The organism is Exiguobacterium sp. K1 (genome assembly GCF_033721435.1).
In the GTDB taxonomy this organism is placed as follows: domain Bacteria; phylum Bacillota; class Bacilli; order Exiguobacteriales; family Exiguobacteriaceae; genus Exiguobacterium_A; species Exiguobacterium_A artemiae.
Genome location: NZ_JAOTIT010000010.1, coordinates 1 through 41,676, shown reverse-complemented (window position 1 = coordinate 41,676; position 41,676 = coordinate 1). Strand labels below are relative to the sequence as shown.

Below are 41,676 nucleotides of genomic sequence, written 5' to 3'. Positions count from 1 at the left end.
AGTTTAGATTGGAAAGGACTGTAGGAGATGAAAGGTCGTATGCCGATTATTGAAGCACTTTGTGCTCATGTAGAAAGAAAAGCTACTTCCTGGCATGTTCCAGGACATAAAAATGGAACATTGTTCGAAGGATTACCGTCTTTTTTCGAATGGGATAAAACAGAATTGCGAGGGTTGGATGATTTTCATCATCCGGAAGAGGCCATTTATGAAGCAAAACTCTTATTACGTCAAGTCTATGAAGCACGTGACAGTCATTTCTTGATTAATGGATCGACAGTTGGTAATTGGGCAATGTTAGCTGCGGTCTCACAGCGGGGAGACCGGATATACGTTCAGCGTAATTCCCATAAATCAGTTTTTAATGCGTTGGAATGGCTTGGGTTATCTCCGATTTTATTGGAACCGGAAATAGATCCCTCCACAGGTATCAGCGGAAATGTTTCACGTGAAACATTGGAAGAAGCGTTAACGACTTTTCCGGGAGGCGTTGCGGTCTTTTTAACTTCGCCGACCTATTACGGTGCAACGGCTCGAATCGAGGAGTTGCTTCCATTCACGACAGCATCGGGTATACCATTGTTGATTGACGAAGCCCATGGTGCTCATTTCGGGGAAGCTTTTGGCGTTCGTTCAGCGTTTGAACTGGGAGCCACTGCTGTTGTTCAATCGGCGCACAAGACGTTACCTGCTCTGACAATGGGAGCCTGGATCCATGAACGCTTTACGGATGACGAACGGAGACGGTTAACAAGGGCTCTTCAGGCCTTTCAAACGTCCAGCCCGTCGTATCTGTTGATGGCTTCACTCGATTTTGCTCGTGAGTATCGTGAAAAATGGACGGTTTCCAATATGAAGTCTGTCCGGACCAGTCACGAACACCTTCATCAACAAATCAATCAATTAACAGATATAACGGCGTTTACGTTCGATGATTGGTCACGGATGATTTTGTCCTGTGAGGAATATTCCGGAAGTCAGTTAATCGAGGCGTTGGCGGATCAAGGACTGGATGCTGAGTTTGCTCTCGGACCCCATGTAGTTTGTATATTACCGCTACGAAGTATCGAGCCATTTGAACAGGATACCTGGATTAATCAGATCCAATTAGCAATCGAAACCTTAAAAGCGGAAGGAATTCCGGATAAAAGGTATATGGAACAACCGTTTATGGGTAAAATAAAGGTATCGTCCCTGGCTTGTCCACTCGATCAATTGGAAGACGCTGAGGCGGTCGAACAAACTTTTGAACAGTCAGTCGGATTGGTTTCACTTGAAACAATCATTCCCTATCCGCCCGGGATACCACTAATCCTACGGGGAGAACGGATAACAGCAGAACATATTACAATGATTGAACATTATATAAACACATCAATTCATCTGCAGGGCGGTGAGTTTCTCCATCAGGGGAAATTACGTGTGATACAGGAAGGAATTAGAGAATGACAGGAACATTTATTACAGTCGAAGGACCGGATGGTGCCGGAAAAACGACCCAGCTGCAATTACTTGCAGATCGATTGACGGCTGAAGGGTATGAGATCGTGATGACACGCGAGCCGGGTGGAACACGAATCGGAAATGAAATTCGGTCATTGATTTTAAATCCTGATTTTCAAGAGATGGATGAGATGACTGAAATCCTTTTGTATGCAGCTTCACGGGCACAACATGTCAATGAATTGATTCGTCCGGCTCTTGCTGCTGGAAAAATTGTTTTATGCGATCGGTTCATCGATGCATCGATTGCTTATCAAGGGTATGGACTAGGTTATGCAATTGAACAGGTCCGTTCCATTAATCAGCAGGCAACAAACCATTTAACACCGGATCGAACGTATCTGTTTGATTTGACGGTGTCGGAATCGAAGCAACGAATGATGGACCGAGGGGCACTGGACCGAATCGAGCAACGCGATGATGCGTTCCGTCAACGGGTATACGATGGTTTTATGACGTTAGCGGTACAAGAACCGGAGCGTATTCAGTTGGTCGATGCCAATCAATCGATTGAAAGTTTACAAACGGAATTATGTAAGGATGTTTTGACGTATTTAAAAAAAAGGGAGAGATTATCATGAAAATGGTCATTACGATTGTTCAAGATAAAGATAGCCTACGTTTAGCAGAAGCATTGGTCGAACACGATTTTCGGGCAACAAAACTCGCTACGACAGGCGGTTTTCTCAAAGAAGGAAATACCACGTTCATGATTGGTGTCCAAAGTGAACGCTTGGATGATTTGATGCGTTTGATCAAAAAGAACTGTTCAAGTCGGGAACAAATGGTTTCACCGATTTCACCAATGGGTGGTCATGCCGATTCATATATTCCGTATCCGGTTGAAGTACAGGTTGGCGGAGCAACGGTGTTCGTCTTGCCAATCGAAGGGTTTCATCAATTCTAATGCAGACATTTCATGAACTAGAACAAACTCAATCGGTCATTGCGACGATTTTGCGCAACTCGTTACAGACGAATCGTATCAACCACGCTTATATCTTTACGGGAGACTATGAGCCGCTTCTTTTAGAGGCGGCTCAATTGTTCGCCAAAAGCCTGTTTTGTGAACGTCGTGATCAAATCGAACCATGTCAAACGTGCCGGAGCTGCCGTCGGATGGACAGCGGAAACTTGGTCGACTATTATCAAATCGAACCGGACGGTGCGACGATAAAAAAAGAACAGATTCAGGAATTGATGCATGATTTATCCTTACGGGGTCTTGAAGGTGACCGCCAAATCTATGTGGTGACGCAGTCGCATAAAATGACACCCCAGGCGGCAAACAGCCTGCTGAAGTTCTTTGAAGAACCGGGAGCGGGAAAAGTAGCCATTTTGATTACGAATCAACCGCAATTGCTGTTGCCGACGATTCGTTCGCGAGGTCAATTATTAAGTTTTCGTCCGGCGGATCGCCTGTTGATTGGACAAGTCCTGTCCGAAAAAACGGGACGAGATAACGAATTGACTCAGCTGGCGGCCCGAGTCTATCCTAAAATAGAAGATGCAGAACAGGCATTAGTCGAAGACTGGTTTGTAAATGCGCGAGTGTCAGTGTTACAATTGATGGAGGAATTAGCGAATCGTCCGGCGGATTTACCGTTGTTTGTCCAGGAGAAATGGATGAGTCAATTTAAAAATCGGCAAGATGCACGAATTGGTCTGGAACTGGTGACATGTTTCTTTGAAGATGTACTGCATCTTAAATTGAATCCGTCATGGGAAACGATCACATATGCAAACAGCCGGCCATTACTGGAACAGATGGGTGGGAAAAGTCAGACGACGATCACACGGTGGCTGCAGGCAGTACTCGCAGCCGTTAAACGGATCGAAGCAAATGTTAATCCTCAATTAACAGTTGAGCGTCTCATGTTTGACTTACAGAAAGGGTAGAGCGATATGCTAGAAGTAGTAGGCGTTCGCTTTAAAGAAGCGGGCAAAATTTATTATTTTGCACCTGGACAAGAGTCATTATCACGAGGACAATCCGTCATCGTTGAGACAGTACGGGGCATTGAATATGGCGAAGTGGTGATTGCCGATAAACAAATGGACGAAGAAGATGTGGTCTTGCCATTGAAATCCATCCTTCGGGTCGCAGATGATAAAGATGCGATGATCGTTCGTGAAAATAAAATGGCAGCGTTTGATGCGCATGCTGTTTGTGTGGAAAAAATTCGTGAGCACAAACTCGATATGAAATTAGTCGATGTCGAATATACATTTGATCGCAATAAAGTCATTTTTTACTTCACGGCAGAAGGTCGTGTCGATTTCCGGGAACTCGTCAAAGATTTGGCGGCTGTTTTCCGGACACGCATTGAATTACGACAAATCGGTGTCCGTGATGAAGCGAAGTTACTGGGAGGAATCGGTCCATGTGGTCGTGTTCTCTGTTGCTCTTCGTTTTTAGGTGAATTTGAACCGGTCTCGATCAAGATGGCGAAAGATCAAAACCTATCCTTGAACCCGACGAAGATTTCTGGTGTCTGCGGTCGTTTGATGTGTTGCTTAAAATATGAAAATGACACGTATGAAGAAATGCGACGGGATTTGCCGGATTACGGAAAACGTTTGACTGTTCCGGAAGGCGAAGGACGGGTAGTCGGTCTGAATATTCTTGACCAAATCGTTCAAATTGAATTAAAAGACCGTTCGCGGGTCCTGACTTACTCGATGGAAGAACTACTTTCTGTCGGTGCCGTAAAACAAAAACGACCAAAAGAATGACGGGGTGCATGCGCGTGGAGAGAGTCGATAAAAAAGAAATCATTACGCGTGTTGATGCGATCGAGCAACAGATTCACTTGCTGACTGAGCATCTGAGCGTATTGAAAGATCAGCTTGCTTACATGATGGAGGAGAACCAACATCTGTATCTTGAGAATCATCACCTCCGTGAGAAGGTAGAGCGCGATGAACAACAACCGATTACAGAAGAAGCACAGGCGGAAGCCGGTACAGGTGCTGGCTATGATAATCTGGGACGGTTGTATCAAGAAGGATTCCATATTTGTAACCTGCATTATGGTCAAGTCCGTAAAGACGGAGATTGTCTGTTCTGCTTGTCCATGTTAACGAAACATTGAGAGGCTGACTTCCTAGGAGTCAGTCTTTTTTTCAGAAAGGAAGAACGTTATGCCTGAACTATTATCAGATGAGCGACTGGATCATCTGCTTGGAAAAGAAGGACGAATCATTCAAAGTCCAACCGTGTTTTCATACTCTCTGGATGCTGCCTTGCTGGCACAGTTCGCCTGGGTGCCGATCCAACAGGGGAAGTTGGTGGATCTATGCGCCGGTAATGGAGCGATTCCCCTGTTTTTGTCTTACCGGACGAAAGGGACGATCACAGGACTTGAAATTCAGCCCCGTCTCGTTGATATGGCCGAGCGCAGTATTCAGATGAATGAAAAACAAGACCAATTGCAGATGGTCGAAGGTGACGTCAAGGAAGCCGGGAAACAATTGGGATACGGTCTTTATGACGCTGTCACATGTAATCCACCATACTTCCTGGCAAACGAATCGTCGAACCGAAATGCAAGTGAACATTATACGATTGCCCGTCATGAAGTATTATGTACACTCGAGGATTGTATCCGGTCGGCTGCAGATCTGCTGAAGCAAGGCGGAAAAACGGCATTCGTCCATCGTCCGGAGCGCCTGCTCGACATCGTGACATTGATGCGGCAGTACCGGCTTGAACCGAAGCGGATGCAACTCGTCTACCCGAAAGAAGGGAAAGAGGCTAACATGTTGTTGATTGAAGGGATCAAAGATGCCAAGCCGGGTCTTAAGGTATTAGCCCCCTTCATCGTCTACGAACAAGACGACACATATACGTTACAGATGCGGAATCAGTTTAATGTCTGAGCATGCCGTCTACATTGTCCGTTGCCGGGACGGCAGTCTCTATACAGGATATGCGATTGATGTCGAAAAACGGTTGGCGACACACAATGCCGGACAAGGTGCCAAGTATACCCGGGCCAGACTGCCGGTCGTGCTCGAGTATACTGAAACATTTCCAACGAAATCGGAAGCCTTAAAGCGTGAGTATGCCATCAAACAATTGACACGTCTAAAAAAAGAACGACTTATTCAAGGAGGGAGGTCATCTCATGAAAGCAACAAGCAGTTTTAAAGGACAAACGACCGGATTATACATCGTTCCGACACCAATCGGAAATCTTGAAGACATGACATACCGGGCTGTTCGTATCTTACAGGAGTCCGATCTCGTCGCGGCGGAAGATACGCGACAAACAATGAAGTTATTTAATCATTTTAAAATCGAGACGAAACTTGTCAGCTATCACGAACATAATAAGCAGGTCAGCGGAGCACGTCTGCTAGCTGATCTGCATTCGGGAAAACAGATTGCCTTGGTCTCGGACGCCGGTATGCCGGGAATCTCTGATCCAGGCAGTGATTTAATTCGGGAAGCGATTGCCGAAGACATTCCGGTCATCGTCTTACCGGGGGCAAATGCCGCGCTGACGGCACTTGTTGCCTCGGGTCTTGCGACAGAACGCTTTTTGTACTACGGTTTTTTGCCGCGTAAGAAAAAAGAACGTCGTGAGGCGCTTGAAACCGTCCGGTACGAAAAAGGAAGCCTGATCTTCTACGAGGCACCGCATCGTCTAAAAGAGATGTTAGGTGCGTTACGGGATGTGCTCGGTGACCGTCAATTGACGTTAGCCCGTGAACTGACTAAACGGTATGAAGAGTATATCCGGGGTTCTGTGACAGAAGCGCTCGAGTGGGCGGAAGAAGAGGTCCGGGGCGAGTTTGTCGTCATCGTCGAAGGATCGACCGAAGAACGGCCGGTGGAAGAAGAACAGGAAGCGGATCCGTTGCAACAAATTGAAAGGTATATCGAACAAGGCGAAAAACCGAATGCTGCCTTAAAACGGGTGGCGAAGGAACGGGGACTCGATCGTCAGGAACTGTATTTGCGTTATCATGAATCCTAAAAAAAGAAGCGACTCCGTTTGGAATCGCTTCTTTTGCTTATTCGTTTCCTGCGTAATGACGGTCGAGGAAATCTTTTAACTCAACGAGGACACGTTGTGCGCCGTCTGGAGAGAGAATCAATTTACCATCAGCTAGTTTGAAGTTATCTTCTGATACTTCACCTGTTACTTGGCAAGTCATGTTTGGTTTGTATTTTTTAAGGATGATTTGCTCGTTGTCGACATAAATCTCAAGAGCATCCTTCTCTGCGATTTGAAGCGTACGACGAAGTTCGATTGGAATAACGACCCGGCCGAGCTCATCTACTTTACGTACAATACCTGTTGATTTCATTTTGTTGTTCCTCCTCTGATGTCTAGGTTCTCTTTATTTTTGGAAAATCGTCAAAATTCGACATCACTTCTATAGAATGTAGAATACTAAACTTTCCAAAAGTAGTCAACCAATCTGAATAGCTTGAAATCAAAATGTCATTTATTTCTCAAAAAAGCCACATTTGAAACGATTTACTAATAGATTTTCCCTTTTTAAAGGAAATCAAACTATTTAGTGTGTTTTTTTGGTATTCGATGTCTGATGTCAAAAAATGTTTGCATTCGACAAAAAACGAGTTTCGACACAGACGACAGAACAGCGTATAATAATGAAATGAAATACAGAACGGAGGAATATCATGGCAAAAACATTTTATATCACTACACCGATTTATTATCCTAGTGCCAAGCTACATATCGGTCACGCCTATACGACAGTCGCAGGGGACGCGATGGCGCGTTACAAACGACTTCAGGGATTTGATGTCCGTTACTTAACAGGAACAGATGAGCACGGACAAAAAATTCAGGAAAAAGCGAAGGAAGCCGGTGTGTCCGAGCAGGAATTCGTCGATGGTGTCGTCGAACAAATCAAAGTATTGTGGGACCGTCTTGATATTTCCTACGATGATTATATCCGGACGACAGAACCGCGTCATAAAGAAGTCGTCGAACGTGTATTTGAAACGTTGCTTGAAAAAGGCGACATCTACCTCGGAGAGTACGAAGGTTGGTATTCCGTTCCGGATGAAACGTATTATACCGAATCACAGCTGGTTGACGGTAAGAGTCCGGACAGCGGTCATCCGGTCGAACTCGTTCGGGAAGAGTGTTATTTCTTCCGGATCAGTCAATACGCAGATCGCTTAGTCGAATATTATGAAGCGAATCCATCGTTCATTTTACCGGAGTCACGGAAACACGAGATGATCAACAACTTCATCAAACCGGGTTTACAGGACCTTGCTGTTTCACGGACGACATTTGATTGGGGCGTCAAAGTTCCATCGAATCCGAAACACGTCGTTTATGTATGGGTCGATGCGTTAACGAACTACATCTCGTCACTCGGATACGGAACGGATGACCAAGGAAACTTTGACAAGTACTGGCCGGCTGATGTCCATCTCGTCGGAAAAGAAATCGTTCGTTTCCATACCATCGTTTGGCCGGCTCTTTTGATGGCGCTTGACTTACCGCTTCCGAAACAAGTCTTTGCACACGGCTGGTTGTTGATGAAAGACGGTAAAATGTCGAAATCCAAAGGAAACGTCGTCGATCCGGTTCCGATGATTGATCGGTACGGACTCGATGCATTACGTTATTACCTCCTTCGGGAAGTACCGTTTGGATCAGATGGCATGTTCACACCGGAAGCATTCGTCGAACGGATGAACTTTGATCTCGCGAACGACCTTGGAAACTTACTCAACCGGACGATTGCGATGATCACGAAGTATTTCGACGGCGTCATTCCGACATATGCCGGAAATGTGACACCGTTTGACGAGACATTGTCGACACTGGCAAAAGAAACAGTCGAGAAGGTCGAAGCTGCGATGGAACACATGGAGTTTTCGGTTGCCTTGTCACACATTTGGCAACTGATCAGCCGTGCCAATAAATATATCGACGAAACACAACCGTGGGTGCTCGCAAAAGACGAGTCGAAAACGGATGAACTGGCATCATCGATGGTTCACCTGGTCGGTGCGTTACGTCACGTCGCCATCATGTTGCAACCGTTCATGACACGTTCGCCAAAAGAGATGTTCCGTCAACTCGGACTGGAAGGACAACCGATGGACTGGACGGCTCTTGAACAGTTCGCGGCTATTGAAGAAGGAACAAAGGTCGGTGCTGCCGAACCGATTTTCCCGCGTCGTGACATGAAAGAAGAAGTCGAAGCGATCGTTGAGATGATGAAACAAGCCTCTGCCGCACGTGTCGAAGAAGAGACGGAAGTTGAGGAAGAAGACACTGATGCTCGGCCGGAAACGACGATTGATGTCTTTGACCAAATCGAGTTACGTGTCGGAGAAGTCGTCACAGCTGAAAAAATCAAGAAAGCAAAAAAACTGCTGAAGCTGACCGTCGACATGGGGAAAGAGACACGACAAATCGTTTCGGGAATCGCGGAATGGTATGAGCCGGAAGATTTAGTCGGCCGTAAAGTCATCGTCGTCGCCAATTTAAAACCGGTCACATTACGGGGAGAATTGTCGCAAGGAATGGTGCTCGCTGCTGAGAAATCAGGTAAACTTGAATTAGCTACCGTACCATCAACGATGGCGAACGGAGCAAGCGTAAAATAATCCGGATGCCTGTGGACTTGATGTCACAGGCATTTTTTTGAAAGAAGGAGTCGAATAGTATGTTGATTGATACACACACACATTTAAACTCGGATCAGTTTGACGGAGATGTCGAGGAGACGATTGAGCGGGCACGGGCAAACGGGGTTTCTCCGATGATCGTCGTTGGCTTTGATCACAAGACGATTGACCGGGCAATGGAACTCGTCGAACAGTATGACGACCTGTATGCTGTCATCGGATGGCATCCGGTCGATTCAATCGATTTCGACGATGCCGCCTATGAAAAAGTGGAACGATTGATGGATCATCCGAAAGTCGTTGCCCTCGGAGAAATCGGACTGGATTACCACTGGGATACGTCGCCGAAAGACGTTCAGGACGCAGCGTTTCGAAAACAGATTCGCTTGGCGAAGCAAAAAAATAAACCAATCGTTATTCATAATCGGGAAGCGACGGAAGATACGCTCCGGATTTTGGAAGAAGAAGATGCAAAAGAAGTCGGTGGGATTTTGCACAGCTACAGCATGAGTGCAGAACTGCTACCGCGTTGCTTAGCCATGAATTTCTACATTTCCCTCGGAGGACCGGTGACATTTAAAAATGCGAAGATGCCTAAACGCGTCGCACAGGAAGTACCGCTTGACCGTTTATTGGTCGAGACGGACTGTCCGTACCTGACACCGACTCCTTATCGCGGAAAACGGAATGAGCCGGCATATGTCCGATTCGTTGCGGAAGAAATCGCCCAATTGCGGGGAATGATGTACGCGGATATCGAACAAGCGACGACTGAGAACGCCAAGCGCGTCTTCCGCCTTCCATGATTCGATCGATCACCTATATGACCATCGGCTGCACCTTATTGTTGGTTGCCAGTCTGCTTTATATGATGATGGACCATCCGCGTGACGTTACGATTCTTGTGGATGGCCGGCAAACGAAAATCGAGACGGTGGAGACATCCGTTTTCGGTGTCTTGAAAGAAGCCGGCATCTCGGTTCGCTCACAAGATGTCATCGAGCCGGCTTTAAGTGCCGATCTTCCGAAAAATGATTTAATCGTCATTCAACCGGCTAAAGAAATTACATTAATCATGGGGTACGGTGAAGCACGGACAATCCGGACGCAAGCACGTCGTGTCGAGGATCTGTTAAAAGAACAGGGAATCAGCCAGATGCTTGAGACGGATGATGTGTATCCTTCGAAAGAAGCTGTTTTGACGAGCGGCATGACAGTCCGGTACCGGGAGGCGTTTCCGATCGAGCTAATTGTCGAAGGAAAAGCGCGTGAAGTCTATACGTATCAAACGACGGTGCGGGAACTATTGTCGATGCAGGGCGTTAAGCTTCAGACAGAAGACAAGGTCATGCCCGGTCTGGATACGGTCGTCGCAAAGGATATGCTCGTTACGGTCAATACGACACGGCGTGCCGTGCTGACGGAACAACAGCTGTTACCGTTTGAAGTCAAGACTGTCGAAGACGACACCTTACCGGCGGGCGAACAATTGGTGACGAAATCCGGTCGCCCGGGCATCCGGACCCAAAAATATCAATTGACCCTTGCGGACGGATTGAGTAAAGAAAAGAAACTGATTGTTAATGAAGTGACGAGTGAACCGGTTAAACAAGTCGTCAAGATCGGAACGAAACCCGTTGAATCGGTTGAGGCCGCGACGACACCGGCACCGACGTTTGATCAGGAAAAAGCGACGGTACCGTTAGCAGAAGAACCTAAGGCGGCAACTGATTTAGATTTTAGCAAAGCAAAAACCCTGATGGTTGAAGCAACGGCTTATACAAATGATCCGGCTTCCAATGGAAGTCAATTGTATGATGGACGGGCACTGACGGCGACCGGTTATGACGTGACGGATACGATCACGTATCAAGGACTGCCGATCATCGCTGTTGATCCGAAAGTCATTCCCCTCGGAACAAAGGTATATGTCGAAGGGGTCGGACTGGCGATTGCCCTTGATACCGGCGGTGCGATTAAAGGAAATAAAATTGATGTGCTTGTTGAAGGAGAGTCGACCGCCAAAACATTTGGCCGGAAGACGATCCAGATCTGGGTCATCCCGAACGAGACGACGGAAGCGGGCACTTGACGCTTCCTTGTTTTTTTTGTGGAAACAGGTACAATTACGGAAGTGTTTGAAAAAGGTGGAGAAGATATGATGCGGAAACGCTTAAAAGAAGTCATCGTCGTCGAAGGACGCGATGATACGACACGCTTACAGGAAGTATTTGATGTCGATACAATTGAAACGAACGGTTCTGCGGTCAATGAGCAGACCCTGCAGCGAATTGCCAAAGCGCTTGAACGGCGCGGTGTCATCGTGTTTACCGATCCGGACTTCCCGGGCGACCGGATTCGGGCCCGGATTAACGAGCGGGTACCGGGATGTAAACAGGCTTACCTGCCACGGGCAGATGCCAAGGATAAACGCGGGAAAATCGGTGTCGAACATGCGTCACCGGAAGCGATTGAACGGGCGCTTGGTGCCGTATATGAGACGGAAGAGCAGCATGATGCGGAAGTGACGCGGGAGATGATTCTCGCAGCGGACTTGATCGGGGGACCAGCGGCCTCAAAACGCCGGAAACGGCTCGGACAGCTGCTCGCCATCGGTGAACCAAATGCCAAACAACTCGTCAAACGTGTCGCGTCGATCCGGATCACGAAACAAGAATGGGAAGACGCTTTGAAACAGATAGAGGAGGAACAGGATTGAAAGACATCGCAACACTACACCGGACAAAGGAAATCTTGGCGAAGCACGGATTTTCATTCAAAAAGTCCTTGGGACAAAACTTTTTAATCGATTTAAACGTACTCGGAAACATCGTCGGTGCCGCTAATTTGACACCGGACAGCGGTGTGCTTGAGATTGGTCCCGGTATCGGATCGTTGACGGAACAATCAGCAAAACAGGCGAAAAAAGTCGTGGCGCTCGAAATCGACCAGCGGCTCCTGCCGATTTTGGAAGATTCGCTTGCTCCGTATCCGCACGTGAAAGTCATTCACGGGGATGCGCTCGAACTGGATCTTGAAACGATCGTCGATGAAGAGTTTACGCAACAAGGGATTACGGACCTCGCTGTCGTCGCAAACCTGCCTTATTACGTGACGACGCCGATTATCATGCGGATTCTCGAAGCGCGGACACCGTTCCGGACCCTGATCATGATGATTCAAAAAGAAGTGGCGGAACGAATCGGGGCACAGCCGGGAACGAAAGCATACGGTTCCTTGTCGATCGCCATTCAATACTACGCAGAAGCAGAAGTTTGTTTTACGGTTCCGAAACAGGTCTTCATTCCTGCGCCGAACGTCGATTCGGCTGTCATCCGTTTAAACATTCGTAAAGAACCGGCCGTCAAGACACTTGATGAGAAACTCTTCTTCGAAGTAACACGCGCCAGTTTCGCACAACGCCGGAAAACGATTCTGAATAACTTATCCAGCCATTTTGGAAAAGCAGAAAAGGAAGCGGTCGAAGCGGCTTTACATGAAGCCGGCATTGATCCACGCCGCCGTGGCGAGACGCTCAGCCTGCAGGAATTTGCACAACTTGCCGACGCACTTTTGCCGATTAAAAAACGTTGACGGTAGACAAAAGAACAGATATAATATTTCCCCTTCCTAATATTTACTTCATATGCTATAATAAATATTAGTGAGGTGAAGCGTATGCCAAAGACGTTGAACGAAATCAGACATGTATTTGAAACACATGTAGGTGAAAGACTGACGCTAAAAGCAAGCGGCGGTCGTAAAAAGGTCGTAACCCGAATCGGAACGCTCGTTGAGACGTATCCATCGGTGTTTGTAGTCAAGCTAGACGCAGAGCGTCACAATGTCGAGCGAGTTTCTTACAGCTATGCCGACGTTTTAACCGACTCCGTACAAATCGAATTCGCGAATTCGTAAACTTACCTTCCGAAGTGGACAGAAATGTTCGCTTCTTTTTTTGTGCAAAGGTTGATACAATTCGTACAGGAAACGTACTAGAGGAGGAACGGCACGATGACGATTATTGTAAAAGCTCCAGCGAAAATCAATTTAGTATTGGATGCGACGGCGAAACGTCCGGATGGTTATCATGATGTACATATGGTGATGACGACGGTGGATTTGGCAGATCGTCTCGAATTGACGGAATTAGCGTCCGGCGAGATTCGGATGAATGCCCAACATGCTTACGTACCAAATGATGAACGCAACTTAGCGTATAAAGCAGCAGCAGTCCTGAAAGAACGATTCAACGTCAAGAGCGGGGTTGAAATCTATTTGGAGAAACAAATTCCGGTCGCAGCAGGTCTTGCGGGCGGTTCGAGTGACGCAGCCGCAACACTGCGTGGACTGAATGAATTATGGAAGCTCGACCTGACGCTTGAACAGTTGGCGGAAATCGGATCAGAAGTCGGATCGGATGTCCCGTTTTGTGTCATGGGTGGCACCGCGATTGCCACGGGGCGCGGGGAAAAGCTCGAGAAATTAGTCTCTCCTCCGCCTTGTTGGGTTGTACTGGCGAAACCGACCATCGGTGTCTCGACAGCAGATGTGTACGGAGCGCTTGATTTGGAAACAGCGGAACGTCCGGATGTCGGAGCAATGATCGATGCGGTCAAGAACCAAGATTTCACGGCCATTTGTGAATCGCTCGGCAATGTCCTTGAATCCGTGACATTACCGATGCATCCGGAAGTCGAACAAATCAAAGCGTTCATGACGAGTTGTGGAGCAGAAGGTGTCTTGATGAGCGGCAGCGGTCCGACCGTTTTTGCTTTGACGGAACACGAAAACCGGGCGCAGCGTCTCTATAACGGATTACGAGGATTTTGTAATGAAGTCTACGTCGTTCGTCTTTTAGGGGAAAACCATTGATAGTTTCCGTATGAAAATGATATATTCACTATTGAATATTCGGAATTACGGAGAGGTGGAACGATTTAGATGAAAATTCGGAGAAGTGGTCGGCTGGTAGATATGACACGTTACCTGCTGGATCATCCGCATCATCTGGTCTCATTGACGATTTTCGCAGAACGGTACAGCTCTGCGAAATCTTCGATCAGTGAAGATTTAGATATTGTCAGTGAAATGTTGGAGCATGAAGGAACCGGACGACTCGTCACGGTTCCGGGAGCCGCGGGAGGCGTCATGTTCATTCCGACCTGGAGCAGTGAAAAGGCGTTGCCGTTCATTGATGAATTATGTGAACGTGTCGCACGCCCCGATCGTCTGTTGCCGGGAGGCTACTTGTATCTGACGGACTTGCTCGGAGATCCGCGGATGGTGAAACAGATGGGACAAGTGTTTGCTTCTGTCTTCAGCCAGAAAAAAGTCGACGTCGTCATGACGATTGCGACCAAAGGAATCCCGCTTGCTTATGCCGTTGCCGAACAATTGGGTGTACCGTTCGTCATCGTACGCTCAGACAGCCGGGTGACGGAAGGTTCGACCGTCAGCATCAACTATGTTTCCGGCTCATCGAAAGCAATCCGGACGATGGCTCTTGCGAGACGCAGTTTACCGCGAGGTGCGAACGTCCTGCTGATTGACGATTTCATGAAAGCTGGCGGAACGATCCGGGGGATGATGAGTCTGCTCAGTGAGTTCGAAGCGAACGTGGCAGGTGTCGGTGTGTTGATCGAAGCAGAAGGTGCCGAGAAGAAGATGGTCAATGAGTACGTCAGTCTGATGAAGCTTTCGGATGTTGATGTCGATCTTGGACAGATTCAAGTGAAACGGGGAAATGTCGACCAGTATTTCACAGATGGAGAAAATACCTGAATTTGACACAGATTTTTTTTGTAACTATACTGTAATTATCAAACTTTTGGAAATTATGCGTGAAATGATTGGCAAAAGCTAAACCTTTGAATGTTTTAAGCCGTAAGTAGAAGTAGACAACGAAGAGTTGTGACAACGGTTATAAAAAGGGGTGCGGACAAAATGAATGTCACCGACGTTAAGATTCGTCGCGTCGTAGCAGAGGGTCGAATGAAAGCACTGGCCTCGATTACGCTCGACCACGAATTCGTGGTACATGATTTACGCGTGATCGAAGGAAACAGCGGTCTTTTCGTCGCGATGCCAAGCAAGCGGACACAGGAAGGCATCTTTCGTGATGTCGCCCATCCAATCAATGCATTAATGCGAAAAAAAGTCGAAGATTCAGTATTAGAAGCATATGCGATTCGTGAAGAAAACGGTGAGGCGTCAGAACTTGAACTGGCGGCGCTTGAAGCAACCGATCCTTCCTAACGCGATTGACAGGTCTCCGCCAATGGGAGAACCTGTCTTTTTTTGTGTGTTTTGTCGATTTCCGGTCTGTCCTGTCATTGATTCGTTGCGCCATTTTCGTTATAGTGGGAACGAGTGGACTATTTCAGAACGAAATCAACACTAATTTACATGGAGGAGCGACAAGGATGAATCATTTCGCGGTAATTCTAGCAGCGGGTAAAGGCACTCGGATGAAATCGAAGCTATACAAAGTACTTCACCCAGTAGCTGGGAAACCTATGGTACAACATGTCGTTGATCAATTGACGACACTCGGTGTCACACGTCAAGTCGTCATCGTCGGTCACGGTGCAGAGTCTGTGAAAGAAGTGCTCGGCACATCGGTGGAATATGCACTTCAAAGTGAGCAGCTTGGCACGGGTCACGCTGTTCAAATGGCAGAACCTGTTCTTGGACAGGAAAAAGGTTCGACACTGGTCGTTTGTGGAGATACACCCCTTTTGACAAGTGAAACGTTACAGTCGCTCTTGCAACACCATGCAGAAACAGGTGCGAAAGTGACTGTTTTGACGGCACATGCGGATGATGCAACAGGATACGGACGAATTGTCCGCGGCGAAGACGGAAACGTCTCGAAAATCGTCGAGCATAAGGATGCGAACGCAGAAGAGCTTCTCATTAAAGAAATCAATACCGGAACGTACGTATTTGATAACGAAATGCTGTTCGAAGCACTTAAGCAGGTCAAAAACGATAATGTCCAAGGTGAATATTATTTGCCGGATGTCATCGAAATCGCTAAAGCAGACGGAGAAACGATTGCAGCCTATGCGGCATCGACGTTTGAAGAAACGATTGGTGTCAACGATCGGGTGGCTCTTGCGCAAGCGGAAACGTCAATGCGTAAACGGACAAACGAACATTGGATGCGTCAAGGCGTCACGTTCATCGATCCGGCGTCGACGTACATCGGACCGGATGTCGTCATCGGTTCTGACACAGTCTTGTACCCGGGCACACAGTTGCTCGGTAACACAACAATTGGCTCGGAATGCATCATCGGACCGAATTCGGATATCCGTAACAGTGAAGTCGCTGATCAAGCGGTCGTGCGTCAATCGGTCGTGACGGACAGCAAAATCGGACCAGCAGCACAGGTCGGTCCATTTGCCCATTTACGTCAACAAGCAGTTCTCGGTGCCAACACACGAATCGGTAACTTCGTCGAAGTGAAGAAATCGACTTTTGGTGAAGGCAGTAAATCTGCTCACTTGAGTTACGTCGGTGACGCGACGATCGGCACAAACGTCAACTTAGGTTGCGGATCGATCACCGTGAACTATGATGGAACAAATAAATTCCAAACGGTCATTGAAGACGATGCGTTCATCGGATGTAACGTCAATTTGATCGCGCCGGTCACGGTTGGTAAAAATGCGCTAGTCGCAGCAGGATCAACTGTTACGGACGATGTTCCGGAAAACGGTCTCGCTATCGCACGGGAACGCCAAACAACTAAACCAGATTACCGTTAATTTTTATTCGTTCATTATCCGTCGCTCTACTCGTCTAAACCCAAACAAATGGAGGCCACCTAACCATGTCTACTGTCTTAGAACATGAAATTCGTATTTTCGCACTTAACTCGAACAAACCACTGGCAGAGGAAATCGCTAAAGTCATCGGAATTCCTGTCAGCGAAAGTTCAGTCAAACACTTCAGTGACGGCGAAATTTCAATGAACATCGAAGAAAGCGTCCGTGGGGATGATATTTACATCATTCAATCGACAAGCCAACCGGTCAACGAAAACCTGATGGAACTTCTCATCATGATCGACGCTTTGAAACGTGCTTCGGCCCGGACGATCAACGTCGTTATCCCGTACTACGGATATGCACGTCAAGATCGCAAAGCCCGTTCACGTGAGCCGATCACAGCGAAGCTTGTCGCGAACCTGCTTGAAGTAGCCGGTGCGACACGCGTCGTGACGATGGATCTTCATGCTGCTCAAATCCAAGGATTCTTCGATATTCCAGTAGATCAATTAATGGGTGTTCCCTTGCTTGCTTCTTACTTCGAGAAGAAGAACATCGACCCGAACGAACTCGTCATCGTTTCTCCAGACCATGGCGGCGTAACACGGGCACGTAAATTAGCTGAACAATTAAAAGCACCAATCGCGATCATCGATAAGCGTCGTCCGAAACCGAACGTCGCCGAAGTCATGAACATCGTCGGCCAAGTCGATGGTAAAATTGCGATCATCATCGATGACATCATCGATACAGCGGGTACAATCACGCTTGCTGCCAATGCCTTGATCGAAAACGGAGCGAAGCAAGTGTACGCTTGCTGTACGCACCCGGTTCTCTCCGGTCCAGCCATGGAACGTATCGAAAACTCGGCAATCGAAGAGCTCGTCGTTCTCAACACAATCGATTTGACGCAACGTGAATGTGCAAGCAAAATCAAACAAATCTCGGTTGCACGCTTGTTGGCAGAAGCCATCATCCGTGTCCATGAACAAAAATCAATCAGCCCGCTCTTCAGCTGATTACAAACAGATATGAACGCCAAGGTCCGGTTTTTAAAAATCGGACCCTTGTGCGTTGCTTTTTTCGTCAGCGGGATCCAGATTGGAAAAGTAGAGGAGGTGCCGATATGAAATGTATCGTCGGTTTAGGAAATCCAGGTGCAAAATATACGAATACACGGCATAACATCGGTTTTTTGGCTATTGATGCCCTCGCCAAGGAACATGGCATAAAATTAACAGAGTCTAAGTTTAAAGCCGTCTTCGGAACGGGAATGATTAAAGGGGAACGGGTCGTTCTCGTTAAACCATTGACGTATATGAATTTATCGGGAGAAGCCGTCCGTCCGTTGCTCGATTTCTACAAAATCGCAGTCGAAGATGTCCTTGTCATTTATGATGATCTTGATTTGCCGCTTGAGAAGATGCGCCTGCGTTCAAAAGGGAGTGCCGGTGGTCACAACGGAGTCAAATCGTTGATTCAACATTTAGGAACACAAGACATCAAACGATTGAAACTCGGAGTCGGCCGTCCGCCGGCCCCGATTCAAGTCATCGACTGGGTCTTGATGCCATTCGCCAAATCAGAACAGACGACGTTGCAACATGTGTTGTCTGATTCCGTTAATATCGCAACTGATTTCATCGATACACCGTTTTTAGCTTTGATGAATCGCTATAACTGAACAAAACGCTTTGGGTGACCAAAGCGTTTTTGCTGTCGTCCTAGGAGGGAAAGTATGAAACAACTACAAAATCTGTTACTCGGTATTCCGGAGATCAAAACCGTCCGGGAACGGTTCCGCGACGGGGTCAATGCCCAACTGATCACGGGCCTGATGAATAGCGGGAAAGCGTTATTCATCGCTGGCATTTACCAAGAGACGAAAAAACGATTCGTCATCGTGACTCATAACATGTTCCAGGCTCAAAAATTATATGATGATTTAATTGAACTTGTTCCCGAGCAGGACGTAATGTTGTATCCGGTCGACGAAACGCTTGCCGCTGAATTATCGTACGGCGCAAGTCCGGAACTCCGGGCAACCCGGATTGAGACCCGTCATCGTCTGTTGACGACGGACGACGGTATTTTAATCATTCCGCTTGTCGGTCTGAGACGATATGTTCCGACGGCATCTGACTTTTTAGATCATACGAAACGGATCAAACCGGGGGATGTCTTATCGATTCCGGACTTCATTCAGGAATTGGTCGATGCCGGATACGAACGGACAGCGACTGTGACGACGCCCGGAGAATTCGCGGTCCGCGGAAGCATCATCGATCTATATCCGTTGACTGTCGAACGTCCTTATCGGCTCGACTTGTTTGATGAAGAAGTCGATTCGATTTATACATTCGATGCTGAGACCCAACGTTCACTTGGTGTCATCGCAGAAGCGTTAGTGCCTCCGGCGACGGAACACTTTGCGGCACGCGACGGATTGAAGACGGCGGGTGACAAGTTACGCCGTCTGTATGATGCGACGAAGGAACGGATCCAAAGTACGGAAGTATTGGCTGCCCTTGAAGAAGGAATTGCCTATGACGTCGAAGTGCTTGAAGGCGGGGACCGTCCGAAACAACTCGCGAAGTATGCGCCGCTTTTATATGAAACGACGTTGCTTGACGATATTAAGGATGCTGTTTTGATTGTGGATGAAGTGGCCCGGATTGAAGAAGCGGCCGAAGTGCAGGATACGGAAGAAGCGGAATGGATGGCTTCGTTGATCGAACGGGGACAAAGTGTCAGTGACTATACGTTATCGGTTCCGATGCTGAATGTGTTCAAGCAACGGCAATTGCTTTATTTATCGTTGCTTCCGACACGGCGTAGCGGTGTGCCGGAAAGTGCGGCGATTCATTTCAGTATTAAGCCGATCGCTCCGTTCCATGGACAGATGGAACGATTGAAACAGGAAGTCGACCGGTATGGTCGGGCGGATATGTGGATGGTCTTTCTGGCAAGCAACCGGGAACGGGCGGAACGCATGCGGCAGACGTTATCCGATTACGGGGTCGAAGCGTCTCTGCATACGACGGAAGATGAAATCCGTCGCGGACATCCGTCCATCTTAATCGGCGGTATTCATGGCGGATTTGAGATGACAAACGCCCGTCTTGTCGTCATCACGGAAGAAGAAGTCTTTAAACAGCCGGCACGACGACGGAAACAAACGACGAAACTGACGAATGCCGAACGAATCAAAAGTTATCAGGAACTGAAGACCGGTGATTACGTCGTCCATATCCATCACGGAATCGGTCGTTATCACGGCATCAAGACGATTGATGTCGCCGGCAATCACCAAGACTACCTGCATTTGATTTATGCCGGTGAGGATTCCCTGTATGTCCCGGTCGATCAGATCGACTTAATCCAGAAGTATGTCGGGGCGGAAGGGAAAGAGCCGAAGATTTACAAACTGGGTGGGATGGAATGGAAGAAGGTCAAGGCGAAGGTTCAAAAATCCGTCGAGGATATCGCGGATGAACTGATTAAGCTGTACGCGGCACGTGAAGCGGCCGTCGGCTTTGCCTTCCCCGAGGATGATGACAGTACACAGGCTTTTGAAGCATCCTTCCCTTACGAGGAAACCGTCGACCAACTCCGGTCGATCGAAGAAATCAAAAAAGACATGGAGCGCCCGCGTCCGATGGATCGTCTGTTATGCGGGGATGTCGGTTACGGGAAAACGGAAGTTGCCATTCGGGCTGCCTTTAAAGCAGTCATGGCAGGCAAACAGGTCGCACTGCTCGTTCCGACGACGGTTCTCGCCCAACAGCATTATGAAACGATGCTCGAACGCTTCAGTGACTGGCCGATTAACGTCTCCGTCATGAGTCGTTTCCGCTCGGCAGCGGAACTGAAAGCCACGAAAAAGGGCTTGAAGGAAGGAACAATCGATGTCGTCGTCGGCACCCATCGTGTCCTGTCCAAAGATGTCCAGTTTGCCGACGTCGGGTTGCTGATTATTGATGAAGAACAACGTTTTGGTGTTAAGCATAAAGAACGGTTGAAGCAGTTGAAGACGAATGTCGATGTGCTGACACTGACGGCGACCCCGATTCCACGGACGCTGCATATGTCGATGATCGGGATCCGTGATTTATCAGTCCTCGAGACACCGCCGGAAAATCGTTATCCGGTCCAGACGTATGTCATGGAGTATGACGGAATCGTCATGCGCGAAGCACTCGAACGTGAACTTGGACGGGGTGGACAAGCCTTCTTTCTCTATAACCGTGTCGAAGGAATCGAACGGAAAGCGGAAGAAATCCGGGCTCTCGTTCCGGAAGCGCGTGTTGTCACTGCCCACGGGCGGATGACGGAAACAGAACTTGAAAGTCAGTTGATTGCTTTCTTTGAAGGGGATGCGGACGTCCTGGTTAGTACGACAATCATTGAGACGGGAATTGACATTCCGAACGTCAATACGTTGATTGTCAACGATGCCGATCAGATGGGTCTGTCGCAGTTGTATCAATTACGCGGTCGGGTTGGCCGGTCGAGTCGTGTCGCCTATTCCTACTTCACGTACCGTCCGCAAAAACGATTGACGGAAGTCGCGGAGAGCCGTCTGCAAGCGATCAAGGAATTCACGGAACTCGGAAGCGGATTTAAGATTGCGATGCGCGATTTATCAATTCGCGGTGCCGGAAACTTACTCGGCTCACAACAATCCGGTTTCATCGATTCTGTCGGATTTGATTTGTACTCACAAATGCTGTCGGAAGCGGTCGAAGAACGGAAAGAACGGATGAAGGGCAGAAAAAAAGTTCAGAAATTCGTTCCGGACTTCACGTTCAGCCTCGATGCCTATATTCCAAGCCACTATATGGCGGACTCGGAACTCAAAATCGAGTTCTACAAACGTTTGAAGTATGTCGATACACCGGAAAGCCTGGAATCACTGGAAACGGAAATGTTGGAGCGTTTCGGAGAATTCCCGACTGAAGTCGCACGGTTGATTCAATTGACACGAATGCGAATCTTTGCCGAACGGGCACGGGTCGAACGGGTCAAACAAACAGATCCGAAAATCGAAATCGTCTTGTCTGAACAGACGACACAAACGTTGGATGTAGCGGATTTCGTGAAATGGACCGTTCCGATCGGACGTGGTCTTGGTATGGGGCAGGAAGAAGGAAAGCTGGTATTGACACTAAACCGCGGCAAACAAACCGTACAACAGATGACAGAGCAAGCCGAACGGTTACTGGCTGAGATTGACCGCCGGATCGTACAATGAGTCAACGAAGGACGATTGCGCAGGGGGCAGCCCTGCTCGCCATTTCGAGCTATGTCTCGAAATTGTTGAGTTTCTTTTACCGGATTCCGTATCAAAATATGGCGGGGGACTTCGGTTTATACGTCTATCAAACCGTTTATCCGGTCTTTGCCATCGCGGCGGCACTCGGTATTTACGCTTTACCGGTCGTCGTAGCCAAGTTGACGTTGCATCATCCGGAAGAAAAACGCGAAGTCTTATGGTCGATTTTCTTTGTCCTGCTCGCGATGTCGCTGACATTAGGGACGATTGGCTGGTGGGTTGCTCCTGAAGTCGCTGCCTTGTTCGGTGACGAACAACTTGTTCAACCGCTCCGTGCCGTCACGTTTACCTTCTATCTGTTACCAGTCATTGCTGTATTGCGCGGAATGTTTCAAGCAGATCTTGAAATGCGTCCGACGGCGTTCTCGCAAATCACGGAAAACGCCGTTCGGGTCTGTTTATTGCTGATCGTGACGTACTACGGTGTGCAAGCCGGAGCGAATCCTTATCAAGTCGGCGCAAACGCGCATATGACGGCACTCGGCGGAAGCATTGCGTCGCTCGCCCTGTTGTTACGCTTTGCGAAAGGAAAAATCGGTCGTCCCGTCATCTCAGGTCGTCATCTCCGGCGTGTCGGACGTGTTTTGTTGACGAGTGGTCTCGCAGTCAGTATCGCATCGCTCGCTTTGCTGCTGATGCAACTGATTGACGGACTGACCTTCGTCAACTTACTCGGAGACTCAATGGAGACGAAGATTGAAAAAGGGATTTTTGACCGAGGATACCCTCTGTTGCAGTTTGCGATTTTGTTCGCGACCTCGATCAGTTTGGCGAGCGTTCCGACGTTATTGATGGAATACCGGAAACGTAATGACACAGCGACAAAGTTGCATCTTGAGACCCTGTTGCGGTCCGGACTGTTGATAGCAGCTGCGGCAACCGTCGGACTCGTTGGGGTCATGCGTCCGTTAAACATCGCCTTGTATCAGGATGATAACGGGACAGCCGCACTCAGCTGGTTGGCGGCAACGGCTTTCACGGCCTCCCTGTCCATGATCATCGTATCGTGCCTGCAATCCGTCGATGCGGAAAAATATGCGTTCGTCGGCGTGGTCGCGGGTCTGTTAATCAAACTCGGCCTCAATATTTACTTGATTCCCCTGTATGGCATGGTCGGTGCCGGTATGGCGACGTTCGGTGGGTTTGCGGTTATGGCGGCAGCCCAGCTGTTGTTGCTCAATCGAAAGTTTGGCCGGGTGACGGCAGGACGTCCTTTTTACGTTCGTCTTTTGAAGGCCGTCATTCCGATGGCTCTGTTTTTATACATCATCGAACAACTGTTTCGCCTGTCCGGCTGGGAAAACCGGATCGGAGCAACACTCGAGGTGGGTTTACTCGTCTTGGGTGGAGCGGTTGTCTTCTGTCTGTTTGCCTTACGGATGGGTGTATTGACGGAACGGGAATGGGCATTGTTGCCGTTTGGGGAAAAATTATATCGAATGCATCAGCATAGGAGGATCATATGACACATCAGATTACAGTCGTCGGCCTCGGCGTCGGGGAACTCGAACAGTTACCGTACGGGATCTATAAACGACTGAAAGAAACAAAACAACCGATTTACCTGCGAACGGCAGATCATCCTGTCGTTTCAGAATTGATGGCAGAGGGAATGAAATTTACATCGTTTGATTCCGTGTACGAAAAACATGATCAGTTTGAAGGCGTCTACCGTGAAATTGTGGCGACGTTACTTGAACAAGCTGAAAAGGAACCGATCATCTATGCGGTTCCGGGTCATCCGCTCGTCGCGGAGAGTACGGTCCAACAGTTACTCGCGCAAACGGAACATCTGGATATCATCGGCGGTCAAAGTTTCCTTGACCCGATGTTTGCCGCAGTCGGCGTTGATCCGATTGAAGGATTTCAATTACTCGATGCGACAGCCTTTGATATCGATGAAGCGCAGATCCGCCAGCATCTGCTGATCGGACAAGTCTATGATCAATTGGTCGCAGGTGATTTAAAGGTAATGCTGATGGAGCGTTATCCCGACGAACATAATGTGACACTGGTAACGGCAGCAGGGACAAGTTGGCAACACGTAACGACGGTTCCGCTTCATGAACTGGATCACATCACGACACTCAGTAACCTGACAACGGTTTATGTACCGCCTGTCACCGATCAAACGGTCTTGAATCGTGACTTCACGACACTTAAGCACATCATCGCCCGGTTGCGGGGAGAAGGCGGCTGTCCTTGGGACCAGGAGCAGACGCACGAATCGCTCAAAAAACATTTAATCGAAGAATCTTACGAATTACTGGAAGCAATCGACCTTCAGGACGATAACTTAATGATAGAAGAATTAGGGGATGTCTTGCTCCAAGTCATGCTCCATGCTCAAATCGGTCTCGATGAAGGATATTTTGATGTCCGGGACGTTATCGGCAGTGTCAGCGATAAGATGATCCGCCGACACCCGCATGTCTTTGGAGATGTAGAAGTCGACTCGGCTGCGGACGTCGTCAACAACTGGCAGGAAATCAAGGCCCAGGAAAAATCGGACCGGACCTATCTGTTGGATGGTGTCACTAAGGGAGCACCCGCCTTGTTGCGCGCAGAACAGATTCAAAAAAAGGTCGCCCGGGTCGGATTCGAATGGGAGACAGTTGCCGGTGCACTGGATAAAGTCCAAGAAGAGATTCAAGAATTAAAAGAGGCTCCGGCAGAGGAGCAGTTGGGTGAATTCGGCGACATTCTGTTCTCACTCGCTCTCGTCGGCAAGTATATGGAGTTATCGGCAGAAGATGCGTTACAACAAACGAATGACAAATTCATCCGCCGTTTTACACGGATGGAACAATTGGCTGATCGTCCGTTGACAGAATTATCGCTTACGGAACAGGATGCCTTATGGAATCAATCAAAGCAGGAGGAACAGTCATGAGACTCGATAAATTTTTAAAAGTATCTCGTTTAATCAAACGCCGGACCCTGGCGAAAGAGGTTGCCGACCAAGGCCGTATCAAAATCAACGGACTTGTCGCAAAAGCAAGCAGTACGGTTGCAGTCGGGGATGAAATGACAATCCGCTTCGGAAATAAGATTGTCACGGTTCAAATCGACAGCATCAAAGAACATGCGAAAAAAGAAGAAGCGTCGGATATGTATCAAATCATTCGTGAAGAAAAAGTGAATTCCGAAGAATCGATGTAATTTGGTTGAAAAAGGAAGTATACTAGAGAGTGTCAGAGATGACCACTCGGATAAGGAGGGATGATATGCCAGCACCATTGGAATCAGGGCGTGATACTCCGCCCAAGATCAAACCGCTGAATGACCGGAAAAAACAGTTGAGTCAAAATGCAATCGAAAACCGTTTACGTCTGAAGAGGCGCTTCTTAGTCTGTATGTCGATCTTTCTTATTGTCCTGTCCCTGATGGGGTGGTCATATATCGAGAAAAAACAACTGATCGCTGAACAGAAGCAGTCGTTTCAGGTAGCGAACCAAGAACAGGCGAAGGCAGAAAAAGAAACGGTTCGTCTGAAAGAAGAGATTGAACGATTGAATGATAAGAAGTATGTTGCGAACTTAGCGAGAAGTGAACTACTGTACTCGAAAAAAGGCGAAACAATTTTCTATTTTTCACCGGAAGATTAAACGAAGGTTCTCGATTGATTGAAAAAATGTAGAATCACTCGTATAATAAGAAAGAATCAACTAAAAAGGAGCAATACAATTTATGTCGATTGAAGTAGGCAGCAAAGTACAAGGGAAAGTTACAGGCATCACCAATTTCGGCGCGTTCGTAGAATTACCGACGGGTAAGACAGGTCTTGTTCACATCAGTGAAGTAGCAGATTCTTACGTTAAAGATATCAATGATGTCTTGACAGTCGGACAAGAAATCACGGTTAAAGTGTTGAGTGTAGAGAACGACGGTAAAATCGGTCTTTCGATTAAGAAAGCAGTCGATCGTCCAGAAGGCGAACGTCCTCGTCCTCCAGCTCGTCAATTTGATCGCGGACCACGTCCGGCAGGTCAAGACCGTGGACCACGTTCGTTCGATAACAAAGGACCACGTGGCGGAAGTGGCGGCGGTGGAAACCGTGGTGGCTTTAACAAAGGTGGCCGTGGCGCACCAGCTCCACGCAAAGAGCAAACGTTCGATACGTTGATGACTAGTTTCCTCAAAGATAGTGAAGATCGTCTTGCGACATTGAAACGACAAACCGATTCAAAACGTGGCGGACGTGGTGCTAAACGTCAATAACTTGCTGACCTGTTCTTTATAAGAATAGAGATGGAATGACGCCGTTCATTCCATCTTTTATTTTTTTAAAATTATTTTTATAAAAAGCGTTGACAATTATTTGACTCCACCGTATTATAGAAAATGTGCTTAAGACGCACGCGTTCAAAATATGGCGGTGTAGCTCAGCTGGCTAGAGCGTACGGTTCATACCCGTGAGGTCGTGGGTTCGACTCCCTCCGCCGCTACCATATTTTTTTGGCCCGTTGGTCAAGCGGTTAAGACACCGCCCTTTCACGGCGGTAACACGGGTTCGATTCCCGTACGGGTCATTCTGTAAAAAAGCTATCTCTATTTTATATAGAGGTAGCTTTTTTCGTTTAAGTGATTTTATTCATTAAGGGGGACCGGGCATGGAATTCGAGATTCATCTTCCGAAAGAACCTTTATTGGTTGCTGTTTCCGGCGGTTGTGATTCAATGGTACTGGCGCACCTTTTATATGAAGCAAATCATGATCTCATGATTGTTCATGTTCATCATGGTCTGCGTAAAGAATCGGATGAAGAAGCGGAAGCTGTCCGCGCTTGGGCGGAGGCGAGACGAGTAGGCATTCGGATGACCCGTCTCGAGTGGGAAGGTCAAGCACCGAGCCAAGCAGCTTGCCGGACGAGACGGTATGCCTTTTTTCAAGAGGTCATGGCGGAGACAGGACGCCGGCACCTCGTCCTGGCGCATCACCGGGACGATCAACTGGAGACGCTGTTGATTCAGTTGATCCGGGGAGAAGCCGGCGTCGACGGCATTCCCCGAATCCGTTCTTTTGCGACAGGACAGATCCATCGGCCGTTGTTGCCGTATTCGAAACAACAATTGTATGACTATGCCAAAGCCCGTCAAGTCGTCTGGCATGAAGACGAGACGAATGCCGGCACCAAATATTTGCGGAATCAGATGCGGCACCGGCTCCTGCCGTTACTCGCAGAACTCCGTCCGGGCTATGAAGAAGCAACGGTTCAGGCGGCGATGGTTCGTCACGAGCAAAAACAGGAACACTTGAAGTATGTCACGTCATACGTCAAGGAACAGATGACGGATCGCGGACTGCCTCTGGAGGCGATTCAAAAACTGCCTACTGACTTCAGGCGGCTCGTTCTGCGTGTCTTGTTGCCTGACCACGACTTCACTTCCGAAGACTACAATCGATTTTTGACATTGTTACGAGTAGATATGCCGTCCGGTGAAGTGTATTATGGAAACTGGAGGATTCAGCGTACATATGGCTATGTGACATGTGTCCGTTGTCCGGAAAAGAACCTGCTTCCGGAAGCACTGGAAGTGGGAATCGATTTGGGCACTTATCATTATGGTGAACAAACGATTACGTTCTCTCGCACGACGACCGGCATTCCGTTTTCGGCCGTCCAGTTTCCGCTGACGATCCGGAGCGTCTTGCCGGGTGATCGGATTCGACTGGCGGTCGGCACGAAAAAAGTGAGTCGTATTCTTGTGGATGCGAAGGTTCCGCGGGCATCGCGGGCAGAAATTCCGGTTGTCGTGGATGCGGCAGGACAAGTTCTGGCGGTCATTGGACATCGAATTGCAATATTCGGGTCATTTGAACTCCTCGCAGAATCGTGTTTAATGATAGAATGGTAATGTAGTGTTTAAAATGGAGGAGGAATACCCAGCATGACGTTAATGAATGATATGGAAAAAGTACTGATTTCAGAAGAAGAGATCCAACATAAAGTCGGTGAACTCGCCGGTGAACTGACAGCAGATTACGGAGATCGTTTCCCACTCCTCGTATGTGTCCTGAAAGGCGCTATGCCGTTCATGTCAGATCTCGTCAAAAAGATGGACATGCATCTTGAAATGGACTTCATGGATGTCTCGACATACCACGGCGGGACAACATCAACAGGTGAAGTCAAGATTGAAAAGGATTTAAACACCTCTGTAGAAGGACGTGACATCCTGATTGTCGAAGATATTATCGACAGCGGATTAACGTTAGGCTACCTCGTAGACCTCTTTAAATACCGGAAAGCGAAATCTGTGAAAATCGTTACATTGCTTGATAAGCCAAGCGGTCGTAAAAACGATTTACATGCCGATTACAGCGGTTTTGTCATTCCACACGAGTTCGTTGTTGGTTATGGTCTGGACTATGAAGAAAAATATCGTAACCTTCCTTATGTTGGTGTCTTGAAACCAGCAGTCTACGGCGGCTAATTATTTTTAATCTTGACTGTCACATGATAAGATGAAACCAATTACAAAGCGCGCTTTGCCGCGTTAGGATTCGTATCGATTGAAGAAAATCAATCAATTGATGCGGAGAGGAGGCCTACGATGAACCGAGCAGTGAAGAATACCCTTGTGTTTGGGGTCATTTTTCTAGCTTTGATCTTGTTTCTGCAATACTTGCAGAGTCCAGTGAACAAAAGCAAAGAAATCAATTACACACAGTTTGTCGAGTCAGTTGAAAAAGGTGATGTGAAGACGGCGACGTTCCAATATGAGGGACAGACGTACAACGTCACAGGTGAATTACGTGAAAAAGATACGACATATGAAACGGTCGTACCGGCTGTTGATACAGAGTTGACGGATTTGTACACGCAATTGCGCAGTCAAAACGTCAAGATGGACTTTAAAGCAGCAGAAACAAACGGTGGTTGGATTGCGCTATTGACGACAATCGTGCCATTCATCATCATCTTCATCCTATTCTTCTTCTTGATTAATCAAGCACAAGGTGGCGGCGGCGGCGGTCGTGTCATGAACTTCGGTAAATCGAAGGCGCGCCTGTACGATACAGAAAAGAAAAAGATTACATTTGACGACGTGGCAGGAGCAGACGAGGAGAAACAAGAACTCGTCGAAGTCGTTGAATTCTTGAAAGATCCACGCAAGTTTGCCCGTCTCGGTGCCCGTATTCCAAAAGGTGTCCTCCTTGTAGGTCCTCCAGGTACAGGTAAAACGTTGTTGGCACGTGCCGCAGCTGGTGAAGCCGGCGTCCCGTTCTTCTCGATTTCAGGTTCTGACTTCGTTGAGATGTTTGTCGGGGTCGGGGCATCCCGTGTCCGTGACTTGTTTGAAAATGCGAAGAAAAACGCACCATGTATCATCTTCATCGATGAAATCGATGCCGTCGGTCGCCAACGTGGCGCCGGTCTCGGTGGTGGACATGATGAGCGCGAACAAACATTGAACCAACTTCTCGTTGAGATGGATGGATTCAGTGAAAACGAAGGGATCATCATGATTGCCGCAACGAACCGTGCGGACATCCTGGACCCTGCGTTACTTCGTCCAGGTCGTTTTGACCGTCAAATTACGGTTGAGCGTCCGGATGTCGTCGGACGTGAAGCGGTCCTTAAAGTACACGCACGCAACAAGCCGCTCGATACAACGGTTGATTTAAAAGCCATTGCGCAACGTACACCGGGATTCTCGGGTGCGGATCTTGAAAACCTCTTGAACGAAGCAGCACTTATCGCAGCCCGTACGGACCGCGACAAGATTTCAATCGTTGACTTGGAAGAAGCGATCGACCGTGTCATCGCAGGACCTGCGAAGAAGAGTCGGATCATTTCACCAAAAGAGAAAAAAATCGTGGCGTGGCATGAAGCCGGTCATACCATCATCGGTGTCACACTCGATGATGCGGATGAAGTCCATAAAGTAACAATCGTTCCCCGCGGAAATGCTGGCGGTTACGTCATCATGCTTCCAAAAGAGGACCGTTACTTCATGACAAAACCGGAACTTGAAGACAAAATCACCGGATTACTCGGTGGTCGTGTCGCGGAAGATATCGTCTTCGGTGAAGTTTCTACTGGAGCAAGCAATGACTTCCAGCGTGCGACAGGTCTTGCCCGTAAGATGGTCATGGAATTCGGAATGAGTGAAAAACTCGGACCGCTTCAGTTTGGTTCCGGTCAAGGCGGAAATGTCTTCTTAGGACGTGACTTCCAAAACGAACAGAACTATTCAGATGCGATTGCCCATGAAATCGATATGGAAATTCAAGCGATCATCAACAAGTGTTACCAAAAAGCGAAGACGATCTTAACGGAGAAACGCGATCAGCTTGATTTGATTGCAACAACGTTACTTGAAGTCGAAACACTGGATCAAAAACAAATTCACCATCTCTTAGAGACGGGCGAATACAAAAAGCATGAGCCTGCCGCTATTACAGAACCAAAAGCAGAAGAGAAAACGCCGGAATCGACGACACCTGTCATCGATCAACCGACAGAATCTCCGACGCAACGCGGCTCTGTCATCGATGAAGGGCAAAATGTCGATACGGAAAATCCAGATCAACCACGTCGGGATGATCAAATCTGATTTTTGATTTCTTCCTGTCTGTTTGACAGAAAAGACAGCAGAAATGAGACGGATGATTCGTTCGCGTGAGAGGTCAGCATTCCTAACTGGAGTGCTGATCTCTTTTTTTAGTGGTACCGATTCGCAGCACGCACTTCGATAGGTGATGACCAATCTGCATGGTATAATCACAGCGTATAATTCAGTTATCGTCAGAGAAAAGTGGGGAATCAGATGATTTTAGTAATCGATGTAGGAAATACGAATATCGTCCTTGGGGTATATGATGAACAAACCCTTGTGCAACATTGGCGGATTGCTACGGACCGGACCCGGACAACCGATGAATATGGCATGCTGGTGAAAGCACTGTTTCGTGATGCAGAGTTAAACGTGGAAGACATTGAGGGAATCGTGTTATCATCTGTCGTACCCCCTGTCGTGTTTCCGCTCGAAAACATGTGCGTCCGTTATTTCAACCGGCGTCCATTCGTAATCGGACCCGGAATCAAGACAGGACTTGACTTGAAAGTCGATAATCCAAGAGAAGTTGGAGCCGACCGGATCGTTAATGCCGTCGCAGCGACGGTCAAATACGATGGTCCTTTGATCATCGTCGATTTTGGAACGGCAACGACCTATTGTTATATCGATGCACAAAAACGCTATTACGGTGGAATCATTTCACCGGGTGTCATGGTGTCGACAGAAGCACTTTATAATAAGGCGGCGAAATTACCGCGGATTGAGATTGCCAAACCGCAGTCGACGATCGGCCGCAATACGGTACATGCGATGCAGTCCGGAACGTATTTCGGATACGTCGCGCAAGTCGATGGACTCGTCCATCGGATGAAAGAGGAAATGGGAGAAGCGACTGTCATTGCGACAGGTGGACTTGCCCGACTAATCAGTGAGGAATCTGCAACGATTAAAATCGTCGATCCATTTTTGACGCTTGACGGGTTGCGGATTATCTACGAACGAAATAAGTGAGGGAAAAATAATGAAACGTGAAGAATTATTGGCACAACTAAAAGATGACTACTTGGTCAGAGCACTAGGGTTTAACGGTGAAGTCCGTGCTTTTGCAATCCGTTCGACAAAAACGGTATATGAAGCACAACTCCGTCATCAGACGACACCTGTCGTCACGGCGGCACTCGGTCGGACATTGACGATCGGCGCCATGATGGGAACGATGCAAAAAGGGGATACCCGCGTCACATTAAAAGTCGAAGGTGATGGTCCAATCGGAAAAATCATCGTTGATGCCGATGCAAAAGGACAAGTTCGCGGATACGTCAGCCATCCGCGTGTCGAGATGGATACGTACGTCAATGGTGACGGTCTGACGAAATTAAAAGTCGGCGACGCTGTTGGTCGCGGAAATATCTCGGTTATCAAAGACTTAGGTCTCCGTGATTTCGTCGGTGGACAGTCGCCGATTCAAACCGGTGAAATCAGCGAAGACTTTACGTATTATTTCGCCGTCTCCGAGCAAAGTCCGTCGGTCGTCGGAGCAGGTGTCCTCGTGTATCCGGAAGATGAATCAGTCATTGCAGCAGGCGGTCTGATTGTTCAATTGATGCCGGGTGCATCGGAAGAAACGATTGCGGCACTCGAACAACGTGTGGCAGCACTCAAACCGATCTCGATTTTGGTCGGTGAAGAAAAAACACCGGAAGAAATGTTGAGCCTGGTTCTCGGTGAATCATTCGAGATCCTCGATACGATTCCGGTTGCTTTCAACTGTACGTGCGAGCGTGAAAAATTAGCAACGGCTATCGTGGCACTCGGGCCGGATGAGATCCAAGCGATGATTGACGAAGATGGCGGCGCGGAAGCGGTTTGTCACTTCTGTTCGGAACATTACCAATACGATGTCGAAGAATTACAATCGCTTCGTGAAAAATCACTCGAAAGAGCATAAGAGGGTCTGAAAATGGGAACTGTAAACTCTAAGTACTTGTGGATGTTGATTTTCATTTTGTTGCTGACGAATTTTATGACGGGTGCCTATGCATTCATGGGCGAATTGCCGAAAGTCGATTCACCGAAGATCGTTCAGGACAGTATCGGCGGACCGCTTGAGGATGTCGTCGCGACGGTCGGAGATGAAGAGATTACACGTGCCGATCTGTATCAGACGATGCGTAAGGGTCATGAAAAAGAAACCCTTGACCGTCTGATTCGGGAAGCAGTCGAAAAACAGTCGGAAAACGGATCAAAGCCGACAGTAAAGCGCTTTGATTGACAATGTTCATCCAGTCCGTGGATAATTGATCTATCGGATTACTTGGAATTAAAGCTTTTCATTATGAGGAGGAATGGTCATGCGCATTGCGAATTCAGTATTGGATTTAGTCGGCCGCACGCCGATTGTTAAATTAAATCATTTGACAGGACCGGAAGATGCGGACGTATATTTGAAATTGGAATATATGAATCCGGGGTCAAGCGTCAAAGACCGGATCGCTTTAGCGATGATCGAATCGGCAGAATCAGCTGGTCATTTAAAAGCAGGCGATACCATCATTGAGCCGACAAGTGGAAACACGGGAATCGGACTCGCAATGGTCGCTGCTGCTAAAGGATACCGTTCGATTCTTGTCATGCCGGAAACGATGAGCATGGAACGTCGAACTCTACTTCGTGCGTACGGTGCGGAGTTGATTTTAACACCCGGCCCGGAAGGAATGAAGGGTGCGATTGCTCGAGCGACGGCAGAAGCGGAAGAACATGGTTATTTCATGCCGCAACAGTTCAATAATGAATCAAACCCTGTTGTTCATGAAAAGACGACTGGACCGGAAATCGTTGAAGCATTTGAAGGATTGACACTTGATGCGTTCATCGCCGGTATCGGTACGGGTGGTACGATCACAGGGGCGGGAAAAGTATTGCGCGAGGCTTTCCCGGGCATTGAAATCATTGCGGTTGAACCAACCGATTCTCCTGTTCTTTCAGGCGGAAAACCGGGACCCCATAAACTGCAGGGAATCGGAGCCGGATTCGTTCCATCGATTCTCGATACGCAGATTTACGACAGCGTCGAGCAGGTGACGACGGAAGAAGCATTTGATCATGCCCGTCGTGCGGCGAAATCGAACGGAGTTCTCGGAGGTATTTCTTCCGGTGCTGCGATTGCGGCTGCTTTAAAAACAGCGAAGCGTCTCGGCAAAGGAAAAACGGTTCTAGCGATCATCCCGTCAAACGGAGAACGTTATCTCAGTACGCCGCTGTATCAAGTGGAAGAAGAGACGGACAGTTCGAAACTGTAAACTTTTGAAGCAAGAGGTTCATTCCGATTTAAAGGAATGGACCTCTTTTTATATGTAATCGGCAAGTGACTTATGCCCGCCTGTCTGATTTTTTGCGTATAATGAGAGCAGAATAGTTCGGAAGTGGAGGAACGCTAGTGCGACAGACAGTATACGAATCATTTACATGGACAAAGGAACAGTTTTATAACCGGTACGTTGAACGGACAGCCGGACAGACAGGTCATGTCTGGCTTGAGAGTGGACGAATCGGATCCTATACGATGGCAGGCGTCCGGCCAGTCGGTCACATCCGGACAAAAAACGGCACAACGATCATTCAAGAAGCCGGACAAGAAAAACAATATACCGATGCTCCATTTACATTGCTCGAAGAGATTCGTGCGCGCTATGCATCGGCTCGTCCGGAAGGGATGCCGCCATTTTTTGGAGGATTAGCCGGATATGTCAGTTACGATGCCGTTCGTTATCTTGAACGGTTGCCGGAACAGGCAGAGGATGATTTGGCAACAGCCGATCTTTCGCTTTACTGGTATGATGAGGTCGCCGTATTTGATCATCAGACAGAACGATTGTTTATAGCTGTCACACGGGAAACGGAGGCGGAAGCGACGCTTGCTTTGGCGGCAGAAGTTTCATCGTGGCGTCAGTCGAGTCCGGCTCCGATGTTCGCAGCACCGGAAGAAAAAACGGCTGAACGGGGACGTTCATTCGAAAGGTCCGCCTTCATGCAGGCAGCTGACCGGATCAAACAATATATTGAAGCGGGAGATGTCTTTCAAGTGAACCTTGCCGTCCGCCAACAGGAACCGTTGCGGACAACACCCGCTCATATTTATGATGTATTGCGAACGATCAACCCGTCTCCGTATATGGGTTACTTTGCAGATAAAGAATTGGTACTCGTTTCAGCATCGCCGGAGTTACTAGTCGAAAAAATCGGTCTGTCACTCGCGACCCGTCCGATTGCCGGAACCCGGCCGCGCGGACAAAATGAGGAAGAAGACCTGGCGTTAGCGAAAACGTTACTCGACAATGAGAAGGAACGGGCGGAGCATGTCATGCTCGTCGATCTCGAGCGAAACGATTTAGGGCGTGTCAGCCGCTACGGTTCCGTCCATGTTGACGAATTGATGGTCATCGAAAAATACTCCCACGTCCAGCACATCGTCTCAAACGTCCGGGGGGAGATTGCCGCAGATGAAACCGGCAGCAGTGTCCTGGCTGCGATGTTCCCGGGAGGTACGATTACGGGAGCACCTAAAATTCGGACGATGGAGATCATTGAAGAGCTTGAGCCTGTCCGCCGCGGCATCTATACAGGAGCCCTCGGTTTTATCAGCTGGGCGGACGATGTGATTTTCAATATCTTGATTCGGACGCTTGTCGCGAAAGATGGTATGGCCTATATTCAGGCAGGTGCCGGCATCGTAACCGACTCCGATTCAGAAAGTGAATATGAAGAGTCGCTCAGTAAGGCAAAAGCACTCTGGGTCGCAAAAGAAATGGCGGAGGGAACGACATGATTGTATTAATCGATAACTATGATTCATTTACGTATAACGTGGTGCAATATTTCGGCGAACTCGGACAAGACATCCGGGTGTTTCGGAATGATGCCATCACGATTGAAGAAATCGAACAACTGGCACCGGATCATTTAGTCATTTCACCGGGACCGTGTACACCGAATGAAGCAGGCATCAGTCTCGAGGCAATCCGGTATTTCGCAGGCCGGATTCCGATTCTTGGGATCTGTCTTGGTCATCAGGCGATTGGCCAAGTCTTCGGAGGAAAAGTCGTCCGTGCCAAAACGCTGATGCATGGAAAAGTCTCCTTGTTGACGCATGACGGGTCGGGTATGTTCAGCGGAATCGAACAACAGACACCCGTGACACGGTATCATTCGTTGGTCGTCGAACGGAAGAGTTTTCCGAATATCTTGACGATGACGGCAGAAGCAGACGGCGAAGTCATGGCTTTGCGTCATAAGGAATGGCCGATTCTTGGTGTCCAGTTCCATCCGGAAGCGATTTTGACACGGGACGGGAAACAGATGTTAAAAAACTTTTTGGAGTTGACACACTATGTATCTTTGGCATGATGGGAACGTGAAACGGGAAGAAGAGATCCGGATTTCACCGTTTGATCATGGTTATCTCTATGGAATGGGTGTATTTGAAACGTTTCGTACTTACGAGGGACATCCTTTTTTATTTGATGACCATATCGAACGGCTCCAGATGAGTTGTGCAGCAATCGGTATTCAATTGCCGTACGGGCGTGAACAGTTACTCCGGGCAGTAGAGGATCTTTACCGTGTGTATGAAGAACAGGATCTGTATATCCGGTTGAACGTTTCTGGTGGAGCACGGGACATCGGACTGTCGAGTGAACCGTATGCGGAACCGACTGTCCTGTTGTATGCAAAACCAATCGGACAGAGACAGCCGGCAGAACGAGCGCTCGAGACGGTGCGTCTTGCCCGCAGTACGCCGGAAACCAGCTATCGGCTCAAGTCGCATCACTATATGAACAATCTTGTGGCGAAACGTCATTTGTTTAATCAAGAAGCAGAAGGGCTGTTTCTGACGAAAGAAGGCTTTATCTGTGAAGGATTGACGTCTAATATTTTTTGGCGGTACGGCAACCAATGGTATACACCGCCGCTTGAGACAGGGGCGCTGAACGGTATTACCCGTCAATTCATCATGGAACAGGTCCTGGTGGAAGAGCGGCTTGCGCTGTTGCCGCAATTAATAGAGGCGGATGAAATCCTTTGTACGAACTCCATTCAGGAAGTCGTTGCCGTTTCGTCACTGGATGGGCGGACTTTCCCGGGTTTGACGGGTCAAGGTTATCAATCCATTCGGACGTTGTTTGATCAAGTGGTCCAAACGAAATGGTCAAGGAGGAAACAAGGATGACGAAAATCATGGGCATTTTAAACGTGACACCGGATTCGTTTTCCGATGGTGGAAACTATGTCGATCTCGAACAGGCGGTCCGGCATGCGAAGCAACTCGTAGCGGACGGAGCAGATGCAATCGATGTAGGAGGAGAATCAACAAGACCGGGGGCAGTGTTCGTATCCGCGGCAGAAGAAATCGAGCGCGTCGTTCCCGTCATCCGTCGGTTGAAGCGGGAACTGGATGTTTTAGTATCGATTGATACCTATAAACAGGATGTCGCGGAAGCGGCTGTTCGTGCAGGTGCCGACATCATTAACGATGTCTGGGGATCAAAGTGGGGTGATTGTTCAATGGTTAACGTTGCGGCACACTACGATGTCCCGATTATTTTGATGCATAACCGTTTAGAACCGCACGGGCCGGATATGCTGGCGGAGGTCCGGGCTGATCTCGAAGATTCGATTCGTTTAGCGAAGCAGGCCGGCGTTTCCGAAAATCAGATTTGGCTTGATCCCGGGATCGGCTTCATGAAAACCCATCAGGAAAACTTATTTTTGATGCGCCACTTGTCGATTACGACCGATTTCGGTTATCCGGTCCTGCTCGGGACGTCGCGCAAGTCGATGATTGGTTTGACGCTCGGATTACCGGCAGACCAACGCGTCGAAGGAACAATCGCGACAGTATGTTACGGTATCCAACAAGGATGTGAATGGATGCGAGTGCACGATGTCAAAGCAGTTAAGCGAGCCGCTGTCATGATGGATGCGATGTTGGAAACGGAATTAACGGGAGGGGAATGAAGATGGATCGAATCGAAGTGACAGGGATGCGTTTTTACGGATACCATGGTGTGTTTGCGGAAGAGACGAAGCTTGGTCAGCGCTTCAATGTGGATTTATCAATTGGCCTTGATTTATTGCGTGCCGGTCAAACCGATGATTTACGGGAAAGCGTGAATTATGCTGAATTATACGAAGTGACAAAGCAGGTTGTCGAAGGAACGCCGTTGCAATTGGTCGAAGCCTTGGCGAATCGGATTGCGGAACAGGTTTTGGCACTCGATAACCGGATTCTTGAAACGACCGTCAAAGTCATCAAACCGGATCCGCCGATTGCCGGACATTATGAACATGTCGCGGTTGAAATCCACCGGAAGCGGGCGGATTACTTATGAATCGTGCCTACATCGCGTTAGGATCAAATATTGGAGATAAGGCGGGTCATCTCCGGGCGGCGATTGAGGCTATGCGTTCGCTTGCGACGACGCATGCTTTACGTCCTTCTTCTGTTTACGAAACAGCTCCTGTCGGGTACGTGGATCAGGATCTTTTTTACAACATGGTCGTAGAGCTCGATACGACAGAACCGGCAGATCGTTTATTACAAGCGTTACAACGGATCGAACAACAGGAGGGACGGAAACGGTTGTTTAAAAACGGACCACGGACACTTGATTTGGACATCATTTTGTATAATGATGAAACAATTCAAGCAGATGGGCTGACCGTCCCGCATCCCAGAATGCAGGATCGTGCGTTTGTACTGGCGCCGTTGCGTGAATTGACTCCTTCTTACGTCGTACCCGGTTTGAAGCAAACGGTCGAGGATTTATACCTAGCGTTGCCGGAAGCGGAGCGGACCGACGTACGACGGATTAAGTAAGTGTTGTTTCAGGAAGAGGAAAGGAAGAGAATGATGACAGGTTTTAAAATAGGTGACGTCGAACTGAATAACCGTGTCATTTTAGCACCGATGGCGGGTGTCTGTAATCCTGCGTTTCGTTTGATCGCAAAAGAATTCGGGGCAGGTCTCGTCTGTGCAGAAATGGTCAGTGATAAAGGAATCCTCTACGAAAACGAACGGACGATGCAAATGCTGTATGTGGACGACCGGGAAAAACCGCTCAGTTTGCAGATTTACGGCGGGTCAAAGGAAACGTTGGTTCAAGCGGCTCAATATGTCGATGCGAATACGAATGCAGATATCATCGACATCAATATGGGGTGTCCTGTTCCGAAAGTGACGAAGTGTGACGCGGGTGCCAAGTGGTTGCTTGATCCGGATAAAGTCTATGAGATGGTCCATGCCGTATCACAAGCAGTGGATAAACCCGTGACAGTGAAAATGCGAACCGGCTGGGACAGCCACCATATTTATTGTGTTGATAATGTCCGCGCCGCGGAAGCGGGAGGGGCGAAGGCGGTCGCTATTCACGGCCGGACCCGGTCGCAGAAGTATGAAGGCGTCGCCGATTGGAATATCATCGGTGAAGCAAAACGGGCCGTCACTATTCCGATCATCGGAAACGGTGACGTTCAAACCCCGCAAGACGCGAAACGGATGATTGATGAAATCGGAGTGGACGGTGTCATGATCGGGCGGGCGGCACTCGGAAATCCGTGGATGTTGTATCAGACGATTCAATATCTGGAATCGGGTACCTTGTCGGTCGAGCCGACGCCGCGTGAGAAAATTGATATTTGCCTGTTACATGCTGAACGTCTTGTCGCACTTAAAGGAGAAGACCTCGCGGTACGGGAAATGCGGACTCATGTCGCCTGGTACTTAAAAGGATTAAGCGGCAACGGGCATGTGCGCAAAGCCTTATTCGATACGAATACCCACACGGGACTGCAAAAGTTGCTGCATGAGTATGTTGAAACATTGGAAATGAATGCCGTACATGCGTGACAGGTAAAGTATAGTCGGACTTACCGGTTTTATGGTACGCTAATGCCATTGAAGATGAGCGAATCGGTTTTGCTAGGAGCTGTCGGTCATACCGGCAGCTTTTTCATCGAAGAAGTAAAAACCATCGTGAACCATTATAAAAGGAGTGAAGACAGTGAGTCAGGACATGGAAATGAACGATCAAATGCAGGTGCGTCTCGGTAAGATGAACGCCATGCGTGAACAAGGACTCGATCCGTTTGGTGCCCGTTTCGAACGTACAACAGATACGACGAGTATTCGTGCCGCTTACGGCGAACATGAAAAAGAAGAATTGGCAGAGCTGAAGCCGGACGTCTCAATCGCGGGTCGCGTCATGACGACACGCCGTAAAGGGAAAGTTGGCTTTACAAACGTCCAGGACGTCAATGGTCAAATCCAACTGTATGTACGTAAAGACGATGTTGGCGAAGAAGCGTACGAAATCTATAAAACATGTGACTTAGGTGATATCGTCGGAATCAGCGGTTACGTGTTCAAAACGAATGTCGGGGAACTGTCTGTTCACGTCACGTCGTTTACATTACTGACGAAAGCATTGCGTCCGCTTCCGGATAAATATCACGGATTAAAAGACGTCGAACAACGCTACCGTCAGCGTTACCTGGATTTGATCACGAATACAGAATCACGGGAAACATTTATTGCACGCAGTAAAGTCATTCGCGGCATTCGTCAGTATCTCGACAGCCTCGGATACTTGGAAGTCGAAACACCGATGTTGCATACGATTGCAGGTGGCGCTTCGGCACGTCCGTTTATCACGCATCATAACGCACTGGATATGACGCTTTACATGCGAATCGCGATTGAGTTACATCTCAAACGTTTGATTGTCGGCGGACTTGAAAAAGTTTACGAAATCGGTCGCGTCTTCCGGAATGAAGGAATCTCGACGCGTCATAACCCTGAGTTTACAATGATTGAGTTATATGAAGCCTATGCAGACTATAACGACATCATGAATCTGACGGAAAACTTGATTGCCCACGTCGCTCAAGAAGTACTTGGCACAACACAAGTCACTTACGGTGAAGATGTGATTGATCTGTCTGTCGGATGGAAAAGGGCACACATGGCGGATCTCGTTAAAGAAGCAACGGGTGTTGATTTCTTTGAAGAGATTTCAAAAGAACGTGCACATGAACTCGCACATGAACATGGCGTTGAAGTACAAGCCCATATGACGACAGGACATATTCTCAATGAATTCTTCGAGCAGAAAATCGAAGAGTCGTTGGTTCAACCGACATTCGTCTATGGTCATCCGGTTGAAATTTCACCGCTTGCGAAGAAGAATCCGGAAGATCCTCGCTTTACGGATCGATTTGAATTGTTCATCGTTCGCCGGGAACATGCCAATGCCTTTACGGAATTGAACGATCCAATCGACCAACGTGAACGTTTCGAAGCCCAGCTTGTCGAAAAAGAAGCAGGGAATGATGAAGCGCATGAAATGGACAATGATTTCATTGAAGCGCTTGAGTACGGTATGCCGCCGACAGGAGGTCTTGGTATCGGAATCGACCGTCTTGTCATGTTGTTGACAAACGCTCCTTCGATTCGTGATGTCTTGCTCTTCCCGACAATGCGTCACCAGCAAAACTAATTAAGATCAGACTCTCCGCTTTCTTTATAGAAGGAAGTGGAGAGTTTTCTTCATTGGTGGCCACTAGAATTCCCGGTGGAAAAGCATGAGTATTCTTAAGCTGAAACGGGAATAATAACTTTTTAAATGTTTTTCTGATAAAACACTTGTACAAATAAAAACTCCATGGTATATTACTTCTTGTGCCGCAAATGGTTGTGACACACCGAAAAAAATATCGAAAAAAGTTGTTGACAATTGTGTTGATAACTTGGTAAGATATTAAAGTCGCTGAAAACGACATGACGAACTTTGAAAACTGAACGATGAGGCAAAAAACGTATCTTCGGATACAAACAATGAA

Annotated in this window: 43 protein-coding genes and 2 tRNA genes; 44 read left to right on the top strand and 1 reads right to left on the bottom strand. The window is 48.1% G+C overall.

Annotation, left to right across the window (positions count from 1 at the left end):
* The first annotated feature begins 39 nt into the window (after positions 1 to 39).
* Genes N7U64_RS15230 through rsmI form a run of 9 tightly spaced genes read left to right on the top strand, consistent with a single transcriptional unit; the run spans position 40 to position 6,488 of the window.
* Positions 40 to 1,449 (top strand): aminotransferase class I/II-fold pyridoxal phosphate-dependent enzyme, encoded by a 1,410-nt coding sequence (locus tag N7U64_RS15230; protein ID WP_318930482.1) that lies wholly within the window; start codon positions 40 to 42, stop codon positions 1,447 to 1,449.
* Positions 1,446 to 2,084 carry a dTMP kinase gene (tmk, locus tag N7U64_RS15225; RefSeq protein ID WP_318930480.1) on the top strand — a complete coding sequence of 213 codons (639 nt, stop codon included), beginning with the start codon at positions 1,446 to 1,448 and terminating at the stop codon, positions 2,082 to 2,084. The genes N7U64_RS15230 and tmk overlap by 4 nt, the downstream gene beginning before the upstream one ends.
* Entirely contained in the window at positions 2,081 to 2,410 is a 330-nt protein-coding gene (locus tag N7U64_RS15220) for a cyclic-di-AMP receptor (protein WP_012368937.1), read from the top strand. The genes tmk and N7U64_RS15220 overlap by 4 nt, the downstream gene beginning before the upstream one ends.
* Positions 2,410 to 3,402 carry a DNA polymerase III subunit delta' gene (locus N7U64_RS15215; protein WP_012368938.1) on the top strand — a complete coding sequence of 331 codons (993 nt, stop codon included), beginning with the start codon at positions 2,410 to 2,412 and terminating at the stop codon, positions 3,400 to 3,402. The genes N7U64_RS15220 and N7U64_RS15215 overlap by 1 nt, the downstream gene beginning before the upstream one ends.
* A 6-nt stretch (positions 3,403 to 3,408) precedes the next feature.
* On the top strand, positions 3,409 to 4,239 hold the full coding sequence (locus tag N7U64_RS15210; protein WP_012368939.1) for a stage 0 sporulation family protein: 831 nt from the start codon (positions 3,409 to 3,411) through the stop codon (positions 4,237 to 4,239).
* An 8-nt stretch (positions 4,240 to 4,247) separates the two neighbouring features.
* Positions 4,248 to 4,598 (top strand): DNA replication initiation control protein YabA, encoded by a 351-nt coding sequence (gene yabA / locus N7U64_RS15205; protein WP_114597427.1) that lies wholly within the window; start codon positions 4,248 to 4,250, stop codon positions 4,596 to 4,598.
* A gap of 49 nt (positions 4,599 to 4,647) precedes the next feature.
* Positions 4,648 to 5,385 (top strand): tRNA1(Val) (adenine(37)-N6)-methyltransferase, encoded by a 738-nt coding sequence (locus N7U64_RS15200; protein ID WP_318930477.1) that lies wholly within the window; start codon positions 4,648 to 4,650, stop codon positions 5,383 to 5,385.
* Positions 5,378 to 5,656, top strand: coding sequence for a GIY-YIG nuclease family protein (locus tag N7U64_RS15195; RefSeq protein WP_290831098.1), 279 nt, complete (start codon positions 5,378 to 5,380; stop codon positions 5,654 to 5,656). The genes N7U64_RS15200 and N7U64_RS15195 overlap by 8 nt, the downstream gene beginning before the upstream one ends.
* Complete coding sequence (gene rsmI, locus N7U64_RS15190) at positions 5,634 to 6,488, top strand: 16S rRNA (cytidine(1402)-2'-O)-methyltransferase (protein ID WP_318930476.1); 855 nt, start codon at positions 5,634 to 5,636, stop codon at positions 6,486 to 6,488. The genes N7U64_RS15195 and rsmI overlap by 23 nt, the downstream gene beginning before the upstream one ends.
* 37 nt (positions 6,489 to 6,525) lie before the next feature.
* On the opposite strand, the gene N7U64_RS15185 is transcribed toward rsmI, so the two are convergent.
* Entirely contained in the window at positions 6,526 to 6,822 is a 297-nt protein-coding gene (locus tag N7U64_RS15185; RefSeq protein WP_012368944.1) for an AbrB/MazE/SpoVT family DNA-binding domain-containing protein, read from the bottom strand.
* A gap of 340 nt (positions 6,823 to 7,162) precedes the next feature.
* On the opposite strand from N7U64_RS15185, the gene metG reads away from it, so the two are divergent.
* The 35 genes from metG to lysS all read left to right on the top strand — a co-directional run bounded on the left by metG (position 7,163) and on the right by lysS (position 41,333).
* Positions 7,163 to 9,118 (top strand): methionine--tRNA ligase, encoded by a 1,956-nt coding sequence (metG, locus tag N7U64_RS15180; RefSeq protein WP_214767554.1) that lies wholly within the window; start codon positions 7,163 to 7,165, stop codon positions 9,116 to 9,118.
* 59 nt (positions 9,119 to 9,177) lie between these two features.
* Positions 9,178 to 9,945, top strand: coding sequence for a TatD family hydrolase (locus N7U64_RS15175; protein WP_214767551.1), 768 nt, complete (start codon positions 9,178 to 9,180; stop codon positions 9,943 to 9,945).
* A complete protein-coding gene (locus tag N7U64_RS15430) occupies positions 9,942 to 11,231 on the top strand; it encodes a ubiquitin-like domain-containing protein (RefSeq protein ID WP_413230444.1) in 1,290 nt (429 codons plus the stop codon). Before N7U64_RS15175 ends, N7U64_RS15430 begins: the two co-directional genes overlap by 4 nt.
* Before the next feature lie 66 nt (positions 11,232 to 11,297).
* A complete protein-coding gene (rnmV, locus tag N7U64_RS15160) occupies positions 11,298 to 11,858 on the top strand; it encodes a ribonuclease M5 (protein ID WP_214767545.1) in 561 nt (186 codons plus the stop codon).
* The gene (gene rsmA, locus N7U64_RS15155; protein ID WP_012368949.1) at positions 11,855 to 12,733 is read left to right on the top strand and encodes a 16S rRNA (adenine(1518)-N(6)/adenine(1519)-N(6))-dimethyltransferase RsmA; all 879 of its coding nucleotides are present in this window, start codon (positions 11,855 to 11,857) and stop codon (positions 12,731 to 12,733) included. The genes rnmV and rsmA overlap by 4 nt, the downstream gene beginning before the upstream one ends.
* Before the next feature lie 84 nt (positions 12,734 to 12,817).
* Complete coding sequence (locus tag N7U64_RS15150) at positions 12,818 to 13,057, top strand: Veg family protein (protein ID WP_012368950.1); 240 nt, start codon at positions 12,818 to 12,820, stop codon at positions 13,055 to 13,057.
* A 96-nt stretch (positions 13,058 to 13,153) separates the two neighbouring features.
* The gene (gene ispE / locus N7U64_RS15145; RefSeq protein ID WP_290831089.1) at positions 13,154 to 14,014 is read left to right on the top strand and encodes a 4-(cytidine 5'-diphospho)-2-C-methyl-D-erythritol kinase; all 861 of its coding nucleotides are present in this window, start codon (positions 13,154 to 13,156) and stop codon (positions 14,012 to 14,014) included.
* A gap of 69 nt (positions 14,015 to 14,083) precedes the next feature.
* Entirely contained in the window at positions 14,084 to 14,923 is an 840-nt protein-coding gene (gene purR / locus N7U64_RS15140) for a pur operon repressor (protein ID WP_012368952.1), read from the top strand.
* A gap of 162 nt (positions 14,924 to 15,085) precedes the next feature.
* Positions 15,086 to 15,397 carry a septation regulator SpoVG gene (gene spoVG, locus N7U64_RS15135; RefSeq protein WP_012368953.1) on the top strand — a complete coding sequence of 104 codons (312 nt, stop codon included), beginning with the start codon at positions 15,086 to 15,088 and terminating at the stop codon, positions 15,395 to 15,397.
* Between the two features lie 167 nt (positions 15,398 to 15,564).
* Complete coding sequence (gene glmU / locus N7U64_RS15130; RefSeq protein WP_012368954.1) at positions 15,565 to 16,914, top strand: bifunctional UDP-N-acetylglucosamine diphosphorylase/glucosamine-1-phosphate N-acetyltransferase GlmU; 1,350 nt, start codon at positions 15,565 to 15,567, stop codon at positions 16,912 to 16,914.
* A gap of 65 nt (positions 16,915 to 16,979) precedes the next feature.
* Positions 16,980 to 17,936: a ribose-phosphate diphosphokinase gene (locus tag N7U64_RS15125; RefSeq protein ID WP_012368955.1), complete on the top strand. Its 957-nt coding sequence runs from the start codon at positions 16,980 to 16,982 to the stop codon at positions 17,934 to 17,936.
* A 107-nt stretch (positions 17,937 to 18,043) separates the two neighbouring features.
* Entirely contained in the window at positions 18,044 to 18,601 is a 558-nt protein-coding gene (pth, locus tag N7U64_RS15120) for an aminoacyl-tRNA hydrolase (RefSeq protein ID WP_012368956.1), read from the top strand.
* 54 nt (positions 18,602 to 18,655) lie between these two features.
* Positions 18,656 to 22,171 (top strand): transcription-repair coupling factor, encoded by a 3,516-nt coding sequence (gene mfd, locus N7U64_RS15115; RefSeq protein ID WP_318930469.1) that lies wholly within the window; start codon positions 18,656 to 18,658, stop codon positions 22,169 to 22,171.
* Positions 22,168 to 23,718, top strand: coding sequence for a polysaccharide biosynthesis protein (locus N7U64_RS15110; protein WP_318930468.1), 1,551 nt, complete (start codon positions 22,168 to 22,170; stop codon positions 23,716 to 23,718). Before mfd ends, N7U64_RS15110 begins: the two co-directional genes overlap by 4 nt.
* Complete coding sequence (gene mazG, locus N7U64_RS15105) at positions 23,715 to 25,145, top strand: nucleoside triphosphate pyrophosphohydrolase (protein ID WP_318930467.1); 1,431 nt, start codon at positions 23,715 to 23,717, stop codon at positions 25,143 to 25,145. The genes N7U64_RS15110 and mazG overlap by 4 nt, the downstream gene beginning before the upstream one ends.
* On the top strand, positions 25,142 to 25,414 hold the full coding sequence (locus tag N7U64_RS15100) for an RNA-binding S4 domain-containing protein (RefSeq protein ID WP_012368960.1): 273 nt from the start codon (positions 25,142 to 25,144) through the stop codon (positions 25,412 to 25,414). Before mazG ends, N7U64_RS15100 begins: the two co-directional genes overlap by 4 nt.
* A 65-nt stretch (positions 25,415 to 25,479) precedes the next feature.
* A complete protein-coding gene (locus N7U64_RS15095) occupies positions 25,480 to 25,860 on the top strand; it encodes an FtsB family cell division protein (RefSeq protein WP_012368961.1) in 381 nt (126 codons plus the stop codon).
* A gap of 82 nt (positions 25,861 to 25,942) precedes the next feature.
* A complete protein-coding gene (locus tag N7U64_RS15090; RefSeq protein ID WP_012368962.1) occupies positions 25,943 to 26,473 on the top strand; it encodes a S1 domain-containing RNA-binding protein in 531 nt (176 codons plus the stop codon).
* A gap of 153 nt (positions 26,474 to 26,626) precedes the next feature.
* Positions 26,627 to 26,703: transfer RNA gene (locus N7U64_RS15085), tRNA-Met, on the top strand.
* Between the two features lie 9 nt (positions 26,704 to 26,712).
* A tRNA-Glu gene (locus N7U64_RS15080) sits at positions 26,713 to 26,784 on the top strand.
* An 81-nt stretch (positions 26,785 to 26,865) separates the two neighbouring features.
* Positions 26,866 to 28,110, top strand: a complete 1,245-nt coding sequence (gene tilS, locus N7U64_RS15075) for a tRNA lysidine(34) synthetase TilS (protein WP_318930466.1) — start codon at positions 26,866 to 26,868, stop codon at positions 28,108 to 28,110.
* Between the two features lie 33 nt (positions 28,111 to 28,143).
* Positions 28,144 to 28,689, top strand: a complete 546-nt coding sequence (gene hpt / locus N7U64_RS15070) for a hypoxanthine phosphoribosyltransferase (protein WP_012368964.1) — start codon at positions 28,144 to 28,146, stop codon at positions 28,687 to 28,689.
* A gap of 120 nt (positions 28,690 to 28,809) precedes the next feature.
* The gene (gene ftsH / locus N7U64_RS15065; protein ID WP_012368965.1) at positions 28,810 to 30,816 is read left to right on the top strand and encodes an ATP-dependent zinc metalloprotease FtsH; all 2,007 of its coding nucleotides are present in this window, start codon (positions 28,810 to 28,812) and stop codon (positions 30,814 to 30,816) included.
* Between the two features lie 213 nt (positions 30,817 to 31,029).
* Complete coding sequence (locus N7U64_RS15060; protein WP_026826988.1) at positions 31,030 to 31,791, top strand: type III pantothenate kinase; 762 nt, start codon at positions 31,030 to 31,032, stop codon at positions 31,789 to 31,791.
* Between the two features lie 10 nt (positions 31,792 to 31,801).
* Positions 31,802 to 32,728, top strand: coding sequence for an Hsp33 family molecular chaperone HslO (gene hslO / locus N7U64_RS15055; protein ID WP_012368967.1), 927 nt, complete (start codon positions 31,802 to 31,804; stop codon positions 32,726 to 32,728).
* A gap of 12 nt (positions 32,729 to 32,740) precedes the next feature.
* Positions 32,741 to 33,052: a hypothetical protein gene (locus N7U64_RS15050; RefSeq protein ID WP_012368968.1), complete on the top strand. Its 312-nt coding sequence runs from the start codon at positions 32,741 to 32,743 to the stop codon at positions 33,050 to 33,052.
* 79 nt (positions 33,053 to 33,131) lie between these two features.
* Entirely contained in the window at positions 33,132 to 34,079 is a 948-nt protein-coding gene (gene cysK / locus N7U64_RS15045; protein ID WP_290831063.1) for a cysteine synthase A, read from the top strand.
* 137 nt (positions 34,080 to 34,216) lie between these two features.
* Complete coding sequence (locus tag N7U64_RS15040) at positions 34,217 to 35,605, top strand: anthranilate synthase component I family protein (RefSeq protein ID WP_318930461.1); 1,389 nt, start codon at positions 34,217 to 34,219, stop codon at positions 35,603 to 35,605.
* Positions 35,602 to 36,183 carry an aminodeoxychorismate/anthranilate synthase component II gene (locus tag N7U64_RS15035; RefSeq protein WP_318930460.1) on the top strand — a complete coding sequence of 194 codons (582 nt, stop codon included), beginning with the start codon at positions 35,602 to 35,604 and terminating at the stop codon, positions 36,181 to 36,183. Before N7U64_RS15040 ends, N7U64_RS15035 begins: the two co-directional genes overlap by 4 nt.
* Positions 36,167 to 37,006: an aminotransferase class IV gene (locus N7U64_RS15030; RefSeq protein WP_318930458.1), complete on the top strand. Its 840-nt coding sequence runs from the start codon at positions 36,167 to 36,169 to the stop codon at positions 37,004 to 37,006. The genes N7U64_RS15035 and N7U64_RS15030 overlap by 17 nt, the downstream gene beginning before the upstream one ends.
* The gene (gene folP, locus N7U64_RS15025) at positions 37,003 to 37,794 is read left to right on the top strand and encodes a dihydropteroate synthase (protein ID WP_318930457.1); all 792 of its coding nucleotides are present in this window, start codon (positions 37,003 to 37,005) and stop codon (positions 37,792 to 37,794) included. The genes N7U64_RS15030 and folP overlap by 4 nt, the downstream gene beginning before the upstream one ends.
* Before the next feature lie 2 nt (positions 37,795 to 37,796).
* Positions 37,797 to 38,168 (top strand): dihydroneopterin aldolase, encoded by a 372-nt coding sequence (gene folB / locus N7U64_RS15020; protein ID WP_012368974.1) that lies wholly within the window; start codon positions 37,797 to 37,799, stop codon positions 38,166 to 38,168.
* Complete coding sequence (gene folK / locus N7U64_RS15015; RefSeq protein WP_290831050.1) at positions 38,165 to 38,656, top strand: 2-amino-4-hydroxy-6-hydroxymethyldihydropteridine diphosphokinase; 492 nt, start codon at positions 38,165 to 38,167, stop codon at positions 38,654 to 38,656. Before folB ends, folK begins: the two co-directional genes overlap by 4 nt.
* A 33-nt stretch (positions 38,657 to 38,689) precedes the next feature.
* Complete coding sequence (gene dusB, locus N7U64_RS15010; protein WP_041261775.1) at positions 38,690 to 39,685, top strand: tRNA dihydrouridine synthase DusB; 996 nt, start codon at positions 38,690 to 38,692, stop codon at positions 39,683 to 39,685.
* Positions 39,686 to 39,851: 166 nt separating this feature from the next.
* The gene (gene lysS, locus N7U64_RS15005) at positions 39,852 to 41,333 is read left to right on the top strand and encodes a lysine--tRNA ligase (protein WP_147269823.1); all 1,482 of its coding nucleotides are present in this window, start codon (positions 39,852 to 39,854) and stop codon (positions 41,331 to 41,333) included.
* The last annotated feature ends 343 nt before the right edge of the window (positions 41,334 to 41,676 follow it).

What these genes read in the sequence shown, in the direction of transcription:
- ispE (WP_290831089.1), top strand. Translation starts at nt 13,154, where the DNA reads ATGACGATTATTGTAAAAGCTCCAGCGAAAATCAATTTAGTATTGGAT.
- mfd (WP_318930469.1), top strand. Translation starts at nt 18,656, where the DNA reads ATGAAACAACTACAAAATCTGTTACTCGGTATTCCGGAGATCAAAACC.
- metG (WP_214767554.1), top strand. Translation starts at nt 7,163, where the DNA reads ATGGCAAAAACATTTTATATCACTACACCGATTTATTATCCTAGTGCC.
- folP (WP_318930457.1), top strand. Translation starts at nt 37,003, where the DNA reads ATGACGAAAATCATGGGCATTTTAAACGTGACACCGGATTCGTTTTCC.
- N7U64_RS15430 (WP_413230444.1), top strand. Translation starts at nt 9,942, where the DNA reads ATGATTCGATCGATCACCTATATGACCATCGGCTGCACCTTATTGTTG.
- pth (WP_012368956.1), top strand. Translation starts at nt 18,044, where the DNA reads ATGAAATGTATCGTCGGTTTAGGAAATCCAGGTGCAAAATATACGAAT.
- N7U64_RS15125 (WP_012368955.1), top strand. Translation starts at nt 16,980, where the DNA reads ATGTCTACTGTCTTAGAACATGAAATTCGTATTTTCGCACTTAACTCG.
- N7U64_RS15100 (WP_012368960.1), top strand. Translation starts at nt 25,142, where the DNA reads ATGAGACTCGATAAATTTTTAAAAGTATCTCGTTTAATCAAACGCCGG.
- N7U64_RS15215 (WP_012368938.1), top strand. Translation starts at nt 2,410, where the DNA reads ATGCAGACATTTCATGAACTAGAACAAACTCAATCGGTCATTGCGACG.
- N7U64_RS15095 (WP_012368961.1), top strand. Translation starts at nt 25,480, where the DNA reads ATGCCAGCACCATTGGAATCAGGGCGTGATACTCCGCCCAAGATCAAA.
- N7U64_RS15210 (WP_012368939.1), top strand. Translation starts at nt 3,409, where the DNA reads ATGCTAGAAGTAGTAGGCGTTCGCTTTAAAGAAGCGGGCAAAATTTAT.
- N7U64_RS15110 (WP_318930468.1), top strand. Translation starts at nt 22,168, where the DNA reads ATGAGTCAACGAAGGACGATTGCGCAGGGGGCAGCCCTGCTCGCCATT.
- glmU (WP_012368954.1), top strand. Translation starts at nt 15,565, where the DNA reads ATGAATCATTTCGCGGTAATTCTAGCAGCGGGTAAAGGCACTCGGATG.
- N7U64_RS15185 (WP_012368944.1), bottom strand. Translation starts at nt 6,822, where the DNA reads ATGAAATCAACAGGTATTGTACGTAAAGTAGATGAGCTCGGCCGGGTC.
- N7U64_RS15030 (WP_318930458.1), top strand. Translation starts at nt 36,167, where the DNA reads ATGTATCTTTGGCATGATGGGAACGTGAAACGGGAAGAAGAGATCCGG.
- yabA (WP_114597427.1), top strand. Translation starts at nt 4,248, where the DNA reads ATGCGCGTGGAGAGAGTCGATAAAAAAGAAATCATTACGCGTGTTGAT.
- hpt (WP_012368964.1), top strand. Translation starts at nt 28,144, where the DNA reads ATGACGTTAATGAATGATATGGAAAAAGTACTGATTTCAGAAGAAGAG.
- hslO (WP_012368967.1), top strand. Translation starts at nt 31,802, where the DNA reads ATGAAACGTGAAGAATTATTGGCACAACTAAAAGATGACTACTTGGTC.
- purR (WP_012368952.1), top strand. Translation starts at nt 14,084, where the DNA reads ATGAAAATTCGGAGAAGTGGTCGGCTGGTAGATATGACACGTTACCTG.
- N7U64_RS15230 (WP_318930482.1), top strand. Translation starts at nt 40, where the DNA reads ATGCCGATTATTGAAGCACTTTGTGCTCATGTAGAAAGAAAAGCTACT.
- tmk (WP_318930480.1), top strand. Translation starts at nt 1,446, where the DNA reads ATGACAGGAACATTTATTACAGTCGAAGGACCGGATGGTGCCGGAAAA.
- rsmI (WP_318930476.1), top strand. Translation starts at nt 5,634, where the DNA reads ATGAAAGCAACAAGCAGTTTTAAAGGACAAACGACCGGATTATACATC.
- N7U64_RS15175 (WP_214767551.1), top strand. Translation starts at nt 9,178, where the DNA reads ATGTTGATTGATACACACACACATTTAAACTCGGATCAGTTTGACGGA.
- N7U64_RS15090 (WP_012368962.1), top strand. Translation starts at nt 25,943, where the DNA reads ATGTCGATTGAAGTAGGCAGCAAAGTACAAGGGAAAGTTACAGGCATC.
- N7U64_RS15200 (WP_318930477.1), top strand. Translation starts at nt 4,648, where the DNA reads ATGCCTGAACTATTATCAGATGAGCGACTGGATCATCTGCTTGGAAAA.
- N7U64_RS15035 (WP_318930460.1), top strand. Translation starts at nt 35,602, where the DNA reads ATGATTGTATTAATCGATAACTATGATTCATTTACGTATAACGTGGTG.
- folK (WP_290831050.1), top strand. Translation starts at nt 38,165, where the DNA reads ATGAATCGTGCCTACATCGCGTTAGGATCAAATATTGGAGATAAGGCG.
- N7U64_RS15195 (WP_290831098.1), top strand. Translation starts at nt 5,378, where the DNA reads ATGTCTGAGCATGCCGTCTACATTGTCCGTTGCCGGGACGGCAGTCTC.
- N7U64_RS15150 (WP_012368950.1), top strand. Translation starts at nt 12,818, where the DNA reads ATGCCAAAGACGTTGAACGAAATCAGACATGTATTTGAAACACATGTA.
- spoVG (WP_012368953.1), top strand. Translation starts at nt 15,086, where the DNA reads ATGAATGTCACCGACGTTAAGATTCGTCGCGTCGTAGCAGAGGGTCGA.
- mazG (WP_318930467.1), top strand. Translation starts at nt 23,715, where the DNA reads ATGACACATCAGATTACAGTCGTCGGCCTCGGCGTCGGGGAACTCGAA.
- rnmV (WP_214767545.1), top strand. Translation starts at nt 11,298, where the DNA reads ATGATGCGGAAACGCTTAAAAGAAGTCATCGTCGTCGAAGGACGCGAT.
- ftsH (WP_012368965.1), top strand. Translation starts at nt 28,810, where the DNA reads ATGAACCGAGCAGTGAAGAATACCCTTGTGTTTGGGGTCATTTTTCTA.
- N7U64_RS15060 (WP_026826988.1), top strand. Translation starts at nt 31,030, where the DNA reads ATGATTTTAGTAATCGATGTAGGAAATACGAATATCGTCCTTGGGGTA.
- cysK (WP_290831063.1), top strand. Translation starts at nt 33,132, where the DNA reads ATGCGCATTGCGAATTCAGTATTGGATTTAGTCGGCCGCACGCCGATT.
- N7U64_RS15220 (WP_012368937.1), top strand. Translation starts at nt 2,081, where the DNA reads ATGAAAATGGTCATTACGATTGTTCAAGATAAAGATAGCCTACGTTTA.
- N7U64_RS15050 (WP_012368968.1), top strand. Translation starts at nt 32,741, where the DNA reads ATGGGAACTGTAAACTCTAAGTACTTGTGGATGTTGATTTTCATTTTG.
- dusB (WP_041261775.1), top strand. Translation starts at nt 38,690, where the DNA reads ATGACAGGTTTTAAAATAGGTGACGTCGAACTGAATAACCGTGTCATT.
- lysS (WP_147269823.1), top strand. Translation starts at nt 39,852, where the DNA reads ATGGAAATGAACGATCAAATGCAGGTGCGTCTCGGTAAGATGAACGCC.
- tilS (WP_318930466.1), top strand. Translation starts at nt 26,866, where the DNA reads ATGGAATTCGAGATTCATCTTCCGAAAGAACCTTTATTGGTTGCTGTT.
- folB (WP_012368974.1), top strand. Translation starts at nt 37,797, where the DNA reads ATGGATCGAATCGAAGTGACAGGGATGCGTTTTTACGGATACCATGGT.